Raw genomic sequence first — 57,671 nt, forward strand, 5'->3', positions numbered from 1 at the left:
CGCCCTTGCGTACGCTCTCCAGTACGTCCGCCGCACTTTCATCAATGATGCGCACCCGCACCTTGGCATGGCTGCGCGCATACGGCTTCAAGACCTGCGGCAGCAGATTGTTGGCCACCGAGGGGACGCAGGCCACCGTCACGTGTTCGCGCCGATGCGCCATACCCTGCTCGACGCTCTTGACGGCCAACTCCAGCTCTTCCATCACGGCCTGGGCATGCACCAGGAACAGCTCGCCCGCAGGCGTGAGCGAGACACGCCGCGTAGTGCGGTCGAACAGTCTTTCCTGCAAGGCCTGCTCCAGATTCTCGATGCGACGGCTCAGCGCCGGCGCCGTGATGAACAGACCCTCGGCCGCCGCGCGAAAGCTCGACTGCCGCGCCACGGCGAGGAAGGCCTGTAATTCCGCCGTCTCGATATTGATGCGCATTTTTTATCAATCCAAAGATTAATTGCAATTAACTTTTCAAAGGATACTACGCAAACTGCCGGGTCTCGCTCCCCATTACAGCAAGATAAAACACTCACAGGAGATCCGCATGATCCGTTTGAAGCACCCTGCGCGCAGCTTGCGCACGTCTCTTTTCCACCGCAGCGTGCTGGCGCTGGCCCTGGGCGCAGTCAGCACGCTGGCTGCCGCCGCCGATATCCACGTGGTCAGCTCGGGCGGTTTCGCGGCGGCCTACAAGGCGCTGGCGCCCGTCTTCGAAAAGAAGACCGGCCACAAGCTCATCTCCGGCTGGGGCCCCTCCATGGGACAGACGCCGCAGGCCATCCCCAACCGCCTGCAGCGCGGCGAACACATCGATGTGGTGATCATGGTGGGCGACGCGCTGGACAAGCTGGTGGCAGAGGGCAAGGTCTCCAGGTCCGAGCACAAGCTGCTGGCGCTCTCGCGCATCGGCCTGGCCGTCAAGGCTGGCACGCCCAGGCCGGACATTTCCACCCTTGACGCCTTCAAACGCACCTTGCTCACCGCGCACTCGGTGGTCTATTCGGACAGCGCCAGTGGCGTGTTCCTCTCCACCAGGCTCTTCAAGCGTCTGGGCATCGACCAGCAGATGGCCTACAAGAGTCGCATGATCCCGGCCGAACCGGTCGGTGAAGTGGTCGCCCGGGGCGAGGCCGAAGTCGGTCTGCAGCAGATCTCCGAATTGAAGCCGGTCAAGGGCATCGACATCATCGGCCCCATCCCCGAGAGCGCCCAGCAGATCACCCCCTTCTCCGCCGGTGTCGTGGTCGGCACGCATGAGCCCAAGGCGGCCCGGGAACTGCTGGACTTCCTCGCCTCGCCCGAGGCTGTCGATGCGATCAAGGCGTCGGGCCTGGATCCGGCCGCGCACTGACAAAAGTGAAGGAACGCGCTCAACAACTGCGCCAGAGAGAGAAAGAGAGACACCGACATGAACATAACAACCAAAAACGCCAAGCACTCCAAGCACTCCAAGCTGTCCACCGTCCTGCGCGTGACCAGCGGCAACTTCCTGGAGATGTTCGACTTCTTCCTGTATGGCTTCTATGCCAGCTACATCTCCAGGACCTTCTTCCCGTCGGACAACGAGTTCGTCTCGCTGATCCTGACCTTCGGCACCTTCGGTGCGGGCTTCCTGATGCGTCCCCTGGGCGCCATCATCCTGGGCAGCTACATCGATCGCGTGGGTCGCCGCAAGGGGCTCATCGTGACGCTGGCCATCATGGCTCTCGGCACCCTGCTGATCGCCTTCGTGCCCGGCTATGCCACCATCGGCGTGGCCGCCCCGATCCTGGTGCTGACGGGACGCCTGCTGCAGGGCTTCTCGGCGGGAGTGGAACTGGGAGGAGTGTCGGTCTACCTGGCCGAGATGGCCACTCCCGGCAACAAGGGCTTTTACGTGAGCTGGCAGTCGGCCAGCCAGCAGGCCGCCATCATGGCTTCGGCGCTGATCGGCTATCTGGTCAGCCAGTGGCTGTCGCCCGCGCAGATCAGCCAATGGGGCTGGCGCATCCCCTTCTTCATCGGCTGCATGATCGTGCCGGCCATCTTCGTCATCCGCCGTTCGCTGCAGGAGACCGAGGAATTCCTGGCGCGCAAGCGTCATCCCGGCTTCGGCGAGATCATGCACTCCATCGCGCAGAACTGGAAGATCGTGGTGGCCGGCATGATGATGGTGGTGATGACCACCGTGTCGTTCTACCTCATCACGGTCTACACGCCGACCTTCGGCAAGAACGTGCTCAAGTTGTCGGCCGCCGACAGTCTTGTCGTGACCTTCTGCGTGGGTCTGTCCAACTTCTGCTGGCTGCCGGTCATGGGCGCGCTCTCCGATCGGGTGGGACGCCGTCCGGTGCTGGTGGCCTTTACGCTGCTGACCTTGCTGACGGCCTATCCGGTGATGTCCTGGCTGGTGTCGGATATCAGCTTCAAGCACCTCCTGATCACCGAACTGTGGCTGTCCTTCCTCTACGCCAGCTACAACGGCGCGGCGGTCGTGGCGCTGACCGAAGTGATGCCGGCGCACGTGCGCACGGTCGGCTTCTCGCTGGCCTACAGCCTGGCTACCGCGATTTTCGGCGGCTTCACGCCGCTGGTCTCGACCTGGCTGATCCAGACCTCCGGTGACAAGGCCGCGCCCGGTTACTGGATGAGCTTTGCCGCCATCTGCGGGCTGATCGCCACGCTGGTACTGTATCGCGGCAAGACAGCGAGCGCGCCTGCCAGTTCGGTTGCCTGAGTAGCTGCCTGAGCGGCTGCCTGCGGCTGCGCCCCGGATAGCCGGAACACGCCCACCAGTTCGCGCAGCCGCTGCGACTGATCCTGCAAGGATTGCGCAGCGGCGGCCACCTGCTCCACCAGCGCGGCATTCTGCTGGGTGGTTTCATCCATGTGCGTGATGGCCTGATTGACCTGCTCGATGCCGGTCCGCTGTTCCTGCGTGGCCTCGCTGATCTCGCCGACGATGTGCGAGACGCGCCGCACGCTGCCCACCACTTCTTCCATCGTTGATCCCGCCTGCTCCACCAGGCGTGCGCCGGTATCGACCTGCGTCACGGAGTCATCGATGAGCGCCTTGATTTCTTTGGCGGCGCCGGCTGAACGCTGGGCCAGCGAACGCACCTCGGAGGCGACCACCGCAAATCCCCGGCCCTGCTCACCGGCACGTGCCGCTTCCACTGCGGCATTGAGGGCGAGGATGTTGGTCTGGAAGGCAATGCCATCGATCACGCCGATGATGTCCACGATACGGCGCGAGGCCAGGCTGATGCCGGCCATGGTCGCCACGACCTGCTGCACCACCGCGCCACTGCGTGAAGCCACTGCCGAGGCTTCTGCCGCGAGCTCATTGGCGGCCCGGGCGTTGTCGGCGTTCTGGCGCACGGTGGAGGTGATCTCTTCCATTGCCGCAGCCGTCTCCTCCAGCGATCCTGCCTGCTGCTCGGTGCGCGCGGAGAGGTCAAGATTGCCGCCGGCAATTTCGGACGAAGCGGTGGCAATGGTCTCGGCACCATGACGCAGCTCTCCGACGATATCGGTCAGGCTCCCGTTCATCTGCCGCAGCGCCTCCAGCAACTGGCCGATCTCGTCGCTCTTGCCCGGTTCGATAGGACTGGCCAGGTTGCCGCAGGCCACCTGCTGCGCGACCTCGACCGCGTGTCGTACCGGGCGCGTGATGGAACGCGTGATCCACCAGGCAAACCCGCCGCCGACAAGCACTGCCAGCAGGGCGATGCCCAGCATGATGCGGGTCTTCTGGTGATATTGCGCAGCGGCTTCTTCACCGCTGTGCTCCATCATCCGGGTGCCGACGGCGATATAGCCCTTCAGGCGCGCAATAGTGTTCTCCTGATCCTGGCGCAAGGTGGTCAGCAGCAATTCGGAGGCGTCCATGGTGGCACCGGTGGAGGCCAGTTGCAGGAAGCGCTGCTGCCCCTGCTGATACTTGCCACGCAAGGCCAGAATCTCGGCAAAGGACTTGCGCCCCTGCTCGCTGGACAGGCGCGCCTGCAGCTGGTCCAGCGTGGCCGTGATGGCCGCTTCGCCGCTGGCGATGCGCGCAATCTCCTCGGTCAGTTTCTGATGGTCATCCAGCAGCAGCAGGTTGCGCATGGCGCTGGCGTTTTCGCTGATGCGCAGGAGCACGTCATTGGCCAGCAGGACCTGCGGATACCGGTCCTCGACGATCCGGCGCGTATCCTGGTGCAAGGTGGACAGACTGGCGATGGCCAGGGCCGTGATGCCCGCCAGCAGCGCCAGCACCAGGCCGAAGCCCAGCGCCAGGCGCGCGCCCAGTTTCAGTTGTGCAATCATGAAGTTTCTCCGCAACGCAAGAATGCCGGCGGTCCTGCAAGGATGCCGCCCGGCAATGAATTCGGTCTGGACAAAAAAAAGGCGGAGAAGAGCACTTCCCCGCCCAAGGCACTACGAAGCGCCCATCCGCTCCAGAATGGGCGCACGCAAGACAAGACTATTCACAGAAGGTAAAGCTGGCCCTCGCAAGAGGACCTCATGCGAACCTCAGATCCTCAGATCCTCAGATCTTCAGAACGAGTGGTGCATGCCGATGGTGGTCACCAGCTGACTGCGCCCACCGGAGACGCCGGTGGCGCCACCTGCACCGGTACCGTTCATGACGGCAAAGCGCGCATCGCCGCCGGCACGCTGGTAAGCCGCCTGCACATACCACTGGGTACGCTTGGAGAACTCATGCACGTGCGACAGGCTCAAGGTGTTCCAGCGCGCGCCTTCCAACTTGGAGAGTCCGTAGCCGAAGTTGATGGTGTCGAGCGTCGCATAGCGCCAGGCCGCCCCCAGATCCAGGTTCTTCTGCTTGGGCGTGGCACCGCTGGGCAGGGCCAGCTTGACCTGGGTGTAGGACGTGTTCAGGCGGACGCTGCCGATGGTGTAGCCCAGGCCGGCGGCCGTCGTGGTCAGACTGTTGAAGACCGTCGCCGCATTGCCCAGCCCCACGCTGGTGAGGAAGGTCCCGGCAAAACCGGCAGCGCGGTTGTTCAGCTTGGAATAGGCCAGCGCCGCGCGCAACGGACCATTGGTGTAAGTGCCGCCGGCACTGACATTGCGACCATTGCTGCTGTCACCCGCCACTTCGCCAAAGCCGTACATCAGGCTTCCCTGGAATCCGCCCAGGGTCGGCGAGGTATAGCGCACCGCATTGTCGAACTGGTAGGTGTTGGCCAGGCTATCCAGATTGCCCGGATGGAACAGGTACCAGTTGGTCAGCTGGAAACCGTTGGAGAGCTTGCCCACATAGTCGAATACCACGTCGGGCATGTGGCCCAGGGTCACCGCGCCAAAGTCACCGGACAGGCCGATGGTGCTGTAGCGGTTGAACAGCTTGGACGAATTGGGCGTGGCACCGGTATCGGTGTAGAAGCCCGCTTCGAGCTGGAAGATGGCCTTCAGGTTGCCACCCAGATCCTCGGTCCCGCGAAAACCGATGCGGTCCGGCTGCATGGTGCCCTGGTCCAGGCGCGATACCGAGCCGCCATTGAGGTTGTTGATATAGGCTACGCCAGCATCAAGGCTGCCGTAGATGGTCACGCTGCTCTGCGCAAAGGCACCTGCCGACAGGCAGGAAGCCACTGCGGCCATCATTAACTTCTTCATCAAACTCCCCTTCAACGAATAAAGTCCAAACACGCGGCCAGGCCGCATTCACTCACTGCTCCCCTGTGCCCCGTGCGCAGGAAAGGTGACTTCTGCCGGCAAGGCCGCCGCTGCATGGTCAGCGGGCGGCGCAGGCTTGCCGGTGGTCCGGGTCCGGTGATATTTGTTTCACCTATGGATCGCCGTTCCAAAAATTTTTCAGGCTCAAAAAAATGCCCGGTGCCTGGGCACGGGCATGGTCTTGCGCGAAAACGGCTAGAGATCCAGCACCAGGCGCTGTCCCTTGCAGCCGGAGACGCACACCATCATGGTCTTGCCGGCGGCGCGTTCGGCCTTGCTGAGCACGCCGTCGCGATGATCCAGTTCCCCCTCCAGTACGCGCGTCTCGCAGGCACCGCACACGCCTTCGCGGCAGCTATGATCGACCGCGATGCCGGCATCGAGCAGGGCATCGAGCAGCGATTTGCCGGCCGGGATGGTGAGGCTGGATTTGCTGCGCGCCAGTTCGGCCACATAGCTGCCGCTCTGCACGGGTGCCAGCTTCTCGGCGGCGAAGCGCTCGATGTGCACATTGGGCAAACCCAGTTCTTCGCAGAGGCTTTCAAAGGCATTGAGCATGGGGGTCGGACCGCAGCAATAGAAATGCGCCTGCTTCGGATAGGCCGCGAGCACCGCACGCAGGTCCGGCGGTGCACCGGCCTCGTCGTCGAAATGGCTGCTCACGCCGGGCTGTCCCAGCAACTGCGCGGTGAAGGCAGCTTCCTTGCGCGAGCGGGCGCAGTAGTGCAGCACTGCCTCCCTGCCCTGGGCGCGCAGGTGGTGATACATGCAGGAGATCGGCGTGATGCCGATGCCTCCCGCAATCAGCACCGACAGGCTCGCCGATGCGTCCAGTGGAAAATTGTTGCGCGGTGCCGAGATCGACAACGTGCTACCGACCCGCAATTGTTCATGTACGTAGCGCGATCCGCCACGACTGCTGCGGTCGTTGAGTACGCCCACCACGTAACGATGACGCTCGAGCGGTGAGTTCGACAGCGAATAGCTGCGCACCAGCCCATTGCCCAGATGCAGGTCGATGTGCGCGCCCGCCTCGAAGGCCGGCAACTCGCCGCCGTCGGGCAGGCACAGTTCCACGCTCACGACACCCTGCGCCTCCCAGCGCATGGCCTGTACACGGACGGAAAGAAGAGGACTGCTCATGAATGCACCACCATCAAATCAGATTCGTTCAAACAAGCTCATGCGGTCACGCGGTCATGCGCTCTGCGCGCCGCAGATCCACACCCAGACGGGCATACGCATCGATCTCCACCGTCAGTTCCGGAAACACCAGGGCGCTGACTTCCACCAGCGTGGAGCAGGGATACGGACCGTGCTCACCGAAGAAGTCACGGCGCGCACGTCCAACCTCGTCCTTGTGCGCGATATCGGTCAGGTAGATCACCAGCTTGGTGATGCTGCCCGGCGTACCGCCGGCAGCGCGCACCAGGTCGGCGATCTTGCCCAGCACCACCAGCGTCTGCCGGTAGGTGTCCAAGGTCTGCTGGCGTGTGGCCGGATGCGCCGTCATGCCGGACATCATGATGTCCTCGCCGATCACCAGGCAGTTGGACCAGGTAGCCGATGCCAACTCCGGCACACTGGCGCACTGCACATGGCGCACGACGGGCGCGTGGGTGGCGTCGTTCATGCCGCGCGGACCGGAGCCTTGGCTGCGGCCAGTTCTTCCTCGCGTGCCAGCTGGGCCTTGGCCAGCCCGCGCAGATGACGACGCAGGCGCACGATACCCATGTCATGCTGGTACAGCATCTCGCGCTGGTTGGCATCGGGCTCCATCAGTTCCAGCACCACACGATCCTGCTCCAGCACGTTCCAGTGGCGTGCTTCCAGGCGGTTGCGATAGAGGAAGCGCCAGGTGTCGCGCTGCCAGCCCGAGAGCTTGCGGCAGCGCCAGTGGAAGACGGCGGCGATGTTGTCCACGATGGGCGTGTAGCTGCCGATGATGACGAAGCTGCCGCCGGGGCCACCGGTCTTGGGATAGGGAATGGCCAGGCGCATCCAGTGCAGGCCGGTATCGCCCCATTCGGTCCAGTCAAAGTTGACGTCGCGCTGGCCTTCCTTCTCGAAGACGAAACCGATGTCAGTCTCGCGGATGCCGAAGCTGGCGGTATTGTCGCCCTCGGCCATGGAGTGCGACTGCTTGTGCAGGAAGGTGCCGTGCATCGGGTCCATGACATTGTCCAGCACGTAGCGGTAGTCGCCCTTCCATTCGGTGTAGCAGAGGAAGTTGGAATACTCGGGGCTGGTCAGTTCTTCCGGCAGGCGCAGCGGCGGCGGTGTATCGACATCCTCCAGGCTGTTGTAGAGGAAGATGGCACCGGCCGCTTCGGTCACGTGGAAGCGCCGTGTTGCCTTGGCACCTTCCAGCTTGCAGCCGGGGCTGCCGGGCACACTGGTGACCACGCCGTCGAAGCGCACCTGCACGCCGTGATAACCACAGGCGATACGGTCGCCCATGGGAATGCCCATGGACAGCGGCGCACCGCGATGCGGGCAGTGGTCTTCCAGCGCATGCAGCTTGCCCGAGGGCTCGCGCCAGAACACGAATTTCTTGCCCAGGCGGCGCAGCGAGACCGGCTTTTCAGCCACGAACTCGGACGGGCAGATCGGATACCACAGGTCTTTCAGGCCGACGGCCAGGACGGCATCGACGGGATCATGGGCGGCAGTTCTCATTTCGGGTCTCTCCTGTTAGGGCTGGCAGGCTGGCGATGGACGATGGTCCTCAGGCGGCCAGGCGGGCGATCTCTTCCTGGTAGTTGGCTTCGGTCCAGATACCGGCGTTGTAGGGGCAGCTCGGGCCGGTACGATTGAGATGCGCCACCAGCGCACTCAATTCATGGATACCGGCGGCGTAGGCGCGCTCGATGGAGTCGCCCAGCAGGTCCTCGAACTGGGTCGGCGGGCGGCGGCGCGCCTGGTGCGGGTTGAGATAGATATCGGTAACAGTTGCAACCATCATTGGCCTCCATTTCTGACGCGCTCGCGGATGCGTTCGCGCACGGGAACAAAATCGTAAGTGGGATAGCACTCGGTACGGAACACGCCCCAGGCCGAGCGCTCAAGTTCGACATTGACTTGCGGCAGCAGCGCCGGTGGCAGCGCCAGCGTGACGATCTGGCCCAGGCCCATGGCCACGGTCCAGGACACCACGCGGGTCCCTTCAACGGGAAAACGCTCCCACCAGTCCACCTGTTTCATGTGCGCCTGGATCTGCTCGAGATTCATGGACTGGTCATGCTTGAGGACGATGGTCAGCAGCATGGTGTCGGCGGAGGTTTCCGGATTCACTGGCGCTCCTTGTTTCATGCAGTGACGACTTCAGCTTGTGGCTGCAGCGGCACCTGCCAGGCATCGTAGCCATACACCCAGTCGGCATTGCCGCCTTCACGCAGCCAGTTGTTGCCACGTGATCCGATCTGGATGGTCGAGGCGCGCTCCATGCGCAGTTGCGCGTAGCGATGCAAGGCGGCAGGCACGTCGTCCAGCGCAGCGACGCTGGCCAGGCAACGCGCCAGCACCACCGCGTCTTCGATGGCCATGCCAGCCCCCTGTGCCATGAAGGGCATCATGGGATGGCAGGCATCGCCCAGCAGAACCATATTGCCCTTGGCCCAGGCCGGCAGCGGATCGCGTTCGTAGAGGGCGGTCTTGAGCACCTCATCGCAGGCGTCCAGCAGGGCTGTGGCATCCGGATGGAAGCCCGCATAGCTGTCGCGCAGTTCCTGCACGTTGCCCGGCGTGGTCCACGATTCCAGATGCCAGCTTTCCTGAGCGGTGGTGGCAAAGATGAAGATGTCCTGGCCGCGATTCAACGGGAAGGTGACGATCTGGCTTTCCGGATTCGGTCCCCACCATTTGGTAAAGGCCTGCAGGTTGGGCACAGCGGCCACCTTCGCTGCCGGGATCACGGCGCGGAAAGCCACCACCCCGGTGAAGCGCGGACTTTCCGCGCCGAACATGGCAGTGCGTACGGCGGAGTGAATGCCGTCGCCGCCGATGAGGACATCGACACGATCCTCGCTGCCATCGGTGAAGTGCAGGACAATGCCATCGCCCTCCTCCCGGATCGTTTCAGCACGCTTGGCAAAGCGCACCTGCTCCAGCGGGAACACGTCGGCCAACGCGGCCAGCAGATCGGCACGATGGATGGTCAACTGCGGCGCACCGTATTTCTGTTCGGCGGTATCGCCCATGGCCAGGCGCGAGGTTTCCTCGCCGGTATTCCAGGTGCGGCTGATGCGATGGGTGGGACGCGCGGCGGTCCGGCGCACGGCCTCGCCGATGCCCAGGCCATCCAGTGCGCGCACTGCATTGGGGGTCAGGTTGATGTCTGCGCCCACGCGCAGGAATTGGCGCGACTGTTCATACACCACTACCTCATGTCCGGCGCGCTGCAGGGCGATGGCTGCCGTGAGGCCGCCAATGCCGGCACCGAGGATTCCGATCTTGAAGGACATCTGGATTTCCTTTCGTGAAATGTCTTACTTGCCGGCCGGCGCGCGGTCGGTCAGAAATTTGCCGCTCGGCCCCTGGGCGTTTTTCTGGCGCCGGGTGTTGCCGTCGATGCCGCCATCGATGGCCCATTCGGCAAACACGGTCGGGCCGGGTTCGAAGTCGCGCGGCTCCCAGTGCGCATCGAGCTGGTCTTCGTCGGCGTAATACTCGATGAGGCCACCGGCCGGATTCTTGAAGTACCAGAAATAGGCCGAGGAAATCGGATGGCGGCCCGGCCCCAGTTGCGTATCCCAGCCCTGACGCGACATGTGCATGCCGCCACCGAAGACCTCGTGGATATCGCGCACGGTAAAAGCGACGTGATTGAGTCCGGCGCGCGCTTCGGGCGGTTGCAGCAGGAAGATGTCGTGATGGCCGCCGACGTCGGCGCAACGCAGGAAGGCGCCGCGTTCCGGATAGCGGTCGGAAGGGACGAAGCCGAAATGCTCGCAATAGAATTTTTCACAAGCCTTCACATCCTTGACGAAGAACACCACGTGCCCCACTTCGATGGGCGCAGCGCGCTCGTAGATGGGGCTGCGCTGGTTGATGCGATTCTTCTCGTTCCAGGTGTTCATACGGGCGCATTGCACCTCCACCTCACGCTTGACCGAGACCTGGAAGCGCACCGCCAGTCCGTTGGGATCGGTGCAGCCCACGCGCTGACCATCGTTGACGAAGCCAGGCAGACCACTGATACGACTGGCGAACTTGTCCAGCACCGCCGCCGAAGAGACGCCCCAGACCACTTCGCGCAGGGTCGGACCGGCTTCGATGGCCGGGGGCAGGCTGGGGTCGGCGCTGTCGCGCACGATGACACGGCAGCCGTTGTGCGATTCAAAGACCAGCCCGGCGGCACTCTCCTCTACCAGCGCCATGCCCCAGTCGAGGAAGAACCGGCGGCAGGTCGGCAGATCGTCTGCGCCGTAGATGATTTCATCGATACCCAATACGTCCATGTGATTCTCCAATCCGTGTTCAGCCCGCCCAGGGCAGCGGCTGTTCGTTCAGGCCCCAGTACATGGCCTTCTGCTCCATGTACTGCAGGATGCCCAATCGCCCCTTCTCGCGTCCCAGGCCGCTGTCACGCCAGCCGCCGAAGGGAGTCGAGATCGAGAACTGCTTGTAGGTGTTGATCCAGACATTGCCGGCCTGTACCGCACGGCCCACGCGCCAGGCGCGCTTGTAGTCGCGCGTCCAGATACCGGCGGCCAGGGCGTAGACGCTGTCATTGGCCTGCCGGATCAGATCTTCTTCATCGTCGAAGGGCATGGCGACCAGCACCGGGCCGAAGATCTCTTCCTGGCAGATGCGCTGATCATTGCGCAGTCCCTCGATGATGGTCGGCGTATAGAAGTAGCCACGCTCGAAGGCTGCGCCCTTGGGGCGCACGCCACCGGTGCGGATGCGGCCGCCGTCGGTGACGCCCATGTCGACGTAGCGCTCGATGCCCTCGCGATGACGCGCGGTGATCAGCGGTCCCATCTGGGTGCGTTCGTCGGCCGGATCGCCCACCCGCAGGGCGGCCGCACCGGCGGCCAGGCGCTCCATGAAGGCTTCATGCAAGGAGCGCGCCACGAACAGGCGTGAACCGGCGATGCAGGATTCACCGGAGCTGCTGAAGATGCCGTAGAGCACACCGGCGACGGCATGATCGATATCGGCATCCTCGAACACCATGGTCGGCGACTTGCCGCCCAGTTCCAGCGATACCGGCATCATCTTGTCGGCGGCAATGTGGGCGATGTGTTTGCCGGTCGTGGTGCCGCCGGTGAAGGAGACGCGCTTGACCAGGGGATGCAGGGTGATGGCATCACCGATGACCGAGCCCTTGCCCGGCAGTACGCTGATGAGGCCCGCAGGTACGCCGGCCTCGATGCACAGACGCGCCAGCGCCAACGCGGCCAGCGGCGTGACTTCCGCAGGCTTGACCACCACCGCGTTGCCGGCCGCCAGCGCCGGTGCCATCTTCTGTGCCTCGCTGGCGATGGGCGAATTCCACGGCGTGATGGCGGCCACCACTCCCATGGGCTCATGCACGCTCATGGTGAGATTGTCGCCGCGCATGGGGGTGAGCGTTTCTTCCAGGGTCTCGCAGGCAGCGGCAAAGAACTGGAAGGTGGCAGCGGCACTGGCTACCAGATTGCGCGTCTCGCTGATGGGCTTGCCGTTGTCCAGGCGCTGCAGTTGCGCCAGCGCCTCACCGTTCTCGCGGATCAGTTGCGCCACGCGATAGAGCACGGCAGCGCGTTCATGCGCTTTCTTCTGCGCCCAGCCGCTGGTACGAAACGCCCGGTCAGCACCGCTGATGGCTTCCTCCACGTCGGCTACGCTGGCTGCGTGCAGGCTCGCCACGGCTTCGCCGGTGGCCGGATAGAGCGTGGCATACCGATCCCCGCCCCCCAGGCGCCATTGACCGGCGATGCAGATGGGCTGGATATCGTTCAGATTCAACATGGTTCTTTTCTCCTGCCCCGGTTCAGATCGAGAGCGCATGGGCACGATTGCCCAGGGCGCGCACGACGCTGTAGACGGTCAGCGCCGATGTCTTGGGATTGGCCGCCAGCGGCTTGCCGCGCATGGTCAGCTCAAAGCCGCCAAAGGCACCGCTGGCCTCCACGTGGTGGATGTTCTCGCTCACGCCGGGGTCGGCGTAGAGCCGTACCCGGGTCTGGTCCAGGCCCAGCCCGGCCAGCGACAGCGTGGCCGCGACATTGGCATTCTTGGGATACAGGCGCGCGGCCTCGCGGGCACTGCCTTCAAAGATCACGGTCGCTTCCTGCAAGGCATCCAGATCGAAGGCCGTCTCCGCCGGCGTGTCTTTCCAGGCGCGCGGTGGCTTGCGTCCGGTGTAGACCACCGCGTCCAGACCGCCGACCTTGGCCGCCGCCAGGGCATCGATGGCACCGATTGCACCGGAGAGCAGTTGCACTTGGGTGCGGCCGGCTCGGGCAGCGGCTTCCAGCTTGTCGACCAGGCCGGGCTCGGACAGGGCACCGATGGAAACCACCATGCAGGGGATACCGCGCTCCAGTGCCGGGATGATGTGTTCGCCGATGGCCTGGTGGCCCGCGCATTCGATGAGCAGGTCGGGACGTTCCTCCCCCAGGCGCGAGACCACCCGCGCCGAAGGGGCCAGCGTGGAGACGGCGCTGCGGGCGTGGTCCATGTGGGCCTCGGGCACCACCACCATGTCGAAGGCGACCTCGGGATCGCTTTTGAGGATTTCCATGACGCCCACTCCAATGGCGCCGCATCCGATCATCGATACGTGCAACATGCCGTTCTCCTTATGCCGTGGCCGCAGTGGCCGCAGCGGCAACCACGGCAGCAGCGGCGGCAGCGGCCTTTTCCTTCTCGTTGACCGGAGGTCCGGCAAAGGCAGTCTTGAAACTGCCGATGGCCAGCATGTCGATCTCCAGCAGGAAGGGGCCCGGTGCAGACGAGGCCTCCTTCAGTGCAGCCGCCACCTCGCCCAGGTTGCCCACGCGCTGGTGCCGCAGCTTGAGCGCCGAAGACAGCTGGGCATAATCGGGCGTGTGCAGATCGACGTAGTGGCGGCGACCACCGTATTGCGCATCCTGAATGTTCTTGATGACGCCATAACCCTTGTCATTCATCAGCACGATCACCATGTCGGCCTGTTCCTGCACCGCCGTGGCCAGCTCACCCAGATTGAGGATGAAGCCGCCGTCACCGGCCAGGGTGAAGGTCTTCTTGCCCGACCGCGTGACCGCCGCGCCGATGGCCGCACCGATGCCCATGGCCAGACCCTGACCAATGCCGCCACCCAGGGCGTGCACGCCGGCGCGCGGATCGAAGATGCGCAGATAGCGATTGCCCCAGGTACTGTTGGAGACGGTCACGTCACGCACCCAGTTGAATTGACGACCGGCGCTCTGCTGCAACTGCTCCACCAGGGCACTGTAGGGGCCGAGCCCATCGACCAGTCCATGCACGGCCATCTCGCGCGCCTTGCCCAGATCGCCCATGAAGGCCGGATCGACCTTCAGCGCCGCCAGACGGTCCGCCAGCCCGGCCAGCACCAGCGCCGAATCTCCGCAGACGAAGTAGTCGCTGGTATAGCAGCGGCCTTCGGCCGCCGGGTCAGCATCGACACGGTACAGCGGGCGCGGCAGCTTGAGTTCATATTTGAGGGTTTCATTGCCGCGCAGGCGCGAACCGACCACGAGCATGGCATCGCAGCTCTGGTAGAACTGCTCCACCGGCTTGTGCAGGTTGAATGCGCCCAGCGAGCGTGGGTCATCCTCGGGCACGATGCCGCGCCCTTGGGTACTGGTCACCACGCCAAAGCCCAGATCCAGCAGGCGCTGTACTTGTGCACCGGCATGGCGGGCACCGCCGCCCAGCCACAGCAGCGGACGCTTGGCCTTCATCAGACGCTCGGCCAGTTCATCCAGCGCGCGCGCCGACGGTACGCTCTGCGGGATAGCCAGCGGTTGCAGGTTGATCGGCATGGGGATCATGGCCGCCTGGATGTCGATGGGAATCTCCACCGAGACCGGGCCCATGGGCGGCGTCAGCGCCGTCTGCACGGCCAGCTTGATGGTACTGATGGCGGTCTCGACGCTGCGGATGCGGAAGGCCGCCTTGGAGATGGCCTTGAGCATGCTCAACTGGTCCGGTGCTTCATGGATGTAGGCCAGGCTCTGGTCCAGATAGGGTGTTTCGATCTGGCCGGTCAGGTGCAGCAGGGGCGTACCGGCGGTGAGTGCCTCGACCATGGCACCGGCGGCGTTGCCGGCGGCGGTGCCGGTAGAGGTCAGGCAAACGCCCAGGCCAGCGGTGGTACGGGCGTAGGCATCGGCCATGTTGGCGCCGCCGGCTTCGCCGCGCGCCGGAATGAATCGGATCTTGCCGCGCTCGCCGAAGGCATCGAGGATGGGCATGTTGTGGATCGAGATCACACCGAAGGCAGCCTTCACGCCGCACTGCTCGAGGAAAGCCGCAATGGCGCAGCCGACGGTGACTTGGGGTTGGGTATTAGGCATGGCGGGAAAGTCCTCCTGAAACATCGATATGGCTGCCTGTGGTGTACGAGGAAAGCGGCGTGGCGAGGAACACGATCGCCTGCGCGGCTTCCCGGGGAAGGCCGAGACGGCCGAGTTGGATCTGTTTTCTGGCGGCCAGCGCAGCGGTCCATTGGGCCCAGCTCTGATCCTGCTGCTCCGGGCCACGGGCAGCGTAGCGGCGGCGCCATTGGCCCGACTCCACCAGGCCGATGAGGATGCCGTTGACGCGTACGCGTGCGGCTTCGCCGCCGGCCAGTTCGGTGGCCAGCGAACGCACCAGGTTGTGTACTCCGGCGCGGGCCGCCGAGGTCGCCACCATGTGCGGCTCGGGTTGCGTGGCCAGCAGCGAGTTGACGCAGACGATGGCGGCATCGCCATCTCGCGCACTCATGGCCTGCAACTGCGGCAAGAAAGCGCGGGTGGGGTAGATCACCGAAAAGAATTTCAGACGCAGCTCTTCGCTCCAGGCCTCATCGGCCGTGTCGGCAAAGGTCGAGACGCGTCCCTGTCCGGCGTTGTTGACCAGCATGGAGACCGGGCCCAGCGTGCTTTCCACCGAGGCTGCAAAGGCTTGCACCTGCTCCTGCGCCAGCACGTCACAGGGCGCGCTGTAGAGTCGGGCTTGGGGATAGCGTTCACGCAGCGCGGCCTCAGCCTGCTTCAGGCGCTCGCCATCGCGGCCGCAGAAGGCCACCGCCGCACCGGCTTCCAGCAAGAGTTCCACGGTGGCCAGGCCGATGCCGGAGGAACCACCGGTCACCACGGCCACCCTGCCCTGAAGAGAAGTCATGGGCATCTCAGCCTCGCCACATGTTGACGACCTTGGCGCCACGCTCGGGCGCATGGTCCAGCAGGCGCGAGAGTTCGGCGGCGGTCTCGCGGACCCGGGCCACGATCACGTCCAGCTGGCTGGCGTCGATGTGTGGTGAGGGAATGGTCGCACCCAGCGCCGCCACCACATTGCCGGAATGATCGCGCACCGGGGCGGCGACGGTGGAAATGCTGGTTTCGAAGAAGCCTTCCTGCAAGACGAAGCCGCGCTCCTTGTCGGCCTGCACCATGTCGAACAGCTCGACCACGGTCTTGGGCGTGTTGCTGGAGAAGACTTCCAGGTGTTCTTCCGGATACAGAGTGCGCAGTTGCGGCAGGGTCAGGTCTTCCAGCAGCACGCGGCCCAGCACGGTGGCATGCGCGGGCAGGCGGGTACCGACGTTGACGTGGCTGGTGAAGGCGGTCTGGGTGACCGACTTGGCGACGTAGACGATGGAACGGCCATCGCGCACCACCAGGTTGCAGGAGTAGCCGATCTCGTCGCGCAGGCGCTCCAGCAGCGGGCGGCCGATCTCGGTCAGCTCCAGCGAGGCCAGATATTCAAAGCCCAGGCGCAGTACCGACATGCCCAGACGATAGTCACGCCCGCCATCGGCGCGCTCGACGAAGCCCATGCGTTCCAGCGTGGCCAAGAGACGGAACACGGTGGAGCGCGGAATGTCCAGGCGGCGCGCCAGCTCGGGAGCGGAGAGGGTCTTGTCCTGGCGGCTGAATTCGCACAGCAGGCGCAGGCCACGTTCCAGGCCGGGGACGGAGTACTTGTCTTGCGACTCTTCTTCTGGCATCACTGGTTTGTTCATGATGATTATCTGTTCTGGTTGGTTGAGGTGAACTGCGCGCGCACCAGCGCGGCAAAGGACGACGGCTGCTCGATATAGCAGGCATGGCCGGCGCCGTCCACCAATTGAAAGGGAAGTTCAAACTGCCGGGCCAGCCCTTCACTGGCCTGCGGGGTGGTGACGATATCTTCTGCACCGCAGGCCACCGATACCCCCCGTCGTGGCGCTGCCTGCAGATAAGTCGCGATATCATCACCGCACAACAAGTGCACCGCCTGGGTATAGCCCTGCGCATCGAGCCGCTGCATGTTCCAGCGTACCCAGGCGTGCTGTTCTTCACTGGCCTGTGCCGACAGCAGGCGCGTGCGCTGCAAGGCCAGACCAGCCACACCCAGCCGCTGCAAGGCGTCCAGGCGCTCCCGGCGCACCTGCGCAGACCGTTCTTGCTGACCGGCCGCGCCATAGCCCTGGGCCGGGTCGGCCAGCAGGGTGCAGCGTGCCCGACCATCACCGTGGGCCAGGTAGGCGGCCGCCATCAAGGCCCCCAGCGAGTGACCGACCAGCACGCACTGCGTGATCTCCAGCGCCGCCAGCATCTGCTGCAGACGCCGGGCATAATCGTCCGCCTTGGGCACGGCCATCGGCAGTGGCGTGGAGCTGCCATAGCCGGGCGCATTCCAGGCGATCACGCGGGTATCGGCGGCCAGCGCCAACGCCGTATTGAGCCAGGAGGCCGCGCCGGAGCTGATGCCATGCAGCAGGACCACGACCCGCTCGTTGTCGCTGCGCCCGCCGACGCGATAGCTGACCTGCCCGCCTGGCACGGCAACGTGCTGCTCGGGAAAATGACGGGCCAGCAGTGCCAGCCAGGCATGCAGGCTGTCATCCGATCCGGCGGGCAACGTGGCGTTCATGGTCGGTCTCTCGGTCTTCAGCGCTTGATCGAGGCCAGTGGATGCTCGGGCGGATAGGTCGGCGTGATGGGCTTCTTGGCGCCCAGCATCACGCACATCAGTGCATCCTCGTCACCGATGTTGATTTCCTCGCGATACACCCCTGGCGGCACCGACACCACGTCGCGGTCGGTGAGGATGGTTTCGAAACGTTCGCCATCCTTCTCAAGTACCAGCTTGAGTTTGCCGCGCAGGACAAAGAACACTTCCTCGACATCGATGTGCAGATGCGAGGGACCTTCGTGGCCGGCCGGGATGATCATGGTCGAGAAGGTGAAGTGTTCGGACGGAATCACGTTGGCATCTTGCGCCACCCCGGTTCCGCCGGTACCGATGTAGCGCATCTGGGCGCGGCGATACTTGGGGTCGTAGTCGGCCTGGAACTTCAGCGCATTCCAGTCGTACGTGCGGGTCGACAGGCGCGCCACGCGCGACTCCATCCAGTCGGCAAAGCTGGCGCCGGCCGGGCGGTCCCAGCTGCGGCCCATGTTTTCCTGTTCGGACATATCGGTCATGCTTTTCTCCTTGAATTGGTTCTGAATTGATCCGGGTCCAGCACCTGCCCTGCAGGCAGCTTCAGTGCATCACGAATCCGCCATTGACGGCCATTACCTGGCCGGTAAAGAAACGCGCCAGATCCGACAGGGCGAACACCACGGCACCGCACACATCCTCCGGCAACTGATCTCGTTGCAGGGCGCGGCCATCGAGGTAATGTTGATGACGCGCCTGCGGCACGTACTCGGTCGCCTCCACCAGGGTCAGGCCGGGTGCCACGGCATTGACCGTGATATTGTCGCCGCCCAGTTCGCGCGCCAGCGAGCGGGTCATGCCGATGACCGCACTCTTGCTGGCGACATAGGCCAGCAGATTGGGCGCGCCCCACAATGGCGTGTCCGAAGAAAGATTGACGATGGCGCCACGCCCCGAGGCGCGCAAGGCCGGCAGGCAGGCATTGGTCATGAGCCAGGTACCGCGCACGTTGACGTCCATGACGCGGTCCCACATCTCCAGCGCCAGTTGCTCGCTGCTCCTGCCACCGGAATTGGTGATGGCGGCGTTGTTGACCAGCCCGTCAAGTCCCCCCAGCCATGCGATGGCGGCCTGCGCAGAGGATTGCACCGATGCCGGATCCGCCAGGTCCAGCGTGAAACCCTCGACGGCCAGACCGCGTTGCTGCAACGTGCAGACCGCAGCCGCCAGGGTGTCCTGCAGGATATCGGCCATGGCCACCCTGGCCCCGGCGGCGGCAAGGGCTTCGACGAACGCCAGGCCGAGGCCGCGTGCCGCGCCAGTGACCAGAATGCGTCGTCCTGCCAAAAGAGTCGCCGTGCTTGCTGCTGACATGTTCATGCTCCTGTGTCCTGTCGGGAAATCGCCATCAAGCTCAGACGGTGCTGGTATGGACCTTGGGCAGGTAGTGCAGTACCTTGCGTTCGGCCCAGACCACCGCGCCGTAGGTGACTACGCCGATCAGGGTCAGGGCGACGATGGAGACGAAGACGGCGGCGGTGTTGCCCTGCCCTTCGCCATCCACCAGCAGATAGCCCAGACCCTGGTTGCCACCGACCAGCTCGCCCACGGTCACGCCGATCACCGACAGCGTGGAGGCGATACGCAGCCCCGAGAACAGTGCCGGCAGTGCCGAGCGAAACTCCACCAGATGGAAAATCTGCCAGCGCCCGGCATTGAGCGTACGCACCAGGTTGACCATATCGGGGTCGACGGTACGGATGGCCGAGAGCACATTGATCATGATGGGGAAGAACACGATCAATACCGCCACGATGATCTTGGGATAGATGGTGTAGCCCAGCCACATCACGAACAGCGGCGCAAAAGCGACCTTGGGCGCGATCTGCAGTGCCAGGATGTAGGGCGAGAGCATGGCTTCGGCACGCGGCGAGAGGCCCAGCGCCACACCGACGGCCAAGCCGAGCAAGGCCCCGAAGAGGAAACCGAACACCACCTCCATGGCAGTCACACCGAAGTGCTGCAGCAGTTGTGCGTTGTTCCACATCACCACGCCCTCACGCACGACCTGCATGAAATTGGGCAGGATGTATTCGGGCAGGCCGAGCATGCCGGGCCCCCATTGCCAGGCGGCGATGAAGAGCACCAGCAGCACCAGGCTGCCACATACGGTACGTGCCTTCTCACTGAGCAGCGGACGACGTGGCTGGGTCGCGGGTACAGCGGATGGCTCGGAACTGGACATGGTCAGGTCTTTGGCTGTCGTGGTGTTCATGATTACTTGGCCACTCCCACGAACTGGTTGGTGAAGAGTTCATTGAGCGGCGTGGCTTTGCTCACGATGCCTTCGCTGACGTAGAACTTCTGCACCGCATCCATGCGCGCCGGGTCGATCTGGCCCAGGGTCTTCTGGTTGGCATAGACGTATTTGTCGTACATCTCGAAGGTGGCCTGGATGCTGGCTTCCTTGCCCTTGTAGCTGGGCAGCGCGGCGACATAGTCATCGGCAGCGGCCTTGGGGTCTTTCATGATGTCCTGCATGCCGCGCAGGGTGGCGCGCACCAGCCGCTTCAACAGTTCGGGGTTCTTCTTGATGGTGTCATCCGAGGCCAGGATGGCCTGCGCCATGCTCTTGAAACCGCCGTTGTCCAGCAGCTCCAGCTTGGCGCCGGCATCGGTCGCATTGACCACCCAGTCGGGCACCCCGGCAAAGCCCTGCGACTTGCCCGAGGTGTAGAGCTGCCACACGCCGGCGGGACCGGCGGCCTGGATCTGCACATCGGTCTTGGACAGTCCGGCAGTCTTGAGGCTACCGAGGAAGGCGTAATAGGTGGTGTCGGTATAGGACATGACGGTCACTGTCTTGCCCTTCAGATCCTTCAGGGTCTTGATGCCATCGGCCGGATTGGCCGCCACCATGGTGACGGAACCTGCCCCCAGCACGGCAATGGCCTTCACCGGAATGCCGTTGGCACGTACCACGATGGGCGTATCCCCGATGGCACCGCCGATGACGGCATTGCCGGCACCGATCTGCTTGGCCACGTCAACGCCGCCCTTGGCGACGATGAAACTGACCTTGAGATTTTCGTCGGCGTAATAGCCCTTGTGCTGGGCCAGCACCCAAGGGGCGAAGGCTGGTGAATTGGGGGGCGCGGGCAGCAGGTAGGTCACTTCTTCCGGGGCCGCGTGGGCCACTGCCGGAACGACGGTCACGCCGACGGCGGCAACCAGGGCAAGTGCACTGGCGGCGGATGCAAACAGGTTCTTCATGTTTCTGGCTCTCCCTTGAGGTCTCTCTGTTGACGGGTGAAAACGGGTGAAGATGCAGCGTGAAATCAGTGGAGCTCGGCGGTCTCTTTGCCCACCTTGAGCAGTTCCATCAGGCGTCCTTGCAACGGACCGATCTCGGGCAGCTTGCGACGCTCCAGCGGGTTGTCGCGGAACGGCAGGTTGACTTCGATTTCCTCGACGATGGTGCCGGGACGTTCGCTCATGACCAGCAGACGGTCCGACAGGGCGATGGCTTCCACCAGGTCGTGGGTGATGAAGAGCGCGGTCTTCTTCTTTTCGTAGAGCATCTTGGCCAGGTCCTGCTGCAGCACCATCTTGGTCTGCGCATCCAGGGCAGAGAAAGGCTCATCGAGCAACAGCACCTGCGGATCCACCGCCAGCGTCCGGGCCAGCGCGGCGCGCTGGCGCATGCCACCGGAGAGCTGGTACGGGTAATGCTCCTCGAAGCCCTTGAGGTGGCACTTGGCCAGCAGTTCATCGGCGATGCGACGGCGTTCGGCCTCGCGCATGCCATCGATCTCCAGGCCGAGGGTGACGTTGGCGCGGATATTGCGCCAGGGCATGAGCAAATCCTTCTGCAGCATGAAGGCCACCTTGCGGACCGGCTTGGTCACCTTCTCGCCACCGACGAAGACCTCGCCCTCGCTGGGCAGGTACAGGCCGGCCCCCATGTTGAGCAGCGTGCTCTTGCCACAGCCCGAGGGACCGATGATGGAGACCACCTCGCCACTTTTGATGGACAGATTGACATTGGTGACGGCCGCCCGTGCTTGTGCCGTCTGGCGATCGACAAAACGCTTGCCGACCTTGCGGAATTCGATTTCGATCATGTTGCCTCTGCTCTTTGCCCTGGCACGCGATTGCGCCCCAGCTAGTCTTCCCGGCTGCCGCCTCTGATGGACGGGTGTCTCCTGCCGGGCGCGAAAACGTTCCATATATGAAACAACAATTTATATATGGGAGATATTCAACGCCAATATAGCAGATATCTCGGCGCGGAATAACTTATTTTGTTCCATATATAAACTGATGGTTTATATAAAAACCGTTTCAGAGCAAAAAAGCAAATTGCATACCAGGCTCGAAAGCCCCGTCTGACCGGGTTTATGTCAGGCAGGACAAACTTCGTCGCCCCAAAATCTCCCGTCGCCACCAAAGTACGGTGCAGCTTTGCACTGCGTTGGCGCCTGTCGCGGCTACGCGACGCTGGGCATTACGCCGGGCTTCCCCGTGCTTGTCGTGGAAATGCCATGAGAAAGCAACTGAATCGATATCACGGAAAAATAATCACAACTTGACGGATCTTTTCTGGATGAGTCAACTCAATAACGTTACAAGATCCGTACATATCGTCATAAAGCAGGCAATTAGTTGCACAACCTGCATGCAATTAAACGAACATGGCGTATAGACCGCGTAAAAATGTGTAATTGCATCATTTATATACGGGAATTTCATTCACCCTGTACATGGCGGCCACAGCCATGGCAGGTCTGAGGGGGTCTTGCAACCTGATCGGAAGCAAATTACATCTAGAGGGGCTTTTCCATGAACAAATTGAAAGTATCCACCCGCCTGGCCTTGGGCTTTGCCAGCGTTGTCGTCTTGCTGGTCGTCATTTCTCTCGTCGGCGTGTGGGGCATGTCCACGGTCAAGGGCAACCTGTCCGACATCATCGTCAACAACCAGCAGGGTTCGATGGTGGACCAGATGAACACCAGCGTGCGCGTCCGTGCTCTGGCCATCCGCAACATTGCGCTGTTCCAGGATCCGGCGCTGATCAAGCGCGAGATCGATCGCATCAAGGTGCAGGAAAAGTCCTACCAGGAGGCGCGCACCGAGCTCGCCAAGCTCTTTGAACAGCCGGGGACGACGCCAAAGGAACATGAACTCTTTGATCGGATCGCGCAGAACGCCGCCGAGACCGAGCCACTGCTGGCCCAGGCCGTGGCGCTGGCCCAGGACAACAAGACGGCGGAAGTGACCAGCCTGCTGGTCCAGAAGATCCGCCCGGTCCAGGCCAAATGGCTGGACAACCTGGATGAACTGGGCAGTTTCGAAGACAAGCTCAACGCCCAGGCGGCTGCCGACTCTGACGTCACTTACAGTGGCATCCTGACCACCACCTGGACGCTGGTGGCCGTTGCGGTACTGCTGGCCTTGGGCGCAGCCTTCCTGATCGTGCGCAGCGTGCTGCGCCAGCTCGGTGGCGAACCGGCACATGCCCAGGAACTGGCGGCCCAGATCGCCCAGGGCAACCTGGCCGTGACTATCCCGCTGGCCAAGGGTGACCACAGCAGCCTGATGGCCTCGCTGGAGAACATGCGCGCCCAGCTGACCAGCATCGTCGATGGCATCAAGCGTTCGGCCGAGTCGATTTCCACCGCCGCCGGCCAGATCGCGGTAGGCAACCTGGATCTGTCGCGCCGTACCGAAGAGCAGGCGGCGTCGCTGGAAGAAACTGCGTCGAGCATGGAAGAGATCACCTCCACCGTGGAGCAGAACACCCAGAACGCCGGCCAGGGCAACCAGCTGGCGCGCTCTGCCTCACTGCATGCGCAAAAGGGCGGCGAGGTGGTGGAACGTGTGGTCGATACCATGAAGGATATTTCCGACAGCGCCAACAAGATCACCGAGATCATTTCGACCGTGGAAGGTATCGCTTTCCAGACCAATATCCTGGCACTCAACGCCGCCGTGGAAGCCGCTCGTGCCGGCGAACAGGGCCGCGGCTTCGCAGTGGTGGCGACCGAGGTGCGTTCGCTGGCCCAGCGCAGTGCCTCGGCGGCCAAGGAAATCCGGGGCTTGATCGAGTCGTCGGTACAGCACGTGGGAGCAGGCCAGAAACTGGTCGACGAGGCCGGCCAGACCATGAGCCAGGTGGTGCAGTCGATCCAGCAGGTCAATGACCTGATGAGCGAGATCACGGCGGCGTCCAGCGAACAGAGCTCGGGCATCAGCCAGATCAACATCGCCATCTCGCAGATGGATGAAGTGACGCAGCAGAACGCAGCGCTGGTGGAAGAATCGGCCAGCGCGGCGCAATCCATGGCGCAACAGGCCGACAGCCTGCGACAGGCCGTGTCGGTATTTCGTATCGAGCCGCCAGCGCTGGCGCCGCTTGTTTCTCGTGAACCCGGCTTTGGCAGCACGACTGCCCTGCTGAGCCCGGCCTGAAGTCGCGCCGCCGGCCGCCTCCTCAATGCAGGGCGCGGCCGCGGTGCTCCAGCCACGACAGCCAGCGCACCAGCGGCAGCAACAGCGCCAGGTAAAGCAAGGCCGCCAGCACGATGGGCGAAGGATTGTAGACCAGCGACTGGGCATCGCGCGCCACGCGCAGCAGTTCGGGCAGCGCCACCACGCTGGCAATGGTGGTGAGCTTGATGACTTCGATGCCATTTCCCACCAGGTCCGGCAAGGCGTTGCGCACCGCCTGGGGAACCACCACATACGCCAGCGCCTGGGCGCGCGAGAGACCAGTGGAGCGCGCCGCTTCCATCTGTCCGCCGGGAACGCTCTCGATGCCGGCGCGCAGCACCTCGGCGAAGTAACTGGAATTGTTGAGCATGAAGCCCAGCGCCACCGCCAGCAGCTTGGGCAGTTCCAGCCCCAGGAACGGCGCGCCGAAATAGATCAGGATCAGCAGCACCAGCGGCGGGAAGGAACGGAAAAAGTCCACATATACCGCCACGGCAATGCGCACCGTGCGCGAACGGCTCTGGGTCGCCAGCAAGGCCAGCAGCAAACCCGAGATCACACCAATCGGAATGACCAGCAGCGACAGCCACACCGTGGTCCACAAGCCTCCCAGCAGGAAGGGCAGGACCTGGCGGTACACCTCCAGGTTGAAGAAATTCTGCAGCAAGGCATCCATGATGGCCCTCTCCTATCGTTTCCAGCGCCAGCGCGTTTCCAGCCAGCGCGCCAACAAGACCACCGGAATGAAGATCAGCAGGTAGGCTGCCGCTCCCAGCATCAGCGGGGTCGGATTGCCGGCATTGCTGCTGGCGGCCTGGGCTGTGTTGAGAATTTCGGACAAGGCCACCACCGAGCCCAGCGCCGTATTCTTGGTGATCGAGATGACGCGGTTGGTCAGCGGCGGCACGGCCATGCGCAAGGCCTGCGGCAGGATCACGGCGGCCATGGTCTGCCCCCAGGACAGCCCGGTCGAGCGGGCCGCCTCGCTCTGCCCGCGTGGCAAGGAAGCGATGCCGGCCCAGATGCTCTCTTCGGCATAGGCGGCCAATACAAGCGTCAGCGCCAGCCAGGTCGCGGTGAAGGACGACATGGCCAGGTCGATATACGGAAACGCAAAGAAGAGCACGATGATCAGGATCAGCGGCGGCAAGGCCCGCATCACATCGGCAAAGGCCACCACCAGCCACACCAGGCCGCGCTTGCCGGTAGCGCGCAGCACCGCCAGCAGCAGGCCCAGCAGCAGGCCGGAGACGATCACGGCCAGGCTCAGCAGCACGGTCACGCCCATGCCGCGCAGGATGTCGGGCCAGTAGCGGGCGGCGATCTCGGCGTTGAAGAAGGTGAAGAGGAATTGCTCCATGGTTCAGCCGTGCTGTGCAAAGCGCGCCACGAAGGCCTTGGTGCGGGCTTGCTGCGGATCGCCGAAGATCTGCTCGGGCGGTCCTTCCTCGACGATCACACCACCGTCCATGAAGACCACGCGATCGGCCGCCGCGCGGGCAAAGGGCATTTCGTGCGTGACCACCAGCATGGTCATGCCGGCTTCGCGCAGTTGACGCATCACCTGCAACACGCTGCCGACCAGTTCGGGATCGAGCGCGCTGGTCGGTTCATCGAACAGCATCACCTTGGGTTCCAGTGCGATGCCGCGGGCGATGCCCACGCGCTGCTGCTGGCCGCCGGAAAGCTGGCCGGGGAAGGCTGATGCCTTCTCCAGCATCCCCACCTGCTCCAGGGCCCGCCGCGCGCGCCGCTCGGCCTCGGCCTGGGAATGCTTCTGCACCTTCTTCAGGGCCAGCATCACGTTGCCCAGCACGCTCATGTGTGGATAGAGGTTGAACTGCTGGAACACCATGCCGACCTTCTGGCGGATCGCATTGAGGTCGGCGCGGGCGTGCATGATGTCCACGCCGTCCACCACGATCTGGCCGGCGCTGGGTTCTTCTAGCCGGTTGCAGCAACGCAGCATGGTGCTCTTGCCCGAACCGGACGGGCCGATCACGCAGATCAACTGGCCCGGCCGCACGCGCAGGTCGATCCCGCGCAGGACCGTATTGCCCTCATAGGACTTGTGCAGGCCGACGATTTCAAGGATGGGGGCGGCAAGGTTCATGGCGGCATCAGTCTCGGTTCGTTCAGGCGATTCGGGCAATCCGGGCGCGGTGCTGCGGGCTCACTTGCACTTGAGCGTCACGGGCGTCGGGTCGTAGCCATCCAGGCCCGGCACGCCCTGCCCCACGCCGACCTTGACCACGGTGGCATCTGGCGCCGGGGTATAGCCGAACCACTTCTGCGCGATCTTGCCCAGCGTGCCGTCTTGCTTCATGCACTTGAGCGCCATGCCGGCGGCGTCGCGGCCGGCCTTGTCATCCAGGCGGAAGGCCAGTGCCCACACCAGGCCGGTCTTGACGGTGTAGGAGGTCTGCACGGCCGGATTCTGCTTGGCGGCCCAGGCGGCCACGGTGCTGCCGGCGAGGTTGGCATCGGCACGGCCGGATTGCACGGCCTGCACCGCATCGGCGTTGTTGCCATAGACGTCGTACTTGAAGCCGTACTTGGGTGCGTTGTCGCGTGCCCACAGCTCATAGGCCGAGCCCTTGTTGACCGAGATGGTCTTGCCCTTCAGGTCGTCCAGCGCATGGATGGGGGCGGCGCCCTTCTTGATGACGAAGGTGTAGTCGGTATCCAGATAACCTTCGGTGAAGAGCATGGACTTGGCGCGCTCGGGGGTGGCCGTCACGGGCGCCAGCACGAAGTCATATTTCTTGGCATTGAGCCCCGGTACCAGGCCGGAAAACTCGGTGCCTTCGATCTCGATCTTGCGGCCCAGGCGGCGCGCCAGTTCTTCGCCCAGGTCGATGTTGAAGCCTTGCAGGCCACCGCCCAGCTTGACCATGGCATGCGGCGCAAAGGTGGCATCCACACCGGTACGCAGCGGACCACTCTGCGCCATCGCGCCGGCCGACAACAGCGCACTGGCAGAAAGTACGGCCAGCAGGGAACACTTCAGGGAAGACTTGGAAGGCAGGGCCAGGAACGGGAACATCGCAACACTCCTCGATTGGGTGGAAGGTGGACAGTGATTCAGGTAGACAGCTCGGACGGCGACAACGGCTCGCCGGCCCCGGTGCGCTCGACGATGAGGCGGTAATGTTCCGGACGGCGATGCTTGGCGAAGTTGAAGACATGCTGCAGAAATGTTTCACCCAGTTGCAGATCGCAACTGGCGAAGATCACCTCATCCTCTTCACCCTGCGCCTGCGCCACGATCTCGCCGGAGGGCGCGACGATGGCCGAGCCGCCGATCATGTGGAAGCCATCCTCGAACCCGCACTTGGCAGCGGCGGCCACCCACAATCCGTTCTGGTAGGCATTGGCCTGCAGCGACAGCAGGTGGTGGAACATGCGCAGGTGCGGCGGCTCGTTCCAGTGGATGTTCCAGGACGGCGTGTTGTAGCCCAGCGCGACGATGCGTGCACTCTGCAGGCTCATGACCCGATACGTCTCGGGCCAGCGGCGGTCATTGCACAGACACTGGCCGATGCGGGTACCCAGCATGTCGGTGACACCGAAGCCATCGTTGCCGACTTCGAAGTACTTCTTTTCCAGATGCTGGAAAGGCGCATCGGGCTTGTGGTCGCTGTGTCCGGGCAGGTGGATCTTGCGATAGCGCGCCACGATCCTGGCCTGGTCATCCACCAGGATGGCGGTGTTGTAGTGATGGCCATCGGGTGTAAGTTCACCATAGCCCAGGTAGAAGCCGATCCCCAGCTGCGCAGCCAGATCAAACAGCGGCCGGGTCTGCGGGCCGGGCATCTCGGACTCGAAGAAACGGGCATCGATCTCGGCCTGGTCTTCCATCCAGTAGCGCGGGAAGAAGGTGGTCAGTGCCAGTTCGGGAAACACCACCATCTTCGCGCCACGGGCGGCGGCCTCGCGCATCATCTCCAGCAGGCGGCGCACTACCGTGGTCCGGTCCTCGGCCAGTTGCACCGGTCCCATCTGGGCCACGGCCAGGCCGAAACGATTGTGCTTGTTGCTCATTGCGATTCCCATGCCTTTCCCTTGAGGCCGAGCAAGCCCGGCAGATGGCTGCGTGTCGGCCGCTGCGCAATGCTGGCTGGCGCCGGACACTGGCGTGCGATGAAGCGGCCCGAACCGCGCGCCACTTTCAGTTCACCCTCGCTGACCACCACGCGGCCGCGGCTGGTGACCACTTCCGGCCAGCCCCGGATCTGCCGCCCTTCATAGGGCGTATAGCCGACGTTGTCGTGCAGCAGTGCCGCCGTGATGGTGGTCTCGCGTTCCGGGTTCCAGATCACCAGGTCGGCGTCGAGTCCCTCGGCGATGTTGCCCTTGCAGTGCGACAACCCATACATGTGGGCGTGATTGGTGGCGGTGAGGCGTACGAATTCGTGAATGTCGATGCGGCCCTTCTGCACGCCCTCGGAAAACAGCAGCGGCAGGCGCAGTTCGATCCCGGGCACGCCATTGGCCATTTCCTTGAAGGTGGTGTCCTCGCCGCGCGGCAGCTTGCCGCTTTCATCAAAACGATAAGGTGCATGGTCCGAGGAATACATGCCCAGCGTGCCATCCTTGAGCCCGGCCCACACCGCCTCCTGCGCATTGGCATCGCGCGGCGGCGGGCTACAGCAATACTTGGCGCCTTCCACGCCGGGCAGGTCGATGTCCTCGGCGGTGAGGAACAGGTATTGCGGGCAGCTCTCGGCGTAGATCTGCGCGCCCAGCAGCCGGGCGTTGCGGATGGTCTGCACGGTCTCGGCACCAGCCACGTGCACGATCAGGACCGGCACGCCGATCAGGCGCGACAGGGCGATGGCACGATGACTGGCTTCGGCCTCGGCCAGCGGATCGTGGGCCACCGCGTGGAACTTGGGAGCCGTATGCCCCTGGTCCAGCAGGCGCGAGGCGAGCCAGCGGATCATGTCGTGGTTCTCGGCATGGATCATCACCAGTGCCCCTTCGCGGCCGGCCAGCGCCATCACGTCCAGCAGCTGGTAATCGTCCAGCTTGAGCGCGTTGTAGGTCATGTAGACCTTCAGCGAGGTGATGCCATCGCGGATGGCCTGCGGCAAATCGTGCTGCAGGGCCTGCTCGTCGGGATCGGCCAGGATCAGGTGGAAACCATAGTCGATCACCGCCTTCTCGCGGGCGCGTTGCGCATAATCCGCGATCACGTCGGGGATGCGGTTGCCGCGATGCTGGGCCGCAAAGGGAATGATGGTGGTGGTGCCGCCGAAAGCGGCCGAGACCGTGCCTGAATAGAAATCATCGGCACACATCATGCCCATGCCGGAGAGCTGTTCGATGTGGCAATGGCTATCGATGCCACCGGGCAGGACCCAGCGGCCTGCGGCATCAATGTCGTCGCGGCCGGGCGGCAGGTCCGCCGCGATGCGCACGATCACGCCATCCTTGACGCCGATATCGGCCAGGAAGGTCTCGCGATCAGTACTGATGCGGCCATTGCGGATGGTCAGGTCGAAGTCCATGCGGTGGTCTCAGGGTCAGAAGGTTCCGGGATAGGCGCCGCCATCCATGAGCAGGTTTTGTCCGGTGACAAAACCGGCCTGGGCGCTGCACAGCCAGGCGCAGGCATCGCCGAATTCGGCCGGCTGGCCGAAGCGGCCGGCCGGGTTGGCGGCACGGCGCGCAGCCAATACTTCCTCAGCCGTCTTGCCGGTGCCACGGGCGCTGGCTGCCGCCGTGGTGAGAAGGCGCTCGGTCTCGAAGGGACCGGGCAAGAGATTGTTGATCGTCACATTGTGGGCCACGGTCTTTCTCGCCAGACCGGCAACGAATCCGGTCAGGCCGGAACGCGCGCCATTGGACAGGCCAAGGATGTCGATGGGAGCCTTCACCGCCCCGGAAGTGATGTTGACGATGCGGCCGAAGCCTCGCTTCATCATCCCATCCACGGTGGCCTTGATCAGTTCGATGGGGGTCAGCATGTTGGCGTCAATGGCGGCGATCCAGTCTTCGCGCGACCACTCGCGGAAGTCGCCCGGCTTGGGGCCACCTGCATTGGTCACCAGGATGTCCGGCGCGGGACAGGCGGCCAGCGCCAGGGCACGGCCCTCGGGGGTGGTGATGTCACCGGCCACGGTGATGACGGTGGCGCCGGTGGCGTCCCGCACCTGCTGCGCCGCTGCCTCAAGCACCTCGGCACCCCGTGCGGTCATGGTCACGGCCACACCCTCGCGCGCCAGCGAGATGGCGCAGGCCAGTCCCAGGCCTTTGCTGGAAGCGCAGACCAGTGCGCGTCGTCCGGCGATTCCCAGATTCATCGGCGGCTCCTCAGCGGATCACCAGCGCACCGCGCTGATCCAGGTCCAGGCCCACGCGGGCGATCACGGCTTCCAGTTCGCGCTCGGTCTCGGGATCGATACGCATGCCGGGCGAGCGGATGGCGTCGCTGCTGATGACACCGCGCTTGCGATAGACGTACTTGCGCAACGAGAGCCCGATCTTGGGCTGGAATTCATAGCGGATCAGCGGGCAGTACTTGTCGAAAGTGGCCGCCGCACCGGCCAGGTCACCGGCCGCGAACTGGTCATAGATGCGCACCAGGATCTCGGGGAAGGCGAATCCGGTCATGGTGCCGACCGCACCGCGCTGCAACTCTTCCAGGAAATACACCCCGCCCAGGCCACCGAAGATGCGCATCGATTCCCCGGCCAGGTCGCGGATGCGGCTGATCTTCTGGCCGACCGGCGGCTCTTCCATCTTGATGAAATTGACGCCGCCTTCCTGTCCCAGGCGGGCAATCACCTCGGCCTTGATCTCGGTACCGAAGGAATCCGGGAAATCATGGATCACCACGGGGATGGAGAGCGCCGCCCCCAGCGATTTGTAGTAGTCGAACTGCACCGCATCGGAGGCCATGTCCAGCGGTGCCGCGAAGACGGCTGCCGCACCCGCCTCGGCTGCCTCGGTGGCTTGCTCGATGGCACCGGCCAGGCCCAGGGCGCGCACGCCGACCCAGACCGGCACGCGTCCTGCCGCACACTTGACGAAAGTTGACGTCACCGCGCGGCGCTCGGCATTGGAGAGCTTGTGCGCTTCGCCCAGGAAACCGAGGATGGCCAGGCCCGATACGCCGGCTTCGATCTGGAACTCCACCAGGGTGGCGATGCTGCCCAGGTCCAGTGCGCCATCGGCGTGGAAAGGCGTGGGGCAGATGGTATAGACACCGCGCGCAGTGGCCAGCGCGGAAGCAGGGGCGAGAGTTGAAGACATGCGCGACGTTCCATGAAAAAAGAGTGGGCACGGCGGCCAACCTGGCGGCGGACCGGAGAAGTTGCAAACGATTGTCGTGGAGTCATCTGCGCTTGTCGCTTGCCTTTTTGTGTGCTTGCCTTAACGTCGTGTTAATCGCCGCTTGCAGCCGATATGTTCGTTTCTTCATCGGGCAAGCCATAACCCTGCGTGCGCACCAGTTGCTGCAGTTCGGTAATGAAGGCCTGGGTCAATTGCGACAGCGGCTCGGTGCGCACGTGCACCAGGTTGGCCCGCAGAATGGGGGCCCGCGCCACCGGCCGCACCACCATCTGGCTGGTCCCGGCCCAGCTGCGCACCGAGAATTCATCCACCAGCGCTACGCCCGCGCCCATCTGCACCAGCGAACAGGCGTTCTGCGGCGAACCCACTTCCATGATGGGCCGCAAGGCTTCTTCTTCGGACTGGTAGAAGCGCCCGACGATGCCGCCGAAAGGGGAATCACGGTTGTACGAGATCAGCGGGAAGGGCCGCAGGTCGGCCAGGCTCAGGGTGCCGCGCCGCGTCAGCTCATGGTTGTAGGGCAGCACGCAGACCAGACGATTGCTGCACAGGGGCGTGACCTGCAGGCTGGGATGTTCCATCGGCAGGATGATGATCCCGAGGTCGGCCTGGCGCGCCAGCAGGCGATCTTTCAGGTAGCCATAGTTGAGGCAGTGGAAGGTCAGCTTGACGTCCGGATGGCGATTGCGGAACAGCGCGATGGCCTGCGGGATCAGCATCTGCCCGATGCTCGGGCTGGAGACGATGTTGAGGATGCCGCTGCGGTTTTCCGACAGGTCGGTGGCCAGCTCATTGACGCGCTGCACGGCCTGGTACACGTGCTCCACTTCATGGAACAGCTTCTTGGCCTCGGGCGTGGCATACAGCCGGCCCTTGATGCGTTCGAACAGGGCGAAGCCGACCCGCTGCTCGGTGTGGGACAGCAGGCGGCTGACGGCCGGCTGCGAGACGAACAGCAATTGCGAGGCGCCGCTGATGGAGCCGGTCGTCATGACCGCCCGGAACACCTCGATCTGGCGCAGGTTCAGTGCCATGGATCCTCATCGCGCATAACAGCATGTTAAGGGGAACCGACAAATGAGCAAGGAGCATGCCCGTCAGGCTGGGGTACAGTCGTTGCCTGTGCTGACTCCTGTTTTGCGAGAAACCATCATGTCCAATGTCGCGGCCGACGGCCCTGCCCTGTTCGTCATCAATCCCAATAGTACGGCCGCCGTCACGCGCGGCATCGATGCCGCGATGGCGCCGCTGCGCATGGCCGGGGGGCCGGTCATCGAATGCCTGTCGCTGCCCTCCGGCCCGCCCGGCATCCAGACCCAGCAGGACGTGGACAGCGTGGCGCCACAGCTGGTATCGCTGGCGCGCTCCTTGCGTCCCCGTGCCGGTGCGTTCGTCATCGCCTGCTACTCCGATCCCGGCCTGCATGCGGTGCGCGAGGCGGTCGACGTGCCGGTGCTGGGCATCATGGAAAGTGGCGTGCTGACGGCCCTGACACTGGGCCAGCGCTTCGGCGTCATCGCCATCCTGCCGGGCTCGATCCCGCGCCATCTGCGCGCCTACGGGGCGATGGGCGTGCAAGCGCGGCTGGCGGGCGAACTGGCCATCGGCCTGAAAGTGACCGAACTGGCCGACTACGAGCGCACGCTGGCCCGCATGCACGAGGTGGGCTTGCGCCTGCGCGATACGCAGGGAGCCGATGTCATCGTCATGGGCTGCGCGGGCATGGCGGTCTATCGAGACGCCTTGCAGGAAGCGCTGGGCATACCCGTGGTGGAACCCAGCCAGGCGGCAGCGGCGATGGCCATCGGCCGCATCAAGATGAACTGGCATGGCGCCTGAGGACCGATATGAATGAAAATACCCAGCAACTGATAGCGCAACTGCGCAGCATCGTGGGTGACGCGGGACTGGTCACGGCGGCCGAGGAGCAGGCTTCGTATGTGAAGGATTGGCTCAACAAGTGGCATGGCCGGGTTGCCGTCGTGGTGCGCCCCGCCGACACCGCACAAACCGCCGAGGTGGTACGCCTGTGCCACCGGACCCACACCCCCATCGTCACCCAGGGCGGCAACACCGGCATGAGTGGGGGCGCTACGCCCGACGACAGCGGTGCCCAGGTGATTCTCTCGACCACGCGCATGAACCGCATCCGCGCGGTGGACCCCATCAACAACACCATGACGGTGGATGCCGGCGTGATCCTGGCCCATGCGCAGGACGCGGCGCGCGCCGCAGGACGCTACTTTCCGCTCAGCCTGGGTGCAGAAGGCAGCTGCACGATCGGCGGCAACCTGGCCACCAATGCCGGCGGCATTGCGGTACTGCGCTTTGGCAACATGCGCGAGCTGGCGCTGGGGCTGGAGGTGGTCCTGCCCGATGGCCGCATCTGGAATGGCTTGCGCGGCCTGCGCAAGGACAATACCGGCTATGACCTGCGCGACCTGTTCATTGGCTCCGAAGGCAGCCTGGGCGTGATCACTGGTGCAGTGCTGAAACTGTTTTCGCAACCGCATGCGCGCGCTACCGCCTGGGTCGGCTGCGACAGCCTGGCGCAGCTGGCGGAGTTGCTCGCGCGCACGCGGGCGCGCTGCGGCGACCGGCTGGTGGCTTTCGAGATGATGTCGGCCGCCTCCTTGGCGCTGGTGCTGCAGCACGTGACCGATACCCGCGCACCACTGGCCCAGCCGGCGCGCTACAACGCCCTCATCGAACTGGCCGATACCGAAGACCTGGGCTTGCAGGCCATGCTGGAAGAACTGCTCGGGCAAGCGATGGAAGATGCCCTGGTCAATGACGCCATGCTCTGCACCAACGGTACGCAGGCCGCCGCCCTGTGGAAAATCCGCGAGGGCATTTCGCAGGCCCAGGTGCGGGCGGGCAAGGTCATCAAGCACGACATCGCACTACCGATCTCGGCCATCGCCGAGTTCGTGGAGCAGGCCGAGCGCATGATTGCCGCTTGCGAGCTGCAGGCGGAGATCATCAACTTCGGCCACCTGGGCGATGGCAACCTGCATTTCAATGTGATGATTCCGTTGACCTCCTCGTATGAAGAGGTCAAGCAGGCCACGTTGCAGTTGAACCGGCTGGTGCACGACCTGGTGACGGAGAAACAAGGCAGCATCAGTGCCGAACACGGCGTGGGCCAATTGCGGCGCGATGAACTACGGCACTACAAGTCGCCGCTGGAGATGGAACTGATGTTGCGCATCAAGCAGGCGTTTGATCCTAACCTGATCATGAATCCAGGCAAGTTGCTTTAAGAATAAAGAATGAAAACGGCGGCCCGAAAGGGCCGCCGATGAGGCAAGATCGAACGCATCAGGCTGATGGGCGAGCAAAATCAAGGATACGCTCGACATCACGATGGTCGAACACCTCAACCTCCTGAGCCAACAGCTCGTCTGATATCTCCCGAAACACCTGACCACACTCATGATTGCCTGGAGCCGGCGGCTGCACAGCAAACAGCACCCGGGCGGGTAACAAATCCTCTCGTCGCAGCTTACGTATCTTGCCTACCCATTCCCAGCCGTGATCGTAGATCTGGGTCGGTTCATCCTGACCCAGATGCAAGGGCTTGATGGCAGCCACAGGCATCCCGTCCTCACTGCGCACAAAGGGAAACCGGACGTGGTATCTGCGATTTCCGACCGTTTGTTGGCGATAGCGGCCGATGAGATTGGCTTGCCTCAAGGCACTGCGAATTTCCTTCTCAATCAACTTTTCCTGATATTCGCGGGTGACGAAATTGCGGCCGATGTAAAAATTGTAGAGCTCTTCGAATTTTTGGTCGACATCCTGCGTCATCACCACACGCGGTTTGTCAAAGCGCAGCATGGCTTCACGTGGACGCGTCAACTCTTGGAAAAGGTTCTTGGCGAATTCCGGCTCAGTACGTTGTGGATGCTCTCGAAACACTTGCGCCATGCGAGCAAGTTCATCGATCAGCTCGCCGCGGGCTCGTCGATAGACGGCCACATCGAGCTCTTCGAAGAACGCGGTGATGCGCCCGACCTTGCTCATCATTCGAAAATGCAGTTCTCCCATCTGCGAACAATGCAGCACGAGGCCGACATTGGCAAACTCTCCTGTCTCAGCGTAGGGCAGGAATCTGACGATGGCGTACTGGCAGATATAGTTCATGGTGCCAAGTCCCAAAAATCCGGTTGATCAAATCTTCGCAGCGCAAGACCAACAGCCTCCGGGTCGAATTGCGCAGGCACCCCGAAATCAGCCCAGAACCAGGAAGGCGGGCAACTTGCAAGGGCCTCTTCCCACATCGCATAAGCGTTAGCAAGTCGCTGCTGATAATGGGACCGATGGATCCAGTCCTCCACGATACCCACCCACTCCGCAGCGAATATATGGGTTTGCAGGAAGTCAGATGCGCTGAAATCCATTGAAAAGGCGGCGTTGTGGTCGATGACCACCAACTGCGCCCGGGACGTATCCCAGAGCAAATTGGGATTGCCGCCCAGTTGCGTCAGATTGCGATCATCGTTGCGCACCCACCAGTCAAAGACGAGAATATCCCGTCTCAGCCATTGTGGCACGCGCTGGGCCTGCATCCAGCTTATCTCCAGCACATTGGGTACCCGCTGAGAGCCAAACGCGACGCCCTCTCCCAGTTCGCGTATTTCAGGATCGGAAGCGGCCTCAATCAGAGGCTCCGGGACATGAACGATAGCATAGGGCGCCACCGGGAGCCCAAATGCCGTCGCAAGCCTGGCGCATAACCATTCTGCAATCAGACCTCGGCGGGCGGCATTGCGGCCCTTGACATAGAAAAGTCTGCCCAACTCGTCCTTGCAAAGGAAAGGGCGCGTCATTCCTTGCGTAGAACGATCCAGAATTTCGATGATGTTGACCAAGATGAGCCCGCCTGACAGGTAAGCACTTCAGTAAGCCAAAAATTCTAGCGCACTCCGCTGCGTGGTCGCGCTCTTGATTGCGCCATCCCGGAAATGAGCGGGCTTCTTCCAATCTTGTTCGATGCTGAAAAGACACAACCCCGCATCCTCTGAGGAATGCGGGGTTGTCAGTAAAACTGCCGATGTCGCCAGACCGGCAACATCGGCGCCATTTCACATGATTTACTTCTTGCGCTGCGGCGGCAAGTCGGTGCAATGGCCTTCTGCAACTTCAGCAGCCATCCCCAGCGATTCACCCAGGGTCGGGTGCGGGTGGATGGTCTTGCCGATATCGACGGCGTCCGCACCCATCTCGATGGCCAGCGCCACTTCGCCGATCATGTCGCCTGCGTGCGTGCCGACGATGCCGCCACCGATGATGCGATGGGTTTCAGCATCAAAGAGCAGCTTGGTGAAGCCTTCCGAACGGCCATTGGCCACGGCGCGGCCGGAAGCGGCCCACGGGAAGTGGCCCTTCTCGATCTTGATACCCTTTGCCTTGGCTTCGTCTTCGGTCACGCCGACCCATGCCACTTCCGGATCGGTATAAGCCACCGAAGGAATGACGCTGGCGTCGAAGAAGCTCTTCTCGCCGGCAATCGCTTCGGCGGCCACGTGGCCTTCGTGCACCGCCTTGTGCGCCAGCATGGGCTGGCCCACCAGGTCGCCGATGGCGAAGATGTGCGGCACGTTGGTACGCATCTGCTTGTCGACAGCGATGAAGCCGCGGTCCGAGACGATCACGCCAGCCTTGTCAGCCGACAGCTTCTTGCCGTTCGGGCTGCGGCCCACGGCCACCAGCACCAGGTCGTACAGCTGCGGCTCGGGTGCGGTGGCACCAGCTTCAGCGGCTTCGAACGTGACCTTGATGCCTTCGGGCAGGGCTTCCACGGCCACGGTCTTGGTCTTGACCATGACGTTGTCGAAGCGCTTCTCGTTGAACTTCTGCCAGACCTTGACCATGTCGCGGTCCGCACCTTGCATCAGGCCGTCCATCATCTCGACCACATCGATGCGCGCGCCCAGGGTGGAATAGACGGTCGCCATTTCCAGGCCGATGATGCCGCCACCGATGACCAGCATGCGCTTGGGCACCTGGCGCAGTTCCAGCGCGCCGGTCGAATCGACGATGCGCGGATCCTGTGGCACGAACGGCAGGTTCACCACCGAGGAACCGGCGGCGATGATGGCGTGCTTGAACTGCACCACCTTCTTGCTGCCGTCCGCTGCAGTGACTTCGATGTGGTTGGGGCCGGCGAACTGGCCGTCGCCATTGACCACCTGCACCTTGCGGGCCTTGGCCATGCCGGCCAGGCCACCGGTCATGGTGCCGATGACCTTGTCCTTGTAGGCGCGCAACTTGTCGATGTCGATTTCGGGCTTGCCGAAGGTGACACCGTGCGAGGCCATGGCGGCCGTCTCGTCGATCACGGCGGCCACGTGCAGCAGTGCCTTGGACGGGATGCAACCGACGTTGAGGCAGACGCCACCGAGCGTTGCTTCACGTTCGACGATGACGGTGTTCAGGCCCAGGTCGGCGGCGCGGAAGGCTGCCGAGTAACCACCAGGACCACCACCCAGCACCATCACGTCGCACTGCACATCAGCGCTGCCGCCGAAGCTGGCAGCGGCAGGCGCAGCAGCGGGAGCGGCTGCCGCAGCAGGCGCTGCAGCCGGTGCAGGCGCTGCAGCAGGTGCCGGTGCGGCAGCAGCTTCACCAGCGGCTTCCACCATCAGCAGCAGCGAGCCTTCGGCGACCTTGTCGCCGACCTTGACCTTCACTTCCTTGACCACGCCGGCCTGGCTGGACGGGATTTCCATGCTGGCCTTGTCGGATTCGACCGTGATCAGCGACTGGTCCACCTTGATGGTATCGCCGACCTTGACCATCACCTCGATGACTTCGACTTCCTTGAAATCCCCGATATCGGGGACCTTGACTTCAGAGAGACTCATTGTCCTGACTCCGTAATGTTCGGTGGTGGCTTAGAGGAGCGACTTGCGCAGGTCACCCAGCACGTCGGCCAGATAAGCCGAGAAGCGCGCGCCCATGGCGCCGTCAATGACGCGGTGGTCATAGGACAGCGAGGTCGGCAGCATCAGGCGCGGCACGAACTGCTTGCCATCCCACACCGGCTTGGTGATCGACTTGGACAGGCCCAGGATGGCCACTTCCGGCGCATTGATGATGGGCGTGAAGGCGGTACCGCCAATGCCACCCAGCGAGGAAATGGTGAAGGTGGCACCCTGCATGTCGGCCGGCTTCAACTTGCCGTCGCGGGCTTGTGCGGACAGCTCGCCCATTTCGGTGGCGATCTGGCCGATGCTCTTCTGGTCGGCGTTCTTGATGACCGGGACCACCAGGCCATTCGGGGTATCGGCGGCGAAGCCGATGTTGTAGTACTTCTTCAGGATCAGGTTCTCGCCCTTCTCGTCCAGGGACGCATTGAAGGCCGGGAATTTCTTCAGGGCCGAGACGCTGGCCTTGATGACAAAGGCCAGCATGGTCAGCTTGACCGGCGACTTGGCCTTGGCGAAGGCATCGTTGGAGGTCTTGCGGAATTCTTCCAGCTCGGTCACGTCGGCTTCGTCGAACTGCGTCACGTGGGGGATCATCACCCAGTTGCGATGCAGGTTGGGGCCGCTGATCTTCTTGATACGCGACAGCGGTTGCTGTTCGGTTTCACCGAACTTGCTGAAGTCCAGCGACGGCCACGGCAGCAGGTTCATGCCCGCGCCGCTGCCATTGGTCGCCGGTGCGGAAGCGGCCACCGAGGTGGAACCGGCCATGACGCCCTTGACGAAGTTCTGCACGTCCAATTGCAGGATGCGGCCCTTGGGACCGGTGGCCGGCACGCGCGACAGGTCCACGCCCAGTTCGCGAGCAAACTTGCGCACGGAAGGCGAAGCGTGGGCCTTGCCACCGGTACTGGTGGCCGACGCGGTAGCGATGGCAGGTACGGCGGCCGCAGCGGCGGGCGCGGTTGCTGCTGCAGGAGCGGGGGCCGCTGCAGGAGCCGGTGCAGCTGCAGGCGCTGCGGCAGGCGCAGCAGCAGCAGGTGCGCCGCCCGCAGCTTCGATGGTGGCGATGATGCTGCCCTTGGCAACCTTGTCACCCAGCTTGATCTTCAGTTCCTTGATCACGCCGGCGTGGCTGGAGGGGATCTCCATGCTGGCCTTGTCGGATTCCACGGTCAACAGCGATTGCTCGGCCTTGACGGTGTCACCCACCTTGACCATGACTTCGATGACTTCCACTTCCTTGAAGTCGCCGATGTCGGGCACTTCGATCTCGACGGTACCGCCAGCAGCGGCTGCCGGTGCAGCAGCAGGGGCCGGTGCCGGGGCGGAGGCCTGAGCGGCCGCAGGAGCGGCAGCGGCGGCTTGCGGTGCGGCGGCGGGAGCTGCAGCGCCCTCGCCTTCGACGATCACCAGCAGCGAACCTTCGGCGACCTTGTCACCGACCTTGACCTTGATTTCCTTGACCACGCCCGCCTGGCTGGACGGGATTTCCATGCTGGCCTTGTCGGATTCAACCGTGATCAGCGACTGGTCGACCTTGATCGTGTCACCGACCTTGACCATCACCTCAATGACTTCGACTTCCTTGAAATCGCCGATGTCCGGGACTTTTACTTCGACTTGACTCATCTGATGCGCTCCGTTGTTCTGTTCCCCGGCATTGGGCCGGGAGAAGTATTCGCAGGTGGGAAGGTACTGGATGTGCCGCACGACGCTGGCTTCTTGAGCCATCACATCATCGGGTGGCAGACCTTCCCCTTGGGTGGCAGTTCCAGACACGACACATCCCCGCGATCAGCAGGCTGAGGCGGGGATGGTCGGTCAGGCAGTCCTTACAGGGTCACCGGGTTCGGCTTGTTCGGATCGATGCCGTACTTGGCGATGGCTTGCGCCACCACTTCCGGCTTGATCTTGCCTTCATCGGCCAGCGACTTCAGGGCCGCCACGGTCACGAAGTAACGGTTCACTTCGAAGAACTCACGCAGCTTGGCGCGGGTGTCCGAACGGCCATAACCGTCGGTGCCCAGCACCTTGTAGGAACGACCCTTCGGCACGAAGGCGCGGACCTGCTCGGCGTAGGTGCGCATGTAGTCGGTGGAGACCACGATCGGGCCTTCGCTGCCTTCCAGCGATTGCTCGAAGTAGCTCTTCTTCGGGGCCTCGGCCGGGTGCAGCATGTTCCAGCGTTCCACATCCTGGCCATCGCGGGCCAGCAGGGTGAAGGACGGTGCGGACCAAACGTCGGCATCGACCTTCCAGTCATCACGCAGCAGGTCGGCGGCGGCGATGACTTCGCGCAGGATGGTGCCCGAACCCAGCAGTTGCACGCGCAGCTTGTTTTCCTTGCCACCTTCGTTCAACAGGTACAGGCCCTTGATGATGCCCTCTTCCTGGCCCGGCTTGATGCCAGGGTGACCGTAGTTCTCGTTCATCACGGTGATGTAGTAGAACACGTCTTCCTGGTTGGCCACCATGCGGCGCAGGCCGTCATGGATGATCACGGCGACTTCGTGGGCGAAGGTCGGGTCGTAGGGGATGCAGTTCGGGATGGCCGAAGCGAACACGTGGCTGTGGCCGTCTTCGTGCTGCAGGCCTTCACCGTTGAGGGTGGTACGGCCGGCGGTGCCGCCGATCAGGAAACCGCGTGCGCGCATGTCACCGGCTGCCCAGGCCAGGTCGCCGATACGCTGCAGACCGAACATGGAGTAGTAGGTGTAGAACGGAATCATCACGCGGTTGTTGGTCGAGTACGAGGTCGCCGCAGCGATCCACGAGCTCATGCCGCCCGCTTCGTTGATGCCTTCCTGCAGGATCTGGCCGGCCTTGTCTTCGCGGTAGTACATCACCTGGTCCTTGTCGACCGGTTCATACAGCTGGCCGACCTGGCTGAAGATGCCGATCTGGCGGAACAGGCCTTCCATCCCGAAGGTACGGGACTCGTCGACCATGATCGGCACCACACGCGAGCCCAGGTTGGGGTCGCGCAGCAGTGCGGTCAGCACGCGCGAATAAGCGGCGGTGGTGGAGATTTCACGGCCTTCGGCAGTGGGCTCCAGCATGGCCTGGAAGGCCGACAGTTCCGGCACCGGCAGCTTTTCGTCCGCGTGCACGCGGCGTTGCGGCAGGTAACCGCCCAGGGCCTTGCGGCGCTCGTGCAGGTACTGCATTTCCGGTGCGTCGTCAGCGGGCTTGAAGAACGGGATGTTGGGCAGTTCAGCGTCCGAGATCGGCAGCTGGAAGCGGTCGCGCATGGCGCGGATGGCTTCGTCGTCCAGTTTCTTGGTGTTGTGCGCGGTGTTGCGCGCTTCGCCGGCCTTGCCGAAGCCATAGCCCTTGATCGACTTGGCCAGGATCACGGTGGGCTGGTCCTTGGATTCCTGCGCGACCTTGAAGGCGGCGTAGATCTTGTGCGGGTCGTGGCCGCCACGGGTCAGGCGCCAGATGTCGTCATCCGACATCTTGGAGACCATTTCCAGCAACTTGGGATGCTTGCCGAAGAAGTGCTTGCGCACGTAGGCGCCATCCTTGGCCTTGTAGTTCTGGTACTCGCCGTCGACGGTTTCCATCATGACCTTCTGCAGGATGCCGTCCTTGTCCTTGGCCAGCAGCTCGTCCCAGCCGCTGCCCCAGATGACCTTGACCACGTTCCAGCCGGCGCCGCGGAAATCGGACTCCAGTTCCTGGATGATCTTGCCGTTGCCGCGCACCGGACCGTCCAGACGCTGCAGGTTGCAGTTGACCACGATGACCAGGTTGTTCAGTTTTTCGCGGCCGGCCATGCCGATGGCGCCCATCGATTCCGGCTCGTCCATTTCGCCGTCGCCACAGAAGGCCCAGACCTTGCGGTTGTCGGTCTTGGCGATGCCACGGGCGTGCAGGTACTTCAGGAAGCGGGCCTGGTAGATCGCCATCAAGGGGCCCAGGCCCATCGAGACGGTCGGGAACTGCCAGAATTCCGGCATCAGCTTGGGGTGCGGGTAGGACGACAGACCATGGCCATCGGCTTCGCGGCGGAAGTGGATCAGTTGGTCTTCGGTCAGGCGGCCTTCCAGGAAGGCGCGTGCGTAGATGCCGGGCGAGGAGTGGCCCTGGATGTACAGCAGGTCACCGCCGTGGTCTTCGGTCGGGGCGTGCCAGAAGTGGTTGAAGCCGATGCCCAGCATGTTGGCAAGCGACGCGAAGGAAGACAGGTGACCACCCAGATCGCCATCGACGCGGTTGGCCTTGACCACCATGGCCATGGCGTTCCAGCGCATCCAGGAGCGCAGGCGCTCTTCATATTCCAGGTTGCCCGGGCAGTGCTCGCCCTGGTCGGCGGGAATGGTGTTGACGTAGGCGGTGTTGCTGGAGAAGGGGATATGGGCACCACGACGGCGCGCCAGATCGACCATGCGTTCCATCAGGTAGTGGGCGCGATCCGGGCCTTCCTTTTCGATCACGGCTTCGAGGGCGTCAAGCCACTCCTGGGTTTCCATCACATCGGGATCGTTGGCGGCCTGCGCCAGAACTTGATCGATTTGGGCTGACATGTCATGTCTCCTGGTTGTTGAGAGATCCGTCCGGTCGGGTGGACCAGGCGGGTCGGTCGGGTCATTCGGTACGCAATGCCGCCGGCAGGTGAAGCAGGAAGTCGTTATGTGTTGCCTGTATTGCAATCTTTCCTACCCCTTGGGGCAAGGCGTCGGAGGCGAAACAGGCTTAAATGTACGGTCTTCCAGCCGTGTGGACGACGAATTTTATCAGGGAATTTTCAATTTTCAAATTACGATAATCGATTTCATAATACGAAAATATGCTGCAAAGCGGCATGAATAGGGGCTTCCAGGGCCTCGTATTTTTACTATATCGCCCTTGCGGCGGGGTTTTCTTGCCCTGTTTGCAATGCGGCAAAGACCTGCCGGAGCGCACAAAACAGCATTTTTTGCCCAAGAAAAGTGAACATAAAGAATTGCCAGGACAGCAAGCATGGGGCTTTCCGACCGACCAGCAAAAACGCCTCGTCCGGGGACGAGGCGCTCTTGTCGGTTTCTTATTCAGTTATTGCTCTATATAAGTGAATAAGCGAAGGTGGGCTAGATAGCGATATTGCCCAGGGTGCTGGCCCGGTAAGCCGCCACGAAGGTATCGAAGTCGCCCACCTGGGTGCGTTCGATCTCGCGCTGGGCATCCAGCGAAGCCTGAGCGATGGCGACGAAATCGGCGGTCTGGTCGGACGACAACGGACGAGCGATCAGTTCGGCGGCCTGGCGCTGACTCTGGGCGAGGGTATAGGCCGGGAAGGAATTGCCGGCGGCGCGGATTTCCCGCAGCACGCGTGCCGAGGGCGTGGCATCGGGATCGGCCAGCTTGGCGCGCTGGGCGGCCAGGCTGTCGCGGTGCTGGCTGCCGCCGCGCTGACGGTCCAGCAGCTCGGCCACCGGTGCCATGCGGTCCAGCAACTGACGGCCCCAGTCGGTCAGCAGCAGGGATTCCCCCTTGAATTGCAGGCGCAGGCCGGGCCGACGACCTTCCTTGACGGTGGCCAGGAAGTTGGCGCGATTTTCCACGCCTTCCTCGTCCGAGGTCAGGCAGCTCGATTCCAGCGCCAGGAAGTGCAGGAACACATCCAGGAAGCGCGCGGCTTCCAGCCCGATGCCCAAGGGATTGAAGGGATCGATGTCCATGCAGCGCACTTCCACATACTGCACGCCGCGCGCCGAGAGCGCCTGTATCGGCCGCTCGCCGCTGTTGATGACGCGCTTGGGACGGATCGACGAATAGAACTCGTTTTCGATCTGCAGAATATTGGTATTGATCTGCACCCATTGGCCATCGCGCTGGGTGCCGATGGCTTCATACGGCGGATACGGCTCGCTGACCGCATGCGACAGGCTGCGGATGTAGGCCGGCAGGTTGTTGTAATGCGGGGTGATGTTGGCCTGGGCGTGGTTCTGGTAGCCCAGGTCGCTCATGCGCAGGCTGGTGCCGTAGGGCAGGAAGAGCGTATCGTCGGACAGCGACTCCAGCTGGTGCGGCCGGCCGCGCAGGAAATTGGTCGCCACCGCCGGCGAGGCGCCGAACAGGTACATCAGCAACCAGCTGTAGCGGCGGAAGTTGCGGATCAGGGCGATGTAGCGCTCGGACTGGTAATCGCGGCGCGACAGCGAGGGATCGACGCTCTCATCGCCCTCGCGCAGGACTTCCCACAGGTCTTCACTCAAGGAGAAGTTGTAGTGAATACCCGCGATGCACTGCATGGTGCGGCCATAGCGCAGCGCCAGGCCACGGCGGTAGACGTGTTTCAACATGCCGATGTGAGAGCTGCCGTACCAGGCGATGGGAATCTCGTCTTCCGGCGGCAGCACGCAGGGCATGGAGGCATTCCACAGGAATTCGCCCCCCAGTTTGGTATAGGCAAAGCGGTGGATCTCATCCAGGCGCTGCAAGGCATCGGCGATGTCGGGCATGGCCGGGGTGATGAATTCCAGCAGCGCTTCAGAGTAATCGGTGGTGATCAGGTCATTGGTCAGGGCCGAACCCAGTGCCGGCGGATGGGGCGTGCGGGCCAGGTGGCCCCGGGCGTCCACGCGCAGCGTCTCCCGCTCCACCCCGCGCAGACCCTGGCCCAACAACGCAAGATGTTGCGGCTGGGATAGCTGGTGCAGGCGGCGGGTCAGGAGATCGGTCATGCGGTAATCCTTGTTTCTTCAGGGCAGTCTATCAGGGGCCGGGAGGCTTGGTTGCGGGAGCATAACCGAAATTGCAAATCCCCGTCGTGCGCTGCCCCAAAAGCCAATGTCAGATCAAGGGGACAATATCTATTTTCAATATGACAACAAATCCTCGCTCGCCGGCATTTCGTCCGGCCTGCCGCCTGGCTTTATAATCACGGGTTCTGGCGCCTAGCGCCCTTCAGTGGCCCCGGCCTGTCCGGGCGCTTTCTTCCCAGCCCTGCCCTTCACTTTCTATTTGCCCTATCTGCCATGTCTGCCCAACTGATCGACGGAAACCTGCTCTCCCAACAACTGCGCGCCGAAGTGGCCCAGCGCGCCGCCGCCCTCACCGCCCAAGGCAAGCAACCCGGCCTGGCCGTGATCCTGGTGGGCGACAGCCCGGCTTCCCAGGTCTACGTGCGCAACAAGGTCAAGGCCTGCCAGGACAATGGCCTTCATTCTGTTCTTGAGAAATATGAAGCCACGATGACGGAAGCCGAGCTCCTGGCCCGCATCGACGCCCTCAACGGCGATCCCAAGATCAACGGCATCCTGGTGCAGCTGCCGCTGCCGGCGCACATCGACGCCCACAAGGTGATCGAAGCCATCGCCCCGGAAAAGGATGTGGACGGCTTCCACGTCAGCAACGCCGGCCTGTTGATGACCGGCCAGCCGCTGTTCCGCCCCTGCACGCCCTACGGCGTCATGAAGATGCTGGAATCGATCAATTACCCGGTGCGCGGCGCCAATGCCGTGGTGGTGGGGGCTTCCAACATCGTCGGCAAGCCGCAAGCCATGTTGCTCTTGCAAGCGGGTGCCACCGTCACTATCTGTAACTCCAAGACCCGTGACCTCGGCCACCACACCCGCCAGGCCGACATCCTGGTGGTCGCCACCGGCAAGCGCAACATTGTCACTGCGGATATGGTCAAGCCTGGCGCGGTCGTCATCGACGTCGGCATGAACCGCGATGACAACGGCAAGCTGTGTGGCGACGTCGATTTCGCCAACGCGAAGGAAGTCGCCGGCTGGATCACCCCGGTGCCGGGTGGCGTGGGTCCGATGACCATCACCATGCTGCTGGTCAACACCATCGAAGCCGCCGAACGCAGCTGATCGGCACGCCCCTAGCGCAATACCCTCCGGCAGCCTGGCTGCCGGATGTTTTCAGAGAAACGAGAGCCCATGACCACCACCGACATCGCCGCCAATCCCCTGCTCGATTTCTCGGGCTATGCCCAGTTCGACGCCATCCAGCCCGAACACGTCACCCCGGCGCTGGACAAGCTGCTGGCCGACGCCAGCCGTCTGGTCACCGAACTGGAAGCGCCGATGGCCGAAGTCACCTGGGACAATTTCGTCGAGCCGCTGGAATCGGCCACCGAAAAGCTGGGCCGCGCCTGGAGCGTGGTCGGCCACTTGAATTCGGTGATGGACACCCCGGCCCTGCGCGCCACCTACAATGAGAACCAGCCGCGCCTGGTGGAATTCTGGACCGGGCTGGGCCAGAACCTGGCCTTGTTCGAGAAGTACAAGGCGCTGCAGACCAGCCCGGCCTTCGCTTCCCTGTCGGCCGCGCGCCGCAAGGTGGTGGACAATGCCGTGCGCGATTTCCGTCTGTCCGGCGCCGAACTGGCCGAGGACAAGAAGGAACGCTTCGCCGAGATCCAGGAAAAGCAGGCCATGCTGACCACGCGTTTCTCCGAAAACGTGCTGGACGCCACCAATGACTTCGCCCTCTTCGTCGAGGACGAGGCCGAACTGTCGGGGCTTCCGACCGATGTGAAGCAAGCTGCACGTGCCGCCGCCGAGAAGGACGGCAAGCCCGGCTACAAGTTCACGCTGCACTTCCCCTCGTATTTCCCGGTTCTGCAATATGCAGATAATCGCGCGCTGCGCGAGAAGATCTACCGCGCCAACGCGACCAAGGCGTCGGAACTGGGCGCAAAGCCCGAATGGGACAACAGCGCCAACATCGACCAGATCCTGCAACTGCGCAAGGAAGAAGCGCAATTGCTGGGCTATGCCAACTTCGCCGAAGTCTCGCTGGTGGCCAAGATGGCCAAGTCACCCAGCGAAGTGATCGCCTTCCTGGAAGACCTGGGCCAGCGCGCCCGCCCCTTCGGTCAGAAAGACTATGAAGAACTGAAGACCTTCGCCCGCGAAAAGCTGGGCCTGGATGAGCTCAAGGCCTGGGACAGCACCTATGCCTCCGAAAAGCTGCGCGAGCAGCGCTACGCCTTCTCGGAACAGGAAGTGAAGCAATATTTCCCCGAACCCAAGGTGGTCGGCGGCCTGTTCCAGGTAGCGCAGCAACTGTTCGGCGTGCAGATCAAGCCCGATACCGCCCCGGTCTGGCACAAGGATGTGAAGTTCTTCCGCATCGAGCGCGATGGCCAGCTGGTCGGCCAGTTCTATCTGGACCTGTATGCCCGCTCCGGCAAGCGTGGCGGCGCCTGGATGGATGACGCCCGCGCCCGCCGCCTCACCGCGCAGGGCGTGCAAACCCCGATTGCCTATCTGGTCTGCAATTTCACCGAACCTGCCGTGGTCGATGGCGTGACCAAGCCGGCCCTGTTCACCCATGATGAAGTCATCACCCTGTTCCATGAGTTTGGCCATGGCCTGCACCACATGCTGACGCAGGTCGATGAAGTGGGCGTATCGGGTATTTCCGGCGTGGAATGGGATGCGGTGGAACTGCCTTCACAGTTCATGGAAAACTTCTGCTGGGAATGGGATGTGCTGCAGCAACTGACCGCGCATGCCGAGACCGGCGCGCCGCTGCCGCGTGCGCTGTATGACAAGATGATCGCCGCCAAGAACTTCCAGTCCGGCTTGCAGATGCTGCGCCAGGTGGAGTTTTCGCTGTTCGACATGCTGATCCACCATGAATATGAAGTGGGCGGCAATCAGACCGTGCAGCAACTGCTCGACAGCGTGCGCGACCGCATCGCCGTGATCCGTCCGCCGGAGTTCAACCGTTTCCAGCATTCGTTCTCGCACATCTTTGCGGGTGGGTATGCGGCGGGTTACTACAGCTACAAGTGGGCGGAAGTGCTGTCGGCTGACGCTTACAGCGCCTTTGAAGAGGCAGCTGCCAGCAGCGGCAATGTGATCTCGCTGGAAACCGGCCGCCGCTTCCAGCAGGAAATCCTGGCCGTGGGCGGTTCGCGTCCGGCCATCGAGTCCTTCAAGGCGTTCCGTGGGCGGGAGCCGAGCATTGATGCGCTGTTGCGGCATAGTGGGATGGCGGCCTGAGTCGCCAATTCTTCAGGTAGTAAACAAAGCCTCGGTGGAAACCGGGGCTTTGTTGTTTCCGGGACTGTTGTCTCTACCGGTGAAACGCATTGATACATTTTCGTGGCTAGCGAAACCTGCTCAGGGATTGACGCTGAAGCCAATGTACCGAGCACCAGAAATGACAAGGCCTTGCCCCAGGTCCACTTGCTGGATCAATGAGGATGCTGATGGACATAGAGAAACCACGTCAATATGAGCATGACAAACGTCGACGCAAGCAACAAGCAAATCAAGATCCTGGATGCCTGAGGTTTTCCAACGGTGAGCGGCAGACCAGCTCCCCACAGAATTGGCATCGCGGCATAGATTGCAAGTGAAATTCCACGTAGTACGCCAGGACATGATTCGATACAGATGTTGGTATTGGCCACGATTTCAAACAGCGAAGGAATCAAGTCGAAAATGTATCCGATTAGAAGTCCTGCACAGAACAGAGCAGTCTTTCTCATGATCACTTCACCTCAAAGAAGAGTATGAGTTTTGACGCTCTAAGGTCAGAGTAAAAGTGAGGCCAAGGGCGATGGATGCCCAGTGAGAATCGTGCGAATGTTTCTAACGTCCCAGCGATTCCGTTGTTGGTGAGTCGTGATCCATTCCACAGGTCGATATGTCCACCGCTGGCATTAGCGGCAGTTTGCCCTTCTCGCGTCCAATAAGCATGAAACATGATGATCCCTGTACGCCCTTTCACCTTCGACTCCCAATCCTTGCCTGTGATGTCCTCTGGCTGCTTGGGCAAACCGCAGAATGGTTGCAGCTTGAGCCATTCGCCAAGCTCATACGCTCGCACGGCTGCCGGCTTGCCATCCATCATGACACGGCCCAAGGCTTTGGCGCCTGGCATCGGCTTGACCGTCTTCTGCGAGAAGGAGCTCATCTGAATGCCCACCTTGTGAAATGTGGCACTGACGCGCAAGGCGCACTGGTTGCTGTAGTCCCCTTTGTCCTCAGGCCCCGGCTTGAACGGAGCGCCACTCACGTAGTTGTCCCACAGGTCCGAGAATTTCACGACAGGCACGTCAATCTTGCACACCGAGTCCTTGATGGTGTTGGTCCGCACCTTGGCTTGTTGCACCAGAATCTTGCTCATGCTTGCGGCACGCCATGCGAGCGCCTTGGAATGCGTAGGCACGCCCATGGCTGAGGCAAGTCTGGTCACCTTCGATCACCGTACCGCCGCAGGCGGCTTTGTCACCGTAGCGAATCCAACCGATGATCTTCATGCGCGATCTCCCGTCCGGCACAGGTGGCCAGCTTGTAGAAGGCCATGCGTGCCGATGCTGCCTGAAAAATCGCTTGCCAAGTGCCGCCCATCCGATTCCGTGTGTTTCATTTTTGCTCCTTCCATCAGTCGCAAACGCTCGCCCCAAAGCCCATCAGCGCTCGCTGAAGAGGTGCTGACGTTTTGGAGTGAAAGGAGTCTAAATTTGACAACCGGCAAAGCAGATTGCCCTCAAGCAATCAGGCTCCATTTCTCGAAAAAGATCGACTCACCTGACGGGAACCACCACCGAAATCCGGCGGACAAGGGCGTTCTTTGGCACTCCGATAGCCTGCTGCACCGCGACCCACTATACTGGCGGGATGACCCGAATCGACTTTCACAGCAACGTCCCGCAAAAGATCGCTTACGTGTGCCGTCTGGTGCGCAAAGCGCGCGCTTCCGGCGCCAACCTGGTGCTGCGCACGCCCGACCGCGCCGAGTTGCAGCAGCTCGACCAGGCGCTCTGGAGCTTCTCCGAGCAGGATTTCCTGCCCCACGTGATGGCCGGCGACCCGCTGGCGGCGCAGACGCCCATCATCCTGACCGCCGACGACAGCACCGAACTGCCGCACCACCAGATCCTCATCAACCTGGGTGGCGACACCCCCGCGCACTTCGCCCGCTTCGAACGCCTGCTGGAAATCATTTCCGCCGACGATGCCGACAAGGCCGCCGGCCGTGACCGCTACCGTTTCTATAAAGAACGCGGCTACCCCCTCTCGCACCATGTGGCCGCCTGAGCCCGCCCCGCCCGCTCATGCCATGAACCACGACGACAACAGCATTCCCCTCCTCACCGAGATCATCCCGCTGGCACCTGCCGCCCCGGATTACACCGCGCCCGCGCAACCCGGCGCCTTCCACACCCAGCCTGCTGCGGCCAGCTACCAGGCGCCCGCCGCTGCGGCGCCCATGATGGCCGCCATGCCCCCGGTTACCCCGGTCGCCGAGCAATACCGCCAATGGGAACAGGAAATCCGCGAAAACGTCCTGCAAAGCCTGCTCGAACGCGTCGATACCGTGCTGCACCAACACCTGCAAGACCAGATGGCGCTGGCCCTGGACCATCTTTCCGAGATCGTGATGCAGCGCGTCAGGGAAGGCCTGCGCGATGCCTTGACCGAAACGGTAGAGCGGGCCGTCGCGGAAGAGATGGCACGTTTCACATCTTCAAAAATGTAAATACGATCTGATTTTTCTTTTTATTTTGAATAAAAATTCCGCATCAGTCTTTTTATTCACAAAAAATTGATCCAGTATTGATCACATCTGCAATCGCGCTTTTCTTACAATGCTTGCATTGTTCGCATTTGAATTCAGGGATGCGAACGTCCGAACAACCACAGCAAGTTCACGCAACACCGGGAGAGCAAGATGAAAGTGATCGTATTGGGCGCAGGCATTATCGGAACCGCTTCGGCCTGGTTCCTGAAGAAGCAGGGCTACGACGTCACCGTCATTGACCGTCAGCCCGGCGCAGCGCAGGAAACCAGCTTCGCCAACGGCTGCCAGATCTCGGTCTCGCACGCTGAACCCTGGGCCAATCCGGCTGCCCCGATGAAGGTCTTGAAGTGGCTGGGCAAGGAAGACGCCCCGCTGCTCTACCGCTTCCGTCCGGAATGGCTGCAATGGAAGTGGGCCGTGGCCTTCCTGCGCGAATGCACCGCCGCCCGCACCGACGAGAACATCCGCAACATCGTCGCCCTGTGCGAATACAGCCGCCAGACCCTGCAGGCCGTGCGCGCAGAGACGGGCGTGCAGTACGACCACCTGACCCGCGGGATCCTGCACTTCTATACTGAAGAAAAGGAATTCCAGGACTCCCTGCCGGCCGCCAAACTCATGCGCGACCTGGGCTGCCCACGCGAATCCATCGGTGCCGATGAAGTGATACGCATCGAACCGGCACTGGCCTCGATCCGCAACAAGATCGTCGGCGGCGACTTCACCGCCACCGATGAATCGGGTGACGTCTTCAAGCTCACCACCGGCCTGGCCAAGAAGAGCGAGGAAGCCGGCGTCGAATTCCGCTATTCCACCACCATCACCCGTCTCATTACCGAAGGTGCCGGTGCATCGGCCCGCGTGACCGGCGTGGAAATCATCAACCCGGACGGCCGCCATGAAGTCTTGCAGGCCGACACCTTCGTGGTCGCCATGGGCAGCTTCTCGCAGCAACTGGTCAAGCCGCTGGGCATCGACCTGCTGCTCTACCCCGGCAAGGGCTATTCGGCCACCTACAAGGTCACCAACCCGGACGCCGCCCCCACCGTCTCGCTCACCGACGACGGCTACAAGCTGGTGGTCTCGCGCCTGGGCGACCGCCTGCGCGTGGCCGGTACCTGCGAACTGAACGGCTATACCCGCGAACTGAACACCACCCGCTGCGAAGCCATCACCCGCCGTACCCGTGAACTGTTCCCCGATGGCTGCGACTACGAAAACCCGACCTACTGGACCGGCCTGCGTCCGCTGACGCCCTCCAACGTCCCCTATGTGGGCAAGACCAAGTTCGCCAACCTGTATCTGAACACCGGTCACGGCACCCTGGGCTGGACCATGGGCTGCGGTTCGGGCCGCGCGATTGCCGAGATCGTCTCCGGCCAAGTGCCGGAAATCGATTTCGCCTTCACCGGACTGCCGCGCTGGAACCGGGCACGCCAGGTGGTGACCCAGGCCGCTTGAGCCTTTTGCTTCACCCTCTCGCGAAGGACCGGACTCCCGGTCCTTTTTTTATCCCCTTGATCTGGATCAGCGCAAGCCGCTGTTGAAAGAATATTCACATAGGGCAATCAGCCCTCCTTACAAACGCTGACTCCCCCTTGGTGTAGAATCCTCGCTTGCTCTGCGTCGCCGGCGTCTGGCCGGGCCTGCGCAGTGAGCGGGATTTCAACTCATCATCGTGCATCTTGCGGCATCATGGCTTCTTCCAGCCTGTTTTTTTCTGCTGCTGCCCCGGCTCGAACCGCTTGTTGTCGTTGATCTCCCTGCTCCCGACCCCATATGGACGGATATCCGTCACAGCCTTTTCCTTCAGTTGAAGAGGCCGGCAACATCAAAGGACCCTGCAATGAAATGGGCAATTGTCTTCATTTATCTCTTTTCCATCCTGTTCATCCACTTCCGAGGTCGGGTGCGCCTGCCCTTCCTTCGGCAGTTCTTCGACCACTCGTCGATCATGTCGCCGATCAATCTGTTCATGTACGCGTTTTCGCGCGTGCCAGCCGTGCCTTATCCGGCCGTCAAGCAGTTTGATGACCTGGCCATCATCGACCAGAACTGGGAAGTGATCCGCGACGAAGCCGTGGCCCTGCGTGAAATGGCCAAGATCAAGGCGGCGGAGAAAAATGATGATGCCGGTTTCAACTCCTTCTTCAAGGCTGGCTGGAAGCGCTTCTACCTCAAGTGGTACAACGCCAGTCATCCCTCGGCCGAGAAGTTCTGCCCCAAGACCGTGGAAATCTTGAAGCGCATTCCCTCGGTCAAGGCCGCCATGTTCGCCGAGCTGGCCCCGGGCGGGACCCTCAATCCGCACCGCGACCCCTTCGCCGGTTCGCTGCGCTACCACCTGGGCCTGGTCACGCCCAACGATGACCGCTGCTTCATCGAAGTCGACGGCCAGCGCTACAGCTGGCGCGATGGCCAGAGCGTGGTGTTCGACGAGACCTTCATCCACTGGGCGCAGAACGGTACCGAGACGAACCGTATCATCCTCTTCTGCGATGTCGAGCGGCCGCTGCGCTATCGCTGGGCAGAAGCCATCAATGGCTTCCTCGGCCGCACCATGATGACCGCCGCCGCCTCCCCCAATGAGACCGGCGACCAGACCGGGCGCGTCAACAAGCTGTTCCGTTTCGTCTGGCTGGCCGGGCAGTATCGCCGCCGCTTCAAGAACTGGAACAAGACCGTCTACAAGATCACCAAGTTCGGTCTCATCATTGCCGTCGCCCTGCTGATCATCTATGCCTGAGGCTGGATGGAGGGTAGCCGCCATCGGCAATCCGAAACAAGATCGTAAATGATATAAACAAAAATCGCCGGCTACCCAGTCGGCGATTTTTTAAGTCAATCCCGGAACTGGCGTATTGATTTTCGGAGCATGAGAAGCAGGACCGGTCGCCGGCAGACAATGTCAGATCAGCGTCAATTCCGCTACACAGCTGGTTTGTAGCCGGTTTGTCTGATATCGGAAGGCGCCCGGGAGAGAAAAACTCACCAAGTCGCACGTAAGTGAAAATCACGCAAGAGTTGAAGTTTCCACATGGAAATGAAATGGTGATTTTTCTGCAGTGAAATGCAGAAACTGCTTCATTCCCCTGCTTGCCGCCTGTAAAATCGCTTTGCTTCCGTGCTAGCTTGATGGCGTGAATCTTGCAACGGGATCGTCTTCGTTGCGCTGTGACATGCCTTGCTCCTGACTGCGCTCCTGCCGATGGCCGGGCACTGCTTCATGGCATGTCAGCCAGCCCGCTGTCGAAGACGCCGGGCAAGCACAGCCGAGTACCGACCATACATAGAACAATGGGCTCATGCAGGACATCGACGACGAGATGAAAAAACCGCTGCTCAAGCATCTGGTAGAAATCACGGCCCACCGGGAGCATTCCCGCCTGGCCATCTCCGTCATCTCCGCGCTGTACCAGCTGACCGACGTCGAGGCCATCCGCATGCTCGACATCTTCACGCTGCGTGATGAACACTTCGTGCAGGAAAAGATGGTCATCCGCGATGGCGCCGTGCACACCATCGCCGAGCTCACCAGCGACGATCCCAAGGAACCGCTGTCGACCTATCCGGCCATGCTGGCCTGCATCCGCAATCATCTCAATGAGTTCCAGGAGACCACGGCCGATGGCCAGCACCTTTTGTGGCTGCCGGTCTGGCTGCATGGCAAGATGAATTCCTGCCTGGAGATCCGTAGCCAGGTTCCCTTTGCACCGGCCATGCTGGACGTGATCCACGGCATCTTCCACGTCTATTGCAATTACCAGAGCCTGCTCGACTACAGCGAGCGCGATGCACTCACTGGCCTGTTCAACCGCAAGACCTTCGATGAACAGTTCACCCGCTACGCCTTTGCCATCGCGCCGCACGAGGCGCACTCGGTGGACCGTGACGAGCGCCGTCACGAGAGCAACGACGAACCCAAGGGTCACTGGCTGGCGGTGGTCGACATCGATCACTTCAAACAGGTCAATGATCGCTACGGCCATCTGTACGGGGATGAGGTGTTGATCCTGGTGGCCAATATCCTGCGCGCATCGTTCCGTGCGCATGACCGCATCTTCCGTTTCGGTGGTGAGGAATTCGTGATCTTGCTGCGCTCGACCACGCTCACCGATGCGCGCAAGATCTTCGACCGCTTCCGCCAGAACGTGCAGGAATACGATTTCCCGCAGGTCGGCAAGGTGACGGTGAGCCTGGGTTTCGTCAATATCGCGCGGGAGACGCCGGTGGTGATCCTGGGCCATGCCGACCAGGCGCTCTATCACGCCAAGAAGAGCGGTCGCAATCGCATCTGCTACTACCAGGAACTGGTCAATTCGGGTGTGCTGCGCTCGGGTATCACGACCAACGACACGGTGGAATTCTTTTAGTCGGTCCACCTGCACAGACCTGCACCGGGGCCGCGCGAGCGGTCTTTTTTTTCACCTGCGCTTTGTGTGTGCTGCCCTGCAAAGCAGATGGGGACTGGCCGGACTCATGCACGACGTGCATTCGTTCATGTTTCAAAAGCATGAGACAACGACGTGCCGCCTTCGTATGATCGCCCTCGTCCGGCAGCGCATGCCTGAGGCGATATCCATCATTGCTCAGGACAGGCGCGCCAGCAAGCAAGGTGTTTTTGTGTTGTAACCTGAGGTATCCTCAGTTCCCTCTTGGCCCCGCTTCGGCGGGGCTTTTTTCGCTCTTGCAAAGTAGCTCAGAAATCCAGTTGCTCGATGCTTACTCCCAGTGCCGCTGCGATCCGCTCCAACGACAGCGGGCGCAAGCGGGTACTGCGTTCCTGCTGTGCATAAGCCGACTGCGAGATACCTATGCGCGCGGCGACCTCCTGCTGGGTCAGGTTCAGATGCTCGCGCCAGCTGCGCATGGGGGTCCATTGGTGTTCGACCATCATCGCGACGACCTCGTGCGGAACGTAGGCTTCATCCTCTTGAGGGAGCTCCTTGACATAATCCGCATACGGGATCACGACGAAGGCCGGCTTTCCATCGGCCCCGTGGATGATCTGAGTATTAGTACGTGCGTTCATTGCGCTTGCTCACTTCCTCGATAAAGACAATGCGGACAGTTCCGTCGAAGTTGAAGAAGACTCGATAGTGACCAACCCGAAGCCGAAATTGACAAGGATGATTCGTCAGCGATTTCACTTGCTGGCAATGCGGCATCAGTTCCAACTTGGCCGTTGCGTCCTTGATTCTGATTTGATCGGAGCGGTTGATCTTCAATAACTGCCTGATAGCTCTTGGGTGCCACTTGATCGAATTCATGCGCCTTAATTATAAGTCCATTATCAGTATTTACTCAATTTATTAGACCTGGACTTATTTCTCCGAGTCAGCACGCCAGCTTGCCCATGCCTCCCCTCTGCGGCAAGTCTGTCCCTCCATTCTCTGACGACTTCTCGAAAAACCTGAGCTCCGTGCTCAGGACAACACTGGCTCGGCAATTTCCGGAATCAAGCGAATCGGAATCGACTTGGCCGCCGGCACCTTGCTGCCCCGCGCGTGATGGAACAGCGGAATGAGCCGGTTGAGTTCGGGGAAGTAACCCATCACGCAGCCCACCGGAATATCGAAGGGTTCCACGCGCAGATGATCCACGCGGCGCTCCACGCCATCCTCCGAGACCGTCTCGGCCGTCACGAAATCACCTGCCCCCAATCCCTGCTGCTGCAGATCGCGCTGGTTCATCAGCAGCACGCGGCGCGTCCCCCAGACTCCACGGAAACGATCGTCCAGCGAATACACGGTGGTGTTGAACTGGCTGTCCCCACGCGTGGTCATCAGGCGCAGCACGCCCGCCGCATCAGCGGGCATGTCGGGGTCCGGCTCGAATCCCTGCGGGGTCTTGAAGTTGGCCTTGCCATTGGGTGTCGTCCACTGCCGCTCGCGGGCCGCCAGCGGACGCGCAAAGCCGCCGGGCGTCCACATGCGCTCATTGAAGTCACGGAAGATGTCCGGATAGGTCGCTTCGATGGCGTCACGAATCAGGGCGTAATCCCCGACCCAGGCATCCCAGTCCACGTGTGCATTCGCAGGCAGCAGGCGCTTGGCCAGCTCGGCCACGATGGCCGGTTCCGACAGCAGCCGGGGCGAAGCCGGCTCGGCGCGGCCGCGTGAACCGTGCATGCAGCCGGTACTGTCTTCCACCGACACCGCCTGCTCGCCACTGCGCTGGCGATCGATCTCGATGCGACCCAGGCAGGGCAGCACGTAGGATGTCTGTCCGTGGATCACGCAGGACCGATTGAAGTGCGTCACCACCTGAACCGTCAGTGGCAGCTTGCGCCAGGCAGGTTCCATCACACCATGATCGGGAATGGCGCGCACGAAATTGCCGCCCAGCATGAAGAAGGCGGACAACGCGCCGTCACGGATCTTCTCGCAGGCTTCCACCGTATTGAGCCCCTGCTCCATCGGCGGCTCGAAATGATAAAGCGCGCGCAGCTTGTCGTTGGGTACCATCTGCGGTTTTTCGGTGATGCCCACGGTACGCTGGCCCTGCACATTGGAGTGGCCTCGGATCGGGCAGATGCCGGCACCGGGCTTGCCGATATTGCCGCGCATGAGCAGCAGATTGGTCAGCATGTGGATGGTGCGCACCGCTTCGCGATGCTGGGTCACGCCCATGCCATACATGAGCATGGCGCGACCGGCACTGGCATAGGTATCCGCAGCCAACTCCAGCTCTGCCCGCGAGACGCCGGCGTGGCGTTCGATCTCGCT

At 62.5% G+C, this 57,671-nt stretch carries 52 protein-coding genes (2 of these 52 cut by a window edge); 12 read left to right on the forward strand and 40 right to left on the reverse strand.

Annotated elements, in window-relative coordinates:
• Positions 1 to 430 carry the 5' end (the start) of a LysR family transcriptional regulator gene (locus tag HNO82_RS05935; RefSeq protein WP_008327080.1) on the reverse strand. It extends 479 nt beyond the left edge of the window, so only the first 430 of its 909 coding nucleotides appear in the window; its start codon is at positions 428 to 430; its stop codon lies beyond the left edge, outside the window.
• 109 nt (positions 431 to 539) lie between these two features.
• Between HNO82_RS05935 and HNO82_RS05940 the strand changes: the two genes are divergently transcribed.
• Positions 540 to 1,346: a substrate-binding domain-containing protein gene (locus HNO82_RS05940; RefSeq protein WP_175343065.1), complete on the forward strand. Its 807-nt coding sequence runs from the start codon at positions 540 to 542 to the stop codon at positions 1,344 to 1,346.
• 57 nt (positions 1,347 to 1,403) lie between these two features.
• Complete coding sequence (locus HNO82_RS05945) at positions 1,404 to 2,711, forward strand: MFS transporter (protein WP_175343066.1); 1,308 nt, start codon at positions 1,404 to 1,406, stop codon at positions 2,709 to 2,711.
• On the opposite strand, the gene HNO82_RS05950 is transcribed toward HNO82_RS05945, so the two are convergent.
• The 20 genes from HNO82_RS05950 to HNO82_RS06045 form a co-directional block, all read right to left on the reverse strand.
• Positions 2,615 to 4,285, reverse strand: a complete 1,671-nt coding sequence (locus HNO82_RS05950; RefSeq protein WP_175343067.1) for a methyl-accepting chemotaxis protein — start codon at positions 4,283 to 4,285, stop codon at positions 2,615 to 2,617. The genes HNO82_RS05945 and HNO82_RS05950 overlap by 97 nt on opposite strands.
• Positions 4,286 to 4,516: 231 nt before the next feature.
• On the reverse strand, positions 4,517 to 5,602 hold the full coding sequence (locus tag HNO82_RS05955; protein ID WP_034350054.1) for a porin: 1,086 nt from the start codon (positions 5,600 to 5,602) through the stop codon (positions 4,517 to 4,519).
• Positions 5,603 to 5,857: 255 nt separating this feature from the next.
• Positions 5,858 to 6,805, reverse strand: coding sequence for a PDR/VanB family oxidoreductase (locus tag HNO82_RS05960; RefSeq protein WP_175343068.1), 948 nt, complete (start codon positions 6,803 to 6,805; stop codon positions 5,858 to 5,860).
• Positions 6,806 to 6,851: 46 nt separating this feature from the next.
• The gene (locus tag HNO82_RS05965) at positions 6,852 to 7,295 is read right to left on the reverse strand and encodes a RidA family protein (protein WP_008327075.1); all 444 of its coding nucleotides are present in this window, start codon (positions 7,293 to 7,295) and stop codon (positions 6,852 to 6,854) included.
• Complete coding sequence (locus HNO82_RS05970) at positions 7,292 to 8,341, reverse strand: Rieske 2Fe-2S domain-containing protein (protein ID WP_008327074.1); 1,050 nt, start codon at positions 8,339 to 8,341, stop codon at positions 7,292 to 7,294. The genes HNO82_RS05965 and HNO82_RS05970 overlap by 4 nt, the downstream gene beginning before the upstream one ends.
• Before the next feature lie 49 nt (positions 8,342 to 8,390).
• Positions 8,391 to 8,624, reverse strand: a complete 234-nt coding sequence (locus HNO82_RS05975; RefSeq protein ID WP_034350517.1) for a recombinase-like helix-turn-helix domain-containing protein — start codon at positions 8,622 to 8,624, stop codon at positions 8,391 to 8,393.
• Positions 8,624 to 8,929, reverse strand: a complete 306-nt coding sequence (locus tag HNO82_RS05980; protein WP_034350516.1) for a hypothetical protein — start codon at positions 8,927 to 8,929, stop codon at positions 8,624 to 8,626. Before HNO82_RS05980 ends, HNO82_RS05975 begins: the two co-directional genes overlap by 1 nt.
• Positions 8,930 to 8,970: 41 nt before the next feature.
• Entirely contained in the window at positions 8,971 to 10,125 is a 1,155-nt protein-coding gene (locus HNO82_RS05985) for an FAD-dependent monooxygenase (RefSeq protein WP_175343069.1), read from the reverse strand.
• Between the two features lie 24 nt (positions 10,126 to 10,149).
• Entirely contained in the window at positions 10,150 to 11,121 is a 972-nt protein-coding gene (locus HNO82_RS05990; RefSeq protein ID WP_008327066.1) for a VOC family protein, read from the reverse strand.
• Between the two features lie 19 nt (positions 11,122 to 11,140).
• Positions 11,141 to 12,619, reverse strand: coding sequence for an aldehyde dehydrogenase (locus tag HNO82_RS05995; protein WP_008327064.1), 1,479 nt, complete (start codon positions 12,617 to 12,619; stop codon positions 11,141 to 11,143).
• A 22-nt stretch (positions 12,620 to 12,641) separates the two neighbouring features.
• On the reverse strand, positions 12,642 to 13,442 hold the full coding sequence (locus HNO82_RS06000) for an aspartate dehydrogenase (protein WP_175343070.1): 801 nt from the start codon (positions 13,440 to 13,442) through the stop codon (positions 12,642 to 12,644).
• A gap of 10 nt (positions 13,443 to 13,452) precedes the next feature.
• Positions 13,453 to 15,174: a thiamine pyrophosphate-binding protein gene (locus tag HNO82_RS06005; protein WP_034350049.1), complete on the reverse strand. Its 1,722-nt coding sequence runs from the start codon at positions 15,172 to 15,174 to the stop codon at positions 13,453 to 13,455.
• Positions 15,167 to 15,991 carry an SDR family oxidoreductase gene (locus HNO82_RS06010; protein WP_175343071.1) on the reverse strand — a complete coding sequence of 275 codons (825 nt, stop codon included), beginning with the start codon at positions 15,989 to 15,991 and terminating at the stop codon, positions 15,167 to 15,169. The genes HNO82_RS06005 and HNO82_RS06010 overlap by 8 nt, the downstream gene beginning before the upstream one ends.
• A 1-nt stretch (position 15,992) precedes the next feature.
• Entirely contained in the window at positions 15,993 to 16,826 is an 834-nt protein-coding gene (locus HNO82_RS06015; protein ID WP_034350045.1) for an IclR family transcriptional regulator, read from the reverse strand.
• Positions 16,827 to 16,831: 5 nt separating this feature from the next.
• Entirely contained in the window at positions 16,832 to 17,719 is an 888-nt protein-coding gene (locus HNO82_RS06020; RefSeq protein WP_175343072.1) for an alpha/beta fold hydrolase, read from the reverse strand.
• A 17-nt stretch (positions 17,720 to 17,736) separates the two neighbouring features.
• Positions 17,737 to 18,273: a cupin domain-containing protein gene (locus HNO82_RS06025; protein WP_008327053.1), complete on the reverse strand. Its 537-nt coding sequence runs from the start codon at positions 18,271 to 18,273 to the stop codon at positions 17,737 to 17,739.
• 61 nt (positions 18,274 to 18,334) lie between these two features.
• The gene (locus HNO82_RS06030) at positions 18,335 to 19,105 is read right to left on the reverse strand and encodes an SDR family oxidoreductase (RefSeq protein ID WP_175343073.1); all 771 of its coding nucleotides are present in this window, start codon (positions 19,103 to 19,105) and stop codon (positions 18,335 to 18,337) included.
• A gap of 40 nt (positions 19,106 to 19,145) precedes the next feature.
• Entirely contained in the window at positions 19,146 to 20,006 is an 861-nt protein-coding gene (locus tag HNO82_RS06035; RefSeq protein WP_175343074.1) for an ABC transporter permease, read from the reverse strand.
• A 2-nt stretch (positions 20,007 to 20,008) separates the two neighbouring features.
• A complete protein-coding gene (locus HNO82_RS06040) occupies positions 20,009 to 21,004 on the reverse strand; it encodes an ABC transporter substrate-binding protein (RefSeq protein WP_008327048.1) in 996 nt (331 codons plus the stop codon).
• 65 nt (positions 21,005 to 21,069) lie between these two features.
• Positions 21,070 to 21,855 (reverse strand): ABC transporter ATP-binding protein, encoded by a 786-nt coding sequence (locus HNO82_RS06045; protein WP_008327047.1) that lies wholly within the window; start codon positions 21,853 to 21,855, stop codon positions 21,070 to 21,072.
• Between the two features lie 718 nt (positions 21,856 to 22,573).
• Between HNO82_RS06045 and HNO82_RS22350 the strand changes: the two genes are divergently transcribed.
• The gene (locus HNO82_RS22350) at positions 22,574 to 24,202 is read left to right on the forward strand and encodes a methyl-accepting chemotaxis protein (protein WP_175343075.1); all 1,629 of its coding nucleotides are present in this window, start codon (positions 22,574 to 22,576) and stop codon (positions 24,200 to 24,202) included.
• Between the two features lie 22 nt (positions 24,203 to 24,224).
• On the opposite strand, the gene HNO82_RS06055 is transcribed toward HNO82_RS22350, so the two are convergent.
• From HNO82_RS06055 to HNO82_RS06095, 9 genes are all read right to left on the reverse strand, one after another.
• Positions 24,225 to 24,899, reverse strand: a complete 675-nt coding sequence (locus tag HNO82_RS06055; RefSeq protein WP_175343076.1) for an amino acid ABC transporter permease — start codon at positions 24,897 to 24,899, stop codon at positions 24,225 to 24,227.
• Positions 24,900 to 24,911: 12 nt separating this feature from the next.
• Positions 24,912 to 25,583, reverse strand: a complete 672-nt coding sequence (locus HNO82_RS06060; protein WP_008327044.1) for an amino acid ABC transporter permease — start codon at positions 25,581 to 25,583, stop codon at positions 24,912 to 24,914.
• Positions 25,584 to 25,586: 3 nt separating this feature from the next.
• Positions 25,587 to 26,336 carry an amino acid ABC transporter ATP-binding protein gene (locus HNO82_RS06065; RefSeq protein WP_175343077.1) on the reverse strand — a complete coding sequence of 250 codons (750 nt, stop codon included), beginning with the start codon at positions 26,334 to 26,336 and terminating at the stop codon, positions 25,587 to 25,589.
• Positions 26,337 to 26,396: 60 nt separating this feature from the next.
• Positions 26,397 to 27,269, reverse strand: a complete 873-nt coding sequence (locus HNO82_RS06070) for a transporter substrate-binding domain-containing protein (RefSeq protein ID WP_175343078.1) — start codon at positions 27,267 to 27,269, stop codon at positions 26,397 to 26,399.
• Positions 27,270 to 27,307: 38 nt separating this feature from the next.
• Entirely contained in the window at positions 27,308 to 28,267 is a 960-nt protein-coding gene (locus HNO82_RS06075; protein WP_175343079.1) for an N-carbamoyl-D-amino-acid hydrolase, read from the reverse strand.
• Positions 28,264 to 29,736, reverse strand: a complete 1,473-nt coding sequence (gene hydA / locus HNO82_RS06080; RefSeq protein ID WP_175343080.1) for a dihydropyrimidinase — start codon at positions 29,734 to 29,736, stop codon at positions 28,264 to 28,266. Before hydA ends, HNO82_RS06075 begins: the two co-directional genes overlap by 4 nt.
• A gap of 15 nt (positions 29,737 to 29,751) precedes the next feature.
• Positions 29,752 to 30,531 (reverse strand): SDR family oxidoreductase, encoded by a 780-nt coding sequence (locus HNO82_RS06085; protein ID WP_008327034.1) that lies wholly within the window; start codon positions 30,529 to 30,531, stop codon positions 29,752 to 29,754.
• Between the two features lie 10 nt (positions 30,532 to 30,541).
• Positions 30,542 to 31,483, reverse strand: a complete 942-nt coding sequence (locus HNO82_RS06090; RefSeq protein WP_175343081.1) for a dihydrodipicolinate synthase family protein — start codon at positions 31,481 to 31,483, stop codon at positions 30,542 to 30,544.
• Positions 31,484 to 31,614: 131 nt separating this feature from the next.
• Entirely contained in the window at positions 31,615 to 32,559 is a 945-nt protein-coding gene (locus HNO82_RS06095; RefSeq protein WP_175343082.1) for a LysR substrate-binding domain-containing protein, read from the reverse strand.
• 118 nt (positions 32,560 to 32,677) lie between these two features.
• On the opposite strand from HNO82_RS06095, the gene HNO82_RS06100 reads away from it, so the two are divergent.
• A complete protein-coding gene (locus HNO82_RS06100; RefSeq protein WP_175343083.1) occupies positions 32,678 to 33,364 on the forward strand; it encodes an aspartate/glutamate racemase family protein in 687 nt (228 codons plus the stop codon).
• A gap of 8 nt (positions 33,365 to 33,372) precedes the next feature.
• Positions 33,373 to 34,788, forward strand: coding sequence for an FAD-binding oxidoreductase (locus HNO82_RS06105; protein WP_175343084.1), 1,416 nt, complete (start codon positions 33,373 to 33,375; stop codon positions 34,786 to 34,788).
• Between the two features lie 58 nt (positions 34,789 to 34,846).
• Here HNO82_RS06105 and HNO82_RS06110 read toward each other — a convergent pair whose 3' ends face one another.
• The 6 genes from HNO82_RS06110 to gshA all read right to left on the reverse strand — a co-directional run bounded on the left by HNO82_RS06110 (position 34,847) and on the right by gshA (position 45,128).
• Complete coding sequence (locus HNO82_RS06110; RefSeq protein ID WP_175343085.1) at positions 34,847 to 35,671, reverse strand: DUF3037 domain-containing protein; 825 nt, start codon at positions 35,669 to 35,671, stop codon at positions 34,847 to 34,849.
• Positions 35,668 to 36,399: a HipA family kinase gene (locus tag HNO82_RS22225; RefSeq protein ID WP_249776950.1), complete on the reverse strand. Its 732-nt coding sequence runs from the start codon at positions 36,397 to 36,399 to the stop codon at positions 35,668 to 35,670. The genes HNO82_RS06110 and HNO82_RS22225 overlap by 4 nt, the downstream gene beginning before the upstream one ends.
• Before the next feature lie 222 nt (positions 36,400 to 36,621).
• Complete coding sequence (lpdA, locus tag HNO82_RS06120; protein WP_175343086.1) at positions 36,622 to 38,394, reverse strand: dihydrolipoyl dehydrogenase; 1,773 nt, start codon at positions 38,392 to 38,394, stop codon at positions 36,622 to 36,624.
• A 30-nt stretch (positions 38,395 to 38,424) separates the two neighbouring features.
• On the reverse strand, positions 38,425 to 40,089 hold the full coding sequence (gene aceF / locus HNO82_RS06125) for a dihydrolipoyllysine-residue acetyltransferase (RefSeq protein ID WP_175343087.1): 1,665 nt from the start codon (positions 40,087 to 40,089) through the stop codon (positions 38,425 to 38,427).
• Between the two features lie 203 nt (positions 40,090 to 40,292).
• Entirely contained in the window at positions 40,293 to 42,989 is a 2,697-nt protein-coding gene (gene aceE, locus HNO82_RS06130) for a pyruvate dehydrogenase (acetyl-transferring), homodimeric type (protein WP_175343088.1), read from the reverse strand.
• Between the two features lie 543 nt (positions 42,990 to 43,532).
• Positions 43,533 to 45,128: a glutamate--cysteine ligase gene (gene gshA, locus HNO82_RS06135; protein WP_175343089.1), complete on the reverse strand. Its 1,596-nt coding sequence runs from the start codon at positions 45,126 to 45,128 to the stop codon at positions 43,533 to 43,535.
• A gap of 294 nt (positions 45,129 to 45,422) precedes the next feature.
• On the opposite strand from gshA, the gene folD reads away from it, so the two are divergent.
• Positions 45,423 to 46,268 carry a bifunctional methylenetetrahydrofolate dehydrogenase/methenyltetrahydrofolate cyclohydrolase FolD gene (gene folD / locus HNO82_RS06140; RefSeq protein WP_008327011.1) on the forward strand — a complete coding sequence of 282 codons (846 nt, stop codon included), beginning with the start codon at positions 45,423 to 45,425 and terminating at the stop codon, positions 46,266 to 46,268.
• Positions 46,269 to 46,337: 69 nt separating this feature from the next.
• Positions 46,338 to 48,413 carry a M3 family metallopeptidase gene (locus HNO82_RS06145; protein WP_175343090.1) on the forward strand — a complete coding sequence of 692 codons (2,076 nt, stop codon included), beginning with the start codon at positions 46,338 to 46,340 and terminating at the stop codon, positions 48,411 to 48,413.
• Between the two features lie 493 nt (positions 48,414 to 48,906).
• Here the strand turns inward: HNO82_RS06145 and HNO82_RS06155 are convergent, their stop codons facing one another.
• Positions 48,907 to 49,545, reverse strand: a complete 639-nt coding sequence (locus HNO82_RS06155) for a type VI secretion system amidase effector protein Tae4 (protein WP_175343092.1) — start codon at positions 49,543 to 49,545, stop codon at positions 48,907 to 48,909.
• 494 nt (positions 49,546 to 50,039) lie between these two features.
• Here HNO82_RS06155 and HNO82_RS06160 point away from each other — a divergent pair, with 494 nt between their 5' ends.
• From HNO82_RS06160 to HNO82_RS06180, 5 genes are all read left to right on the forward strand, one after another.
• Complete coding sequence (locus tag HNO82_RS06160; protein ID WP_008327001.1) at positions 50,040 to 50,459, forward strand: DNA polymerase III subunit chi; 420 nt, start codon at positions 50,040 to 50,042, stop codon at positions 50,457 to 50,459.
• Positions 50,460 to 50,481: 22 nt separating this feature from the next.
• The gene (locus tag HNO82_RS06165) at positions 50,482 to 50,901 is read left to right on the forward strand and encodes a hypothetical protein (RefSeq protein ID WP_008327000.1); all 420 of its coding nucleotides are present in this window, start codon (positions 50,482 to 50,484) and stop codon (positions 50,899 to 50,901) included.
• Between the two features lie 192 nt (positions 50,902 to 51,093).
• Complete coding sequence (locus tag HNO82_RS06170) at positions 51,094 to 52,404, forward strand: D-amino acid dehydrogenase (protein WP_175343093.1); 1,311 nt, start codon at positions 51,094 to 51,096, stop codon at positions 52,402 to 52,404.
• 385 nt (positions 52,405 to 52,789) lie between these two features.
• The gene (gene lpxO / locus HNO82_RS06175) at positions 52,790 to 53,689 is read left to right on the forward strand and encodes a lipid A hydroxylase LpxO (protein WP_008326998.1); all 900 of its coding nucleotides are present in this window, start codon (positions 52,790 to 52,792) and stop codon (positions 53,687 to 53,689) included.
• A gap of 559 nt (positions 53,690 to 54,248) precedes the next feature.
• On the forward strand, positions 54,249 to 55,316 hold the full coding sequence (locus HNO82_RS06180; RefSeq protein WP_008326997.1) for a GGDEF domain-containing protein: 1,068 nt from the start codon (positions 54,249 to 54,251) through the stop codon (positions 55,314 to 55,316).
• A gap of 326 nt (positions 55,317 to 55,642) precedes the next feature.
• Here HNO82_RS06180 and HNO82_RS06185 read toward each other — a convergent pair whose 3' ends face one another.
• From HNO82_RS06185 to HNO82_RS06195, 3 genes are all read right to left on the reverse strand, one after another.
• Positions 55,643 to 55,975 carry a helix-turn-helix domain-containing protein gene (locus HNO82_RS06185; RefSeq protein ID WP_034350035.1) on the reverse strand — a complete coding sequence of 111 codons (333 nt, stop codon included), beginning with the start codon at positions 55,973 to 55,975 and terminating at the stop codon, positions 55,643 to 55,645.
• Positions 55,959 to 56,213 (reverse strand): type II toxin-antitoxin system RelE family toxin, encoded by a 255-nt coding sequence (locus HNO82_RS06190; protein ID WP_034350033.1) that lies wholly within the window; start codon positions 56,211 to 56,213, stop codon positions 55,959 to 55,961. The genes HNO82_RS06185 and HNO82_RS06190 overlap by 17 nt, the downstream gene beginning before the upstream one ends.
• A gap of 156 nt (positions 56,214 to 56,369) precedes the next feature.
• Positions 56,370 to 57,671, reverse strand: partial view of an FdhF/YdeP family oxidoreductase gene (locus HNO82_RS06195; RefSeq protein ID WP_175343094.1) — the 3' portion only. 1,020 nt of this gene lie beyond the right edge of the window; only the last 1,302 of its 2,322 coding nucleotides appear in the window; its start codon lies off the right edge, out of view; its stop codon occupies positions 56,370 to 56,372.

The organism is Herbaspirillum sp. C9C3 (assembly GCF_013359625.1).
Classification (GTDB): Bacteria; Pseudomonadota; Gammaproteobacteria; order Burkholderiales; family Burkholderiaceae_D; genus Herbaspirillum.

Coding starts and splice junctions, on each gene's coding strand:
- HNO82_RS05940 (WP_175343065.1), top strand. CDS start 540: ATGATCCGTTTGAAGCACCCTGCGCGCAGCTTGCGCACGTCTCTTTTC.
- HNO82_RS05945 (WP_175343066.1), top strand. CDS start 1,404: ATGAACATAACAACCAAAAACGCCAAGCACTCCAAGCACTCCAAGCTG.
- HNO82_RS05950 (WP_175343067.1), bottom strand. CDS start 4,285: ATGATTGCACAACTGAAACTGGGCGCGCGCCTGGCGCTGGGCTTCGGC.
- HNO82_RS05955 (WP_034350054.1), bottom strand. CDS start 5,602: ATGAAGAAGTTAATGATGGCCGCAGTGGCTTCCTGCCTGTCGGCAGGT.
- HNO82_RS05960 (WP_175343068.1), bottom strand. CDS start 6,805: ATGAGCAGTCCTCTTCTTTCCGTCCGTGTACAGGCCATGCGCTGGGAG.
- HNO82_RS05965 (WP_008327075.1), bottom strand. CDS start 7,295: ATGAACGACGCCACCCACGCGCCCGTCGTGCGCCATGTGCAGTGCGCC.
- HNO82_RS05970 (WP_008327074.1), bottom strand. CDS start 8,341: ATGAGAACTGCCGCCCATGATCCCGTCGATGCCGTCCTGGCCGTCGGC.
- HNO82_RS05975 (WP_034350517.1), bottom strand. CDS start 8,624: ATGGTTGCAACTGTTACCGATATCTATCTCAACCCGCACCAGGCGCGC.
- HNO82_RS05980 (WP_034350516.1), bottom strand. CDS start 8,929: ATGCTGCTGACCATCGTCCTCAAGCATGACCAGTCCATGAATCTCGAG.
- HNO82_RS05985 (WP_175343069.1), bottom strand. CDS start 10,125: ATGTCCTTCAAGATCGGAATCCTCGGTGCCGGCATTGGCGGCCTCACG.
- HNO82_RS05990 (WP_008327066.1), bottom strand. CDS start 11,121: ATGGACGTATTGGGTATCGATGAAATCATCTACGGCGCAGACGATCTG.
- HNO82_RS05995 (WP_008327064.1), bottom strand. CDS start 12,619: ATGTTGAATCTGAACGATATCCAGCCCATCTGCATCGCCGGTCAATGG.
- HNO82_RS06000 (WP_175343070.1), bottom strand. CDS start 13,442: ATGTTGCACGTATCGATGATCGGATGCGGCGCCATTGGAGTGGGCGTC.
- HNO82_RS06005 (WP_034350049.1), bottom strand. CDS start 15,174: ATGCCTAATACCCAACCCCAAGTCACCGTCGGCTGCGCCATTGCGGCT.
- HNO82_RS06010 (WP_175343071.1), bottom strand. CDS start 15,991: ATGCCCATGACTTCTCTTCAGGGCAGGGTGGCCGTGGTGACCGGTGGT.
- HNO82_RS06015 (WP_034350045.1), bottom strand. CDS start 16,826: ATGAACAAACCAGTGATGCCAGAAGAAGAGTCGCAAGACAAGTACTCC.
- HNO82_RS06020 (WP_175343072.1), bottom strand. CDS start 17,719: ATGAACGCCACGTTGCCCGCCGGATCGGATGACAGCCTGCATGCCTGG.
- HNO82_RS06025 (WP_008327053.1), bottom strand. CDS start 18,273: ATGACCGATATGTCCGAACAGGAAAACATGGGCCGCAGCTGGGACCGC.
- HNO82_RS06030 (WP_175343073.1), bottom strand. CDS start 19,105: ATGTCAGCAGCAAGCACGGCGACTCTTTTGGCAGGACGACGCATTCTG.
- HNO82_RS06035 (WP_175343074.1), bottom strand. CDS start 20,006: ATGAACACCACGACAGCCAAAGACCTGACCATGTCCAGTTCCGAGCCA.
- HNO82_RS06040 (WP_008327048.1), bottom strand. CDS start 21,004: ATGAAGAACCTGTTTGCATCCGCCGCCAGTGCACTTGCCCTGGTTGCC.
- HNO82_RS06045 (WP_008327047.1), bottom strand. CDS start 21,855: ATGATCGAAATCGAATTCCGCAAGGTCGGCAAGCGTTTTGTCGATCGC.
- HNO82_RS22350 (WP_175343075.1), top strand. CDS start 22,574: ATGAACAAATTGAAAGTATCCACCCGCCTGGCCTTGGGCTTTGCCAGC.
- HNO82_RS06055 (WP_175343076.1), bottom strand. CDS start 24,899: ATGGATGCCTTGCTGCAGAATTTCTTCAACCTGGAGGTGTACCGCCAG.
- HNO82_RS06060 (WP_008327044.1), bottom strand. CDS start 25,583: ATGGAGCAATTCCTCTTCACCTTCTTCAACGCCGAGATCGCCGCCCGC.
- HNO82_RS06065 (WP_175343077.1), bottom strand. CDS start 26,336: ATGAACCTTGCCGCCCCCATCCTTGAAATCGTCGGCCTGCACAAGTCC.
- HNO82_RS06070 (WP_175343078.1), bottom strand. CDS start 27,269: ATGTTCCCGTTCCTGGCCCTGCCTTCCAAGTCTTCCCTGAAGTGTTCC.
- HNO82_RS06075 (WP_175343079.1), bottom strand. CDS start 28,267: ATGAGCAACAAGCACAATCGTTTCGGCCTGGCCGTGGCCCAGATGGGA.
- hydA (WP_175343080.1), bottom strand. CDS start 29,736: ATGGACTTCGACCTGACCATCCGCAATGGCCGCATCAGTACTGATCGC.
- HNO82_RS06085 (WP_008327034.1), bottom strand. CDS start 30,531: ATGAATCTGGGAATCGCCGGACGACGCGCACTGGTCTGCGCTTCCAGC.
- HNO82_RS06090 (WP_175343081.1), bottom strand. CDS start 31,483: ATGTCTTCAACTCTCGCCCCTGCTTCCGCGCTGGCCACTGCGCGCGGT.
- HNO82_RS06095 (WP_175343082.1), bottom strand. CDS start 32,559: ATGGCACTGAACCTGCGCCAGATCGAGGTGTTCCGGGCGGTCATGACG.
- HNO82_RS06100 (WP_175343083.1), top strand. CDS start 32,678: ATGTCCAATGTCGCGGCCGACGGCCCTGCCCTGTTCGTCATCAATCCC.
- HNO82_RS06105 (WP_175343084.1), top strand. CDS start 33,373: ATGAATGAAAATACCCAGCAACTGATAGCGCAACTGCGCAGCATCGTG.
- HNO82_RS06110 (WP_175343085.1), bottom strand. CDS start 35,671: ATGAACTATATCTGCCAGTACGCCATCGTCAGATTCCTGCCCTACGCT.
- lpdA (WP_175343086.1), bottom strand. CDS start 38,394: ATGAGTCTCTCTGAAGTCAAGGTCCCCGATATCGGGGATTTCAAGGAA.
- aceF (WP_175343087.1), bottom strand. CDS start 40,089: ATGAGTCAAGTCGAAGTAAAAGTCCCGGACATCGGCGATTTCAAGGAA.
- aceE (WP_175343088.1), bottom strand. CDS start 42,989: ATGTCAGCCCAAATCGATCAAGTTCTGGCGCAGGCCGCCAACGATCCC.
- gshA (WP_175343089.1), bottom strand. CDS start 45,128: ATGACCGATCTCCTGACCCGCCGCCTGCACCAGCTATCCCAGCCGCAA.
- folD (WP_008327011.1), top strand. CDS start 45,423: ATGTCTGCCCAACTGATCGACGGAAACCTGCTCTCCCAACAACTGCGC.
- HNO82_RS06145 (WP_175343090.1), top strand. CDS start 46,338: ATGACCACCACCGACATCGCCGCCAATCCCCTGCTCGATTTCTCGGGC.
- HNO82_RS06155 (WP_175343092.1), bottom strand. CDS start 49,545: ATGAGCAAGATTCTGGTGCAACAAGCCAAGGTGCGGACCAACACCATC.
- HNO82_RS06160 (WP_008327001.1), top strand. CDS start 50,040: ATGACCCGAATCGACTTTCACAGCAACGTCCCGCAAAAGATCGCTTAC.
- HNO82_RS06165 (WP_008327000.1), top strand. CDS start 50,482: ATGAACCACGACGACAACAGCATTCCCCTCCTCACCGAGATCATCCCG.
- HNO82_RS06170 (WP_175343093.1), top strand. CDS start 51,094: ATGAAAGTGATCGTATTGGGCGCAGGCATTATCGGAACCGCTTCGGCC.
- lpxO (WP_008326998.1), top strand. CDS start 52,790: ATGAAATGGGCAATTGTCTTCATTTATCTCTTTTCCATCCTGTTCATC.
- HNO82_RS06180 (WP_008326997.1), top strand. CDS start 54,249: ATGCAGGACATCGACGACGAGATGAAAAAACCGCTGCTCAAGCATCTG.
- HNO82_RS06185 (WP_034350035.1), bottom strand. CDS start 55,975: ATGAACGCACGTACTAATACTCAGATCATCCACGGGGCCGATGGAAAG.
- HNO82_RS06190 (WP_034350033.1), bottom strand. CDS start 56,213: ATGAATTCGATCAAGTGGCACCCAAGAGCTATCAGGCAGTTATTGAAG.